The organism is Pseudomonas sp. TWR3-1-1, from assembly GCF_049896545.1.
GTDB classification, from domain to species: domain Bacteria; phylum Pseudomonadota; class Gammaproteobacteria; order Pseudomonadales; family Pseudomonadaceae; genus Aquipseudomonas; species Aquipseudomonas weihenstephanensis.
On the sequence record NZ_JAFCUO010000012.1, the window covers coordinates 1 to 57,671 of the forward strand.

At 56.6% G+C, this 57,671-nt stretch carries 50 protein-coding genes and 1 pseudogene (1 of these 51 running past the window's edge); 37 read left to right on the forward strand and 14 right to left on the reverse strand.

The features are described from left to right. Positions 1-334 precede the first annotated feature (334 nt). The 7 genes from ACP7A4_RS20650 (at position 335) to ACP7A4_RS20680 (ending at position 12,665) form a co-directional block, all read left to right on the forward strand. On the forward strand, positions 335-871 hold the full coding sequence (locus ACP7A4_RS20650; protein WP_426248089.1) for an AAA family ATPase: 537 nt from the start codon (positions 335-337) through the stop codon (positions 869-871). A gap of 99 nt (positions 872-970) precedes the next feature. Continuing rightward, complete coding sequence (recC, locus tag ACP7A4_RS20655; protein ID WP_426248091.1) at positions 971-4,420, forward strand: exodeoxyribonuclease V subunit gamma; 3,450 nt, start codon at positions 971-973, stop codon at positions 4,418-4,420. After that, entirely contained in the window at positions 4,420-8,112 is a 3,693-nt protein-coding gene (recB, locus tag ACP7A4_RS20660; protein WP_426248093.1) for an exodeoxyribonuclease V subunit beta, read from the forward strand. Before recC ends, recB begins: the two co-directional genes overlap by 1 nt. Further along, complete coding sequence (recD, locus tag ACP7A4_RS20665; protein WP_426248095.1) at positions 8,109-10,193, forward strand: exodeoxyribonuclease V subunit alpha; 2,085 nt, start codon at positions 8,109-8,111, stop codon at positions 10,191-10,193. The genes recB and recD overlap by 4 nt, the downstream gene beginning before the upstream one ends. Before the next feature lie 118 nt (positions 10,194-10,311). After that, positions 10,312-10,887, forward strand: a complete 576-nt coding sequence (locus ACP7A4_RS20670) for a YfiR family protein (RefSeq protein WP_203303641.1) — start codon at positions 10,312-10,314, stop codon at positions 10,885-10,887. Further along, positions 10,884-12,155 (forward strand): diguanylate cyclase domain-containing protein, encoded by a 1,272-nt coding sequence (locus tag ACP7A4_RS20675; protein ID WP_059762661.1) that lies wholly within the window; start codon positions 10,884-10,886, stop codon positions 12,153-12,155. The genes ACP7A4_RS20670 and ACP7A4_RS20675 overlap by 4 nt, the downstream gene beginning before the upstream one ends. 6 nt (positions 12,156-12,161) lie before the next feature. After that, positions 12,162-12,665 carry an OmpA family protein gene (locus tag ACP7A4_RS20680; RefSeq protein WP_048365927.1) on the forward strand — a complete coding sequence of 168 codons (504 nt, stop codon included), beginning with the start codon at positions 12,162-12,164 and terminating at the stop codon, positions 12,663-12,665. Positions 12,666-12,833: 168 nt separating this feature from the next. Here the strand turns inward: ACP7A4_RS20680 and ACP7A4_RS20685 are convergent, their stop codons facing one another. After that, positions 12,834-13,781 carry a LysR family transcriptional regulator gene (locus tag ACP7A4_RS20685; protein WP_059762659.1) on the reverse strand — a complete coding sequence of 316 codons (948 nt, stop codon included), beginning with the start codon at positions 13,779-13,781 and terminating at the stop codon, positions 12,834-12,836. A 113-nt stretch (positions 13,782-13,894) separates the two neighbouring features. On the opposite strand from ACP7A4_RS20685, the gene ACP7A4_RS20690 reads away from it, so the two are divergent. Next, a complete protein-coding gene (locus ACP7A4_RS20690; RefSeq protein ID WP_203303634.1) occupies positions 13,895-15,406 on the forward strand; it encodes a CoA-acylating methylmalonate-semialdehyde dehydrogenase in 1,512 nt (503 codons plus the stop codon). A gap of 10 nt (positions 15,407-15,416) precedes the next feature. After that, positions 15,417-16,304: a 3-hydroxyisobutyrate dehydrogenase gene (gene mmsB, locus ACP7A4_RS20695; protein WP_059762655.1), complete on the forward strand. Its 888-nt coding sequence runs from the start codon at positions 15,417-15,419 to the stop codon at positions 16,302-16,304. Positions 16,305-16,410: 106 nt separating this feature from the next. On the opposite strand, the gene ACP7A4_RS20700 is transcribed toward mmsB, so the two are convergent. Beyond that, the gene (locus ACP7A4_RS20700; protein ID WP_048365938.1) at positions 16,411-17,814 is read right to left on the reverse strand and encodes an amino acid permease; all 1,404 of its coding nucleotides are present in this window, start codon (positions 17,812-17,814) and stop codon (positions 16,411-16,413) included. Between the two features lie 148 nt (positions 17,815-17,962). Next, positions 17,963-18,847 carry a LysR substrate-binding domain-containing protein gene (locus ACP7A4_RS20705; RefSeq protein ID WP_426248097.1) on the reverse strand — a complete coding sequence of 295 codons (885 nt, stop codon included), beginning with the start codon at positions 18,845-18,847 and terminating at the stop codon, positions 17,963-17,965. A 120-nt stretch (positions 18,848-18,967) separates the two neighbouring features. On the opposite strand from ACP7A4_RS20705, the gene ACP7A4_RS20710 reads away from it, so the two are divergent. Further along, entirely contained in the window at positions 18,968-19,732 is a 765-nt protein-coding gene (locus ACP7A4_RS20710; RefSeq protein WP_059762648.1) for a sulfite exporter TauE/SafE family protein, read from the forward strand. Here ACP7A4_RS20710 and ACP7A4_RS20715 read toward each other — a convergent pair. After that, the gene (locus ACP7A4_RS20715) at positions 19,722-20,036 is read right to left on the reverse strand and encodes a putative quinol monooxygenase (RefSeq protein WP_059762646.1); all 315 of its coding nucleotides are present in this window, start codon (positions 20,034-20,036) and stop codon (positions 19,722-19,724) included. The two genes, ACP7A4_RS20710 and ACP7A4_RS20715, sit on opposite strands and share 11 nt — an antisense overlap. 200 nt (positions 20,037-20,236) lie before the next feature. On the opposite strand from ACP7A4_RS20715, the gene ACP7A4_RS20720 reads away from it, so the two are divergent. The 5 genes from ACP7A4_RS20720 to ACP7A4_RS20740 all read left to right on the forward strand — a co-directional run bounded on the left by ACP7A4_RS20720 (position 20,237) and on the right by ACP7A4_RS20740 (position 26,250). Then, positions 20,237-20,821 (forward strand): NAD(P)H-dependent oxidoreductase, encoded by a 585-nt coding sequence (locus ACP7A4_RS20720; protein WP_059762644.1) that lies wholly within the window; start codon positions 20,237-20,239, stop codon positions 20,819-20,821. A 127-nt stretch (positions 20,822-20,948) separates the two neighbouring features. Beyond that, the gene (locus tag ACP7A4_RS20725; protein ID WP_048365943.1) at positions 20,949-21,860 is read left to right on the forward strand and encodes a LysR family transcriptional regulator; all 912 of its coding nucleotides are present in this window, start codon (positions 20,949-20,951) and stop codon (positions 21,858-21,860) included. Positions 21,861-21,975: 115 nt separating this feature from the next. Further along, positions 21,976-22,869, forward strand: coding sequence for an NAD-dependent epimerase/dehydratase family protein (locus tag ACP7A4_RS20730; RefSeq protein ID WP_048365944.1), 894 nt, complete (start codon positions 21,976-21,978; stop codon positions 22,867-22,869). Positions 22,870-23,024: 155 nt separating this feature from the next. Then, positions 23,025-24,692 carry a gamma-glutamyltransferase gene (ggt, locus tag ACP7A4_RS20735; RefSeq protein ID WP_048365945.1) on the forward strand — a complete coding sequence of 556 codons (1,668 nt, stop codon included), beginning with the start codon at positions 23,025-23,027 and terminating at the stop codon, positions 24,690-24,692. A gap of 112 nt (positions 24,693-24,804) precedes the next feature. Continuing rightward, positions 24,805-26,250, forward strand: coding sequence for a SulP family inorganic anion transporter (locus tag ACP7A4_RS20740; protein ID WP_059762640.1), 1,446 nt, complete (start codon positions 24,805-24,807; stop codon positions 26,248-26,250). Here ACP7A4_RS20740 and ACP7A4_RS20745 read toward each other — a convergent pair whose 3' ends face one another. From ACP7A4_RS20745 to ACP7A4_RS20755, 3 genes and pseudogenes are all read right to left on the reverse strand, one after another. Beyond that, entirely contained in the window at positions 26,251-26,631 is a 381-nt protein-coding gene (locus tag ACP7A4_RS20745) for a hypothetical protein (protein ID WP_059762639.1), read from the reverse strand. 186 nt (positions 26,632-26,817) lie between these two features. Further along, positions 26,818-27,681, reverse strand: a complete 864-nt coding sequence (locus tag ACP7A4_RS20750; RefSeq protein ID WP_426248157.1) for a methyl-accepting chemotaxis protein — start codon at positions 27,679-27,681, stop codon at positions 26,818-26,820. Further along, positions 27,673-28,740: pseudogene (locus tag ACP7A4_RS20755) on the reverse strand (methyl-accepting chemotaxis protein); the annotation flags it as partial. The pseudogene ACP7A4_RS20755 and the gene ACP7A4_RS20750, both read right to left, overlap by 9 nt. Positions 28,741-29,087: 347 nt before the next feature. Here ACP7A4_RS20755 and ACP7A4_RS20760 point away from each other — a divergent pair. Beyond that, positions 29,088-29,810 carry a histidine phosphatase family protein gene (locus ACP7A4_RS20760; RefSeq protein ID WP_371260625.1) on the forward strand — a complete coding sequence of 241 codons (723 nt, stop codon included), beginning with the start codon at positions 29,088-29,090 and terminating at the stop codon, positions 29,808-29,810. A 5-nt stretch (positions 29,811-29,815) separates the two neighbouring features. Here the strand turns inward: ACP7A4_RS20760 and ACP7A4_RS20765 are convergent, their stop codons facing one another. The 5 genes from ACP7A4_RS20765 to ACP7A4_RS20785 form a co-directional block, all read right to left on the reverse strand. Continuing rightward, a complete protein-coding gene (locus ACP7A4_RS20765; protein WP_256209752.1) occupies positions 29,816-30,403 on the reverse strand; it encodes a DUF2589 domain-containing protein in 588 nt (195 codons plus the stop codon). Positions 30,404-30,468: 65 nt separating this feature from the next. After that, a complete protein-coding gene (locus ACP7A4_RS20770) occupies positions 30,469-31,116 on the reverse strand; it encodes a DUF2589 domain-containing protein (protein ID WP_048365950.1) in 648 nt (215 codons plus the stop codon). Positions 31,117-31,197: 81 nt separating this feature from the next. Continuing rightward, positions 31,198-31,581 carry a transcriptional regulator gene (locus tag ACP7A4_RS20775; protein WP_048365951.1) on the reverse strand — a complete coding sequence of 128 codons (384 nt, stop codon included), beginning with the start codon at positions 31,579-31,581 and terminating at the stop codon, positions 31,198-31,200. Positions 31,582-31,814: 233 nt separating this feature from the next. After that, complete coding sequence (locus ACP7A4_RS20780; RefSeq protein ID WP_426248101.1) at positions 31,815-32,321, reverse strand: hypothetical protein; 507 nt, start codon at positions 32,319-32,321, stop codon at positions 31,815-31,817. A gap of 254 nt (positions 32,322-32,575) precedes the next feature. Beyond that, positions 32,576-33,019: a TM2 domain-containing protein gene (locus tag ACP7A4_RS20785; RefSeq protein ID WP_048402712.1), complete on the reverse strand. Its 444-nt coding sequence runs from the start codon at positions 33,017-33,019 to the stop codon at positions 32,576-32,578. A 291-nt stretch (positions 33,020-33,310) separates the two neighbouring features. On the opposite strand from ACP7A4_RS20785, the gene ACP7A4_RS20790 reads away from it, so the two are divergent. From ACP7A4_RS20790 to ACP7A4_RS20880, 19 genes are all read left to right on the forward strand, one after another. Further along, entirely contained in the window at positions 33,311-34,324 is a 1,014-nt protein-coding gene (locus ACP7A4_RS20790) for an ATP-grasp domain-containing protein (protein ID WP_426248103.1), read from the forward strand. Between the two features lie 41 nt (positions 34,325-34,365). Then, positions 34,366-35,505: a trypsin-like peptidase domain-containing protein gene (locus ACP7A4_RS20795; protein ID WP_426248105.1), complete on the forward strand. Its 1,140-nt coding sequence runs from the start codon at positions 34,366-34,368 to the stop codon at positions 35,503-35,505. A 76-nt stretch (positions 35,506-35,581) separates the two neighbouring features. Beyond that, a complete protein-coding gene (locus ACP7A4_RS20800) occupies positions 35,582-36,718 on the forward strand; it encodes a phosphoribosyltransferase domain-containing protein (protein WP_426248107.1) in 1,137 nt (378 codons plus the stop codon). Continuing rightward, a complete protein-coding gene (locus ACP7A4_RS20805; protein ID WP_059762625.1) occupies positions 36,708-37,466 on the forward strand; it encodes a hypothetical protein in 759 nt (252 codons plus the stop codon). Before ACP7A4_RS20800 ends, ACP7A4_RS20805 begins: the two co-directional genes overlap by 11 nt. Then, positions 37,459-38,553, forward strand: a complete 1,095-nt coding sequence (locus ACP7A4_RS20810; protein ID WP_203303625.1) for a cysteine protease StiP family protein — start codon at positions 37,459-37,461, stop codon at positions 38,551-38,553. Before ACP7A4_RS20805 ends, ACP7A4_RS20810 begins: the two co-directional genes overlap by 8 nt. Beyond that, entirely contained in the window at positions 38,553-39,512 is a 960-nt protein-coding gene (locus tag ACP7A4_RS20815; protein WP_048365959.1) for an HpcH/HpaI aldolase/citrate lyase family protein, read from the forward strand. Before ACP7A4_RS20810 ends, ACP7A4_RS20815 begins: the two co-directional genes overlap by 1 nt. Continuing rightward, complete coding sequence (locus ACP7A4_RS20820; protein ID WP_059762620.1) at positions 39,509-40,183, forward strand: HAD family hydrolase; 675 nt, start codon at positions 39,509-39,511, stop codon at positions 40,181-40,183. The genes ACP7A4_RS20815 and ACP7A4_RS20820 overlap by 4 nt, the downstream gene beginning before the upstream one ends. 76 nt (positions 40,184-40,259) lie before the next feature. Next, entirely contained in the window at positions 40,260-40,850 is a 591-nt protein-coding gene (locus ACP7A4_RS20825; RefSeq protein WP_048365961.1) for a TerD family protein, read from the forward strand. After that, positions 40,847-42,046: a TerD family protein gene (locus tag ACP7A4_RS20830; protein WP_203303623.1), complete on the forward strand. Its 1,200-nt coding sequence runs from the start codon at positions 40,847-40,849 to the stop codon at positions 42,044-42,046. Before ACP7A4_RS20825 ends, ACP7A4_RS20830 begins: the two co-directional genes overlap by 4 nt. A gap of 66 nt (positions 42,047-42,112) precedes the next feature. After that, positions 42,113-42,562 carry a tellurite resistance TerB family protein gene (locus tag ACP7A4_RS20835; protein WP_048365963.1) on the forward strand — a complete coding sequence of 150 codons (450 nt, stop codon included), beginning with the start codon at positions 42,113-42,115 and terminating at the stop codon, positions 42,560-42,562. 7 nt (positions 42,563-42,569) lie between these two features. Beyond that, entirely contained in the window at positions 42,570-43,616 is a 1,047-nt protein-coding gene (locus ACP7A4_RS20840) for a TerC/Alx family metal homeostasis membrane protein (protein ID WP_048365964.1), read from the forward strand. Positions 43,617-43,643: 27 nt separating this feature from the next. Then, positions 43,644-44,219: a TerD family protein gene (locus ACP7A4_RS20845; protein WP_048365965.1), complete on the forward strand. Its 576-nt coding sequence runs from the start codon at positions 43,644-43,646 to the stop codon at positions 44,217-44,219. A gap of 39 nt (positions 44,220-44,258) precedes the next feature. Next, a complete protein-coding gene (locus ACP7A4_RS20850) occupies positions 44,259-44,837 on the forward strand; it encodes a TerD family protein (protein WP_048365966.1) in 579 nt (192 codons plus the stop codon). Between the two features lie 432 nt (positions 44,838-45,269). Continuing rightward, positions 45,270-45,785: an Hcp family type VI secretion system effector gene (locus tag ACP7A4_RS20855; RefSeq protein ID WP_059762617.1), complete on the forward strand. Its 516-nt coding sequence runs from the start codon at positions 45,270-45,272 to the stop codon at positions 45,783-45,785. A gap of 137 nt (positions 45,786-45,922) precedes the next feature. Then, positions 45,923-46,744 carry a DUF4123 domain-containing protein gene (locus ACP7A4_RS20860; RefSeq protein ID WP_238938491.1) on the forward strand — a complete coding sequence of 274 codons (822 nt, stop codon included), beginning with the start codon at positions 45,923-45,925 and terminating at the stop codon, positions 46,742-46,744. Next, positions 46,744-50,421 carry a toxin VasX gene (locus tag ACP7A4_RS20865; RefSeq protein WP_426248114.1) on the forward strand — a complete coding sequence of 1,226 codons (3,678 nt, stop codon included), beginning with the start codon at positions 46,744-46,746 and terminating at the stop codon, positions 50,419-50,421. The genes ACP7A4_RS20860 and ACP7A4_RS20865 overlap by 1 nt, the downstream gene beginning before the upstream one ends. Before the next feature lie 409 nt (positions 50,422-50,830). Next, on the forward strand, positions 50,831-51,553 hold the full coding sequence (locus ACP7A4_RS20870) for a hypothetical protein (protein WP_426248116.1): 723 nt from the start codon (positions 50,831-50,833) through the stop codon (positions 51,551-51,553). Continuing rightward, positions 51,546-52,688 carry a hypothetical protein gene (locus ACP7A4_RS20875; protein ID WP_426248117.1) on the forward strand — a complete coding sequence of 381 codons (1,143 nt, stop codon included), beginning with the start codon at positions 51,546-51,548 and terminating at the stop codon, positions 52,686-52,688. The genes ACP7A4_RS20870 and ACP7A4_RS20875 overlap by 8 nt, the downstream gene beginning before the upstream one ends. After that, positions 52,648-53,826 (forward strand): hypothetical protein, encoded by a 1,179-nt coding sequence (locus ACP7A4_RS20880; RefSeq protein ID WP_426248119.1) that lies wholly within the window; start codon positions 52,648-52,650, stop codon positions 53,824-53,826. The genes ACP7A4_RS20875 and ACP7A4_RS20880 overlap by 41 nt, the downstream gene beginning before the upstream one ends. 9 nt (positions 53,827-53,835) lie before the next feature. Here the strand turns inward: ACP7A4_RS20880 and ACP7A4_RS20885 are convergent, their stop codons facing one another. Next, a complete protein-coding gene (locus tag ACP7A4_RS20885) occupies positions 53,836-54,393 on the reverse strand; it encodes a hypothetical protein (protein WP_426248121.1) in 558 nt (185 codons plus the stop codon). Positions 54,394-55,303: 910 nt separating this feature from the next. Here ACP7A4_RS20885 and ACP7A4_RS20890 point away from each other — a divergent pair. After that, positions 55,304-55,759 carry a GIY-YIG nuclease family protein gene (locus ACP7A4_RS20890; protein WP_426248123.1) on the forward strand — a complete coding sequence of 152 codons (456 nt, stop codon included), beginning with the start codon at positions 55,304-55,306 and terminating at the stop codon, positions 55,757-55,759. 313 nt (positions 55,760-56,072) lie between these two features. Here the strand turns inward: ACP7A4_RS20890 and ACP7A4_RS20895 are convergent, their stop codons facing one another. Continuing rightward, complete coding sequence (locus ACP7A4_RS20895) at positions 56,073-57,005, reverse strand: DUF4365 domain-containing protein (protein ID WP_426248125.1); 933 nt, start codon at positions 57,003-57,005, stop codon at positions 56,073-56,075. A 440-nt stretch (positions 57,006-57,445) separates the two neighbouring features. Here ACP7A4_RS20895 and ACP7A4_RS20900 point away from each other — a divergent pair, with 440 nt between their 5' ends. After that, positions 57,446-57,671, forward strand: the 5' end (the start) of a protein-coding gene (locus ACP7A4_RS20900) for a hypothetical protein (RefSeq protein WP_426248126.1). It continues 563 nt past the right edge of the window; 226 of the gene's 789 nt are visible here — the first part of the coding sequence; it begins with the start codon at positions 57,446-57,448; the stop codon falls past the right edge of the window.

The following is a 57,671-nucleotide window of genomic DNA, read 5'->3' on the forward strand; positions in this document are numbered from 1 at the left end:
GATGCATCGCCGATGGTAGTGTGGGGTTTCCCCATGTGAGAGTAGGTCATCGTCAAGATTAAATTCCAGAATCCCTGTCTGCTCACGCAGATGGGGATTTTGTTTGTGCGCTCGAAAAATATTCTTGATCCAAATAGCTGAATATTTGCGCTGAACCCCGCATGCGCTAGTAATCAAATCCTCAGTCATAAGCCCAAGCGTGACTAAGCTCACTTGCTTCTTAACGGATGTTGTTACGCTCTGTGTCAGTGTCTTGAAGCGTGAGCAGGCCAGTAAATAACCGTTTTAGTCATTCGCGTAAGGCTTGATAGCACTTGGCGAGACAGAGGCAAGTATGACTCGCAACATCCTCGTTACGGGTGCCGCGGGGACCGGCACGACTACCTTGGCCAGAGCCTTGGCGCACGAACTGCGTGCGACACATCTGGAGGCCGATGATTTTTTGTGGCTACCCAGTAACCCGCCTTATCAACATCAGGTCGAAAAAGCGCAGCGGTGTGAGCGTTTACTTCATGAGATGCGCCGCGCAAGCCGGGCAGTTGTCGCTGGCTCGATAATGGGTTGGGGCTGCGCACTTGAGGACACTTTTGATCTCGTGGTGTTTCTATACCTCCCCGTTGACCTGCGCTTAGAACGACTAACGCTGCGGGAGGTGACGCGTTTCGGTCATGTAAAACCAGAGTTTTTAGCCTGGGCTGCTCAATATGACAACGGCGCTGCACCTGGACGAAGTTTGGCCCGTCATCAGGACTGGCTTTCTAAACGTACTTGCCCTGTTATCAGGCTGGTAGGTGATATGTCCGTTACTGATCGGCTACATCTCACAAACGACGCTATTGATATCGCCAGCCGTAAGCTCCCCATTATTTGAAGGCATATTGAGCGCGTACGTGCCTTGCGTTGCACCCAGATGACTGGGCGATGTTAAGGTTCGCCTCCGGGTTTTTAATCTTCTCCAAAGGATGCCGATATGTCGGTTGCTACGCCCCTCAATGCGGGCTTTATGGTGGTTCACGGTAACCGGCTTGATGAACTGCGCAGCCTGGTCGTGAGCTGGATGCGCATGTATCCCTTGGCACCTTTGGAAAATGAAATAGCGCTGGTGCAGAGCAACGGGATCGCGCAATGGCTCAAGTTGGCCCTCGCAGAAGATGCTCAGGATGATGACTTGGGTGGTTGTGGCATAGCTGCTGCGATTGATGTCCAATTGCCCGGAACATTTTTGTGGCAACTCTATCGTCTGGTGCTGGGCAGCGAACAAATCCCTGCTAAGTCATTGCTCGACAAGGCTCCGTTAACCTGGCGCCTGATGCGCTTGTTACCGGCACTGATTGATCTGCCGCATTTTGAGCCGTTGCAGCGCTTTCTTACCCACGACACAGACCTGCGCAAACGCTATCAACTCTCAGAGCGGCTCGCGGATCTGTTCGACCAATATCAGGTTTACCGCGCGGACTGGCTGGAAGACTGGGCTGCTGGCCGCCATCAATTACGCAATGCACGGGGTGAAACGCCTGCCTTGAGCCCGGCCAACTGCTGGCAAGCCGAGTTGTGGCGTGCCCTGTTGCTGGACGTAGGGCAAGAGGGCATGGCCCAAAGTCGGGCGGGTGTTCATCAGCGTTTCATTGAAAAAATCAACAGCCTCGAACAAGCCCCTTCCGGCTTACCCGCCAGGGTGATTGTGTTCGGGATTTCTTCTCTGCCCGCGCAAGCGCTCGAAGCATTGGCAGGTCTCGCACGTTTCAGTCAGGTATTGCTATGTGTACACAACCCTTGCCGCCACCATTGGTCTGACATCGTTGCAGACAAAGATCTGCTGCGTCATCAGTACAAACGCCAAGCGCGCAAAGCGGGAATGCCTACAGTACTGGACGCGGATATCCTGCATCAGCACGCCCACCCGCTACTGGCTGCGTGGGGCAAGCAGGGGCGCGACTACATCAATCTGCTCGACAGTTTCGACGACCCCAACAGCTACCGTTCCGCGTTCCGGGATGGTCGGATTGACCTCTTCAGTGAAGTTGAACCGCGTAATCTACTTAACCAATTACAGGACGACATCCTTGAGCTTCGCCCGCTCAATGAAACACGCGAGTGCTGGCCTGCCATTGAGCTGGAGAAAGATCAGTCAATTCGTTTTCACGTTGCCCACAGCGCGCAACGTGAAGTCGAGATCCTTCACGATCAACTACTCGCACGATTCAGTGAGAATCCGGATTTACAGCCGCGGGATGTGATCGTGATGGTGCCGGATGTCGACAGCTATGCGCCGCACATTCGCGCGGTGTTCGGGCAGATCGAGCGTAATGACCGCCGCTTTATTCCTTTTACCTTGGCCGACCAGGGCCAGCGCGGGCGTGACCCTCTTCTGATCGCGATCGAGCACTTGCTCAAGTTGCCTGACAGTCGATTCCCGGTCAGCGAAATTCTAGACCTCTTGGACGTGCCGGCCTTACGTGCCCGATTCAACGTACAAGAGCGCGACTTGCCTACGTTGCACCGTTGGATTGAAGGCGCCGGCATTCGCTGGGGCTTGAATGCCGAACAGCGTGAAGGGCTAGGCCTGCCTGCGCACCTGGAGCAGAACAGTTGGCGTTTCGGATTGCGCCGTATGTTGCTCGGCTATGCCGTTGGCAGTGGCGAAGCCTGCGATGGTATTGAGCCTTACGATGAAATCGGTGGCCTTGATGCCGTCCTGATTGGCCCGCTGGTCGCCTTGCTAGATGCCCTTGAAATCGCCCATCAAGAACTCTCGCAACCTGCTTTGCCGCAGCAGTGGGGCGAACGTCTGCAAGCCCTGATGCAGTTGTTTTTTCAGGCCGAGACTGAGCACGACGATTACCTGCTGGCCCAGCTCGAAGAGCTGCGCGAGAACTGGCTGGAAACCTGCGAACTTGTGGGTCTGGACGATGAGTTGCCGCTGACGGTCGTGCGCGAAGCGTTGCTGACCGGGCTGGACCAAGGCAAACTTTCGCAGCGCTTTCTTGCGGGCGCGGTCAACTTCTGCACCTTGATGCCGATGCGAGCCATTCCGTTCAAGCTCGTGTGCTTGCTGGGGATGAATGACGGTGACTACCCGCGTGCCCAACCGCCGCTGGACTTCGACTTGATGGGCAGCGATTACCGCCCCGGCGACCGTTCTCGCCGTGAAGACGACCGTTACCTGCTGCTTGAAGCGCTATTGTCCGCCCGCGATCAACTGTATATCAGCTGGGTAGGCCGCAGTATTCGCGACAACAGTGAGCGTCCGGCCTGCGTGCTTATCGGCCAGCTTCGTGACCACTTGGCCAGTGGCTGGACACTCTCAAGCGGTGCGGACCTGCTTGAAGCCATGACCCAAGAGCATCCGCTTCAACCCTTCAGTGCCCGATATTTCCACGAAGGTAATCCCCAACTGTTCAGTTACGCCCGTGAATGGCAGCAACTCCATGAGGCACAACCCGAGCATGCGGCACCCGCGATGCTATCGGCCCATCACCAGGAAGAACCGGTCAACCTGACTCAGCTACAAGACTTTTTGCGTAATCCTGTGCGTCACTTCTTTAGTCAGCGCCTGAAGGTTTACTTTGAGGCGGCAGAAGTGCCTTTGGCAGATGAGGAACCGTTCGTGCTTGATGCGCTGGAGCGTTACACCCTGAGCGATAGCTTGCTCGAAGCCGCGCTGGCACAACCCGATCAACTCGAACAAGCGTTGCATACCCGCGCCCTGCGGTTACAGGGCAGCGGTTTGTTGCCTATGGCCGGTTTTGGCGAGTCATTGCAGCAGGAGTTGATCGAGCCACTGCCTGACGTGCTCCAGCGTTATCAGCAATTGTTGAGTCTTTGGCCGACGCCCTTGAACAGCGCCTTGCCGGTCAGCTTTGCAGAGCAAGGCCTGATCCTTGAGGGCTGGTTGAGTAATCTGCACCAACGTAGTGATAACGGCTTACTGTCCATCACGACGATTCCTAATAGCATCGGGGGCATTAAAACCCGTAAGTGGCATCGGTTGACCCGACCGTGGGTCAACCACTTAGCGGCCTGTGCCAGCGGGTTAGACATGTCCACGGCGTTGGTGGCCAGCGATGACACCTTGCTCCTTGCGCCGCTTGCCCCCAAACAGGCAGGCGACATTCTCGCCAACCTGCTTCTAACGTGGAGAATTGGCATGGGGCGCCCGCTGCCTGTCGCCGTGAAAACAGCCTTTGCCTGGTTAGCCCAACCCGACGCTGCCAAAGCCGCTGCGGCTGCGCAAAAAGCCTATGAAGGGGACGGCCAGACCAGTGAAGGTGAGCGCCGGGAAAGCGCGGCGCTGTCTCGTCAGTTCCCTGACTTCGCTGCACTCATGGCCGGTGGGGAGTTTGAAGAGTGGTGTGACGCACTTTATCGGCCACTGTTCGAAGCGTCGTGGCGGTCCTTGACGGCCGAGGAGGCTCGCTAATGAATGCGCATGCACTTCCTTTGGCATTGTCCTTTCCGCTACGCGGCAGCCAACTCATTGAAGCCAGTGCTGGCACTGGCAAAACCTTCACCATTTCGGCGCTTTACCTGCGCCTGATTCTAGGGCACGGCTCGCAAGCAACAGGCTTTGGACGCGAACTCTTACCGCCACAAATACTGGTCGTCACCTTCACCGATGCCGCGACCAAAGAACTGCGCGATCGCATTCGTACACGTCTTGCTGAAGCAGCGCGTTTTTTTCGGGACGAAATTGAAGCCCCGGACACCTTGGTCGCACAATTGCGCGAAGCGTTCGAGATCGAGCAGTGGGCAGGTTGTGCCGGGCGTCTGGATATCGCAGCGCAATGGATGGACGAAGCGGCGGTTTCCACCATTCACAGTTGGTGTCAGCGCATGTTGCGTGAGCATGCTTTCGACAGCGGCAGTCTGTTCACGCAAACCCTCGAAACCGATCACAGCGACCTGCTGGGCGAAGTGCTACGCGATTACTGGCGACTGTTCTGCTACCCGATGCAGGGCGATGCCTTGAATTGGGTGCGCTCAAACTGGAGCGGTCCCGCTGCTTTATTACCAAGGGTCCGTGCTTTGTTTGGTAGCTCGCGAGCGGCTCAACACCCCGAGCAAACACCGGCCGAAATGATTGAGGCCTGTTTGCACGAACGCCGCCAGGCGCTGTTGCAGCTCAAAACCCCTTGGTTGCAATGGGCTCAAGAGTTACGTCAGATATGCCTGCAAGGCGTGGCTGATAAAGCTGTCGATGGCCGAAAAATGCAGGCGCGCTACTTTGAACCCTGGTTTGAAAAACTCAGCGCGTGGGCGGCGGATGAGTCACTGGAGCAGCTGGATCTGGGCACAGGTTTTACGCGCCTGACCCCGGACGGCATGGCCGAAGCCTGGAAAAAAGGCGCCCCCCCGCAGCACCCAGCCTTGGATGCTATGCACGACCTCAAAGCAGCGCTCGATGCGTTGCCAAGCCCGGATGCGGCGGTGTTGGAGCACGCTGCACATTGGGTGAGTACACGTTTTGAGGAGGAAAAGCGCCGTCGCGCCGAGATGGGCTTCGATGACATGCTCGTGAGGCTGGACACTGCCTTGCAAGCAGAAAGCGGTGAGCGTTTGGCGACCCTGATACGCGAACAATTTCCGGTAGCGCTGATTGATGAGTTTCAAGACACCGATCCTGTGCAGTACCGCATTTTTGAAACCATTTATCGCATTCAGGCCAACGACCCCGACACGGGTCTGTTCATGATCGGCGACCCTAAACAAGCCATCTACGCGTTTCGCGGTGCGGACATCTATACCTACTTGCGTGCTCGTCACGCCACCCGTGACCGGTTGCATACGCTGGACACCAACTTCCGTTCCAGCCATGCGATGGTCAGCGCGGTTAATCATGTGTTTGAACGTGCCGAATATCGAGACACCGGCCGAGGTGCGTTTCTATTTCGCGAAGGGTCTGAAAACCCTGTGCCCTTTGTTTCAGTTAAATCCCAAGGCCGCAAAGAAGTCCTACAGATTGAGGGCCAGCCCGTCCCGGCCATGAACCTCTGGCAACTGCCCGCCGAGCAACCCCTCAGCGGAGCGGTTTATCGCCAGCAACTGGCGGCCGTGTGCGCCAGCCAAATTGTAGAGCTGCTCAACGGCGGCCAGCAGGGACGCTGCGGTTTTGCCAAAGACGGTGAAGCCTTGCGCGGCGTCTTGCCCGCCGACATCGCCATCTTGGTGCGCGATGGTAAAGAAGCTCAGGCGGTACGGCGTGAATTATCGACCCGTGGCGTGCGAAGCGTGTACCTGTCAGATAAGGATTCAGTCTACGCAGCTCAGGAAGCACATGATGTGCTGGCATGGCTCAAAGCCTGCGCCGAGCCTGACGTCGAACGGCCGCTGCGGGCCGCGCTGGCTTGCATCACGCTGGACTTGCCATTGATCGAACTGGAGCGTCTGAATGAGGACGAACTGGCGTGGGAATCGCGAGTCATGCAGTTCCGCGGCTACCGGGACATCTGGCGCAAGCAAGGCGTACTGGCCATGCTGCGCCGCTTGCTGCACGACTTCCAATTGCCTCAAGCGTTGATGACCCGCACGGAGGGCGAGCGAATACTGACCAACGTCTTGCACCTGTCCGAGTTGCTGCAACAAGCGGCCGGCGAACTGGACGGCGAACAGGCGCTGATTCGGCACTTGGCCGAGCATTTGGCGTTGTCGGGCCAGGCCGGTGAAGAACAAATTCTGCGACTCGAAAGCGACGAGCAATTGGTCAAGGTAGTGACCATTCACAAGTCCAAGGGGCTGGAATACCCGTTGGTGTTCCTGCCCTTTATCTGCTCGACCAAGCCTGTGGATGGCAGCCGTCTGCCACTGCATTTTCACGATGCCGCCGGCCACGCACAGGTCAGTTTGAAACCGACACCTGAATTGATCACTCAAGCCGACGATGAACGCCTGGCTGAAGATTTGCGCTTGCTCTACGTGGCACTCACCCGCGCACAACATGCCTGCTGGCTGGGCGTGGCCGACCTGAAACGAGGCTACAACAACCGCTCGGTGTTACACGCCTCAGCCCTGGGCTATTTGCTCGGCGGGGGTGCCCTGTTGACCGAATCGTCAGGGCTGGAGCGCTGGCTTGCGGACTTGCAACACGATTGCCCGGCGATTCACTGCCAAGCCGCTCCGGCCCCCAGCGAAGCCCACTTTTACCCGCCACACAATTCGGCCACGTTGCTCAAACCGCTGACTCCGACACGCCGTGCAGCTGAAAACTGGTGGATTGCTTCCTACAGTGCTTTACGCATTGGTGACAGCCTCAGCGCTGGTGAAGCGCCGGAAAGTGCCTTGGCACAAAAGCTGTCAGATGATGAGCGCTTGGACCCTGATGCACCGCGCGATGTGTTGCTCAGCGGCGGTGATATCCACCGTTTCCCCCGTGGGCCAAATCCTGGGACGTTCTTGCATGGCTTGCTTGAGTGGGCGGGCAGTGAGGGTTTCAAGGCGCAACCCGCGGCTATCGAAGATGCTGTCGCACGGCGTTGTAATCGGCGTGGCTGGGAAGGCTGGATCGACACCCTGAGCGAGTGGTTGGTGCATCTGCAAGATGAACCGCTGCGTCTGAACAATGGCCAACCGGCTGTGGTCCTTAGCCAGCTGACGCAGTATCAGATTGAAATGGAGTTTTGGTTTGCCAGCCACAACGTCGACGTGCTGCAACTCGATCAACTGGTGCGTCAGCACACGCATGGCGGGGCTGCGCGCGCAGGGGCCGAGCCGAGCCTGCTTAATGGCATGTTCAAAGGTTTTATCGACCTGACTTTCGAACACGAAGGGCGGTATTACGTGGCTGATTACAAATCCAACTGGTTGGGCGCAGACGATACGGCTTACACCGAAGAGGCCATGACGGCCTCCATTCTGGACAACCGTTACGACCTGCAATACGTGCTGTACCTGTTGGCCTTGCACCGCCAGCTCAAGGCGCGGTTGGCAGATTACGACTACGACCAACACATGGGCGGTGCGTTATATCTGTTTTTACGTGGTACGCGTTCTCAAGGGCAGGGCGTATTTTTTACGCGACCACCCAGAATTCTGATTGAAAGCCTGGATCTGATGTTTCAGGGCAAGCCTCGGCCAATACCGGCGGCCCCCGCGTGGGAACAGGGAGTGTTGTTATGAGTCGCTCGTTTGCCGAACTGTTACCCACGCCGTTGACGGCCGAGAGCCTGGCGCAACTGCAACCTCTGGATCGCGCCGCAGACTTGCTGCTGTTGCTTGAACGCTGGGTGGAGCGCGGCTGGCTGCGCGCGCTGGATAAAGCGTTTGTCGCTTTTCTTCACGAGCGGGCGCCGCAAGGCGATCCGCTGGTACTGCTGGCAGCGGCGTTGACCAGCCATCAGTTGGGCCACGGCCACGTATGTCTTGACCTGTTTGAAACCCTTAAAGCGCCTGACTTTGCGCTGTCTTTGCCGCCTGAGGGGGACGTGCAAACCGGCGCCATGCTGTTGCCCTCGCAACTGCTGGAAGCGTTGGAGGGCGACGCATGGTGCACGGCATTGCAGGCCAGTCCACTGGTTGAGCACGCGGGCTTCTCGACGGCCGATGCCGCCAGTCGCCCCTTGGTGCTGAGCGAACGGCGTTTGTATTTGCGGCGTTATTGGGCGTACGAGCGACGAATCGACAGCGCCTTGCGTCAACGTCTGACCACGGTGGAGGTTACCCCGGCTGATTTGCCTGCACGTCTGAACAACTTATTCGGCAGCCCCAAAGCGAATGCGCCGATAGATTGGCAAAAGCTGGCATGTGCCTTGGCCACGCGTGGCGCATTCAGCATCGTAACGGGCGGGCCGGGTACCGGTAAAACCACCACCGTGGTGCGTTTGCTCGCGCTGTTACAAGCACCGGCTGTTGAAGCCGGTGCGCCGCTGCGTATTCGCCTTGCCGCACCCACGGGCAAAGCGGCCGCACGTTTGACCGAATCCATCAGCCTTCAGGTCAAATCTCTGGAAGTGGACGACACGCTACGGCAAAAAATCCCCAGTGATGTGACCACCGTTCACCGCCTGCTCGGCAGCCGTCCGGGGACACGGCATTTTCGCCATCACGCGGGCAATCGCTTGCCGCTGGACGTACTGGTCGTCGACGAAGCTTCGATGATCGACCTCGAAATGATGGCAAACCTGCTCGATGCGCTGCCTGATCATGCGCGTCTGGTGTTATTGGGCGACAAGGACCAGTTGGCCTCGGTTGAAGCCGGTGCGGTACTCGGTGATCTGTGTCGCGACGCTGAAGCAGGCTGGTACAGCCCCTCTACCCGAGCATGGCTGGAGCAGATCAGCGGCGAACACCTGGCGGGCAGTGGCTTGCAAACGGACACCGAGGGTTCGCATCCCTTGGCCCAACAAGTGGTGATGCTGCGTCACTCGCGGCGTTTTGGTGAAGGCAGCGGCATCGGGCAGCTCTCCCGTCTGGTCAACCAGCAGCAGGCTCAAGAGGCCCGCGCGTTACTGGCCTCTGGGGAGTATGCGGACCTGTCTGCGTGGCCACTGAGTGGCGAGCAAGACAAACGCTTTGAACGTTTGGTGCTTGAGGGCTGCGGGGACGAAGCCAAAGGCTATCGGCATTACCTGAATGTCTTGCGCGAGCAACGCCCTGTGGCAGGTGCGCCCCTCGAAGACCCTTGCTGGGCGGCATGGGCGGGCACCGTACTGAACGCATTCGAAGGGTTTCAAGTGCTCTGCGCCGTGCGAAAAGGCCCGTGGGGTGTGGAGGGTTTGAACGAGCGCATTACGCGCGCGTTGTTTGCCCGCCAACTGATAGACAGCGACCAGCAGTGGTACGAAGGGCGCCCGGTGCTGATGACCCGCAACGACTACGGGCTGGGTCTGATGAACGGCGACATAGGCATCGCCCTCAAACTCCCTGAGCGCGAAGGGCACGATGAGCGTCAGGTTTTACGCGTGGCGTTCGCGCGCAACGATGGTCAGGGAGGTATCCGTTTTGTGCTGCCAAGCCGTCTGAATGATGTTGAAACGGTGTACGCCATGACCGTGCATAAGTCTCAAGGCTCGGAGTTTTCTCATACCGCTTTGGTACTGCCCGAGGCGCTCAACCCGGTGTTGACCAAAGAGCTGATTTACACCGGCATCACGCGGGCCAAGCACTGGTTCAGCCTGGTAGAACCCCGTGCGGGCGTGTTTGAAGGCGCGGTGTTGCGCAAGGTCAAACGCCTGAGTGGCTTGATGCTGGGGTTAGGTTAAGTCGGGCAAGCGAAACGACGGCAGGGCGGGTGCCATAACGTGACGTGTATCACAGCCTATACAAGGGCTGTGCTATCGTTGCGGCATCATTCCTACAAAGATCACAGAGAATTCCTGCATGGATGTGGCTGCCTCGTCTTCCGAGCAGCGTGGTGGTGTGCGGCGATGGCTGCTTTCACTCTGCTTGTTTCTGTTGAGCACTCCCTGCTTTGCCCAACCTGAAACCCCGATCAGTTTGGCTGAACAGCGTGCCAAGGCCGTGACGCAAGTGGTACTCGGCATACTGAGCTACGCACGCTGGCCGATTGAACCCGCTCAATTGCAACTGTGTGTGGTCGGCCCCACCGAATACACCGATGACCTGCTCAAAGGCGCCACGCAATCCAGTGGCAGGCAGGTGTTCGTCCGCCGTTTGTTGGTGAACAATCCGACCATAGCCGACGACTGTAATGCGCTGTATTTGGGAAAGCTCTCAGACGAAGAGCGCAGCAGCCTGTTCAATGCACTTACGGGGCATGCGGTGCTGAGCATCAGTGAGGGCGGCGATCAATGCACGGTCGGCACGCTGTTCTGCTTGCGTGTGGCCGATGAGCAAGTGTCCTTTGAAGTGAACCTCGACTCCGTCGCCCGCAGCGGCGTGCGCATTCATCCCAGCGTGTTGCAGTTGTCGCGCCGCAGGGCGGCACAACCATGATCGCGCTCAATAACACCAAGCACCGACGCAGCTTGCGCTCTGTACTTAGCCGTGGGCATTTGGGGCTGGCGATGGTGGCGGTGACGATGGCCAGCGTGTCGTTGACCATCCTGGGCGTGATTGCACTGAAGGTGTACGCCGACCACAACTTGCACCTGATCGGGCGCTCGATCAACTACACCGTCGAAGCCGCAGTGGTGTTCGATGACAGTGCGGCAGCCACCGAAGCACTGGCCCTGATTGCGTCCACCGAGGCGGTGGCCGAGGCCAAAGTGTTTACCGCCGATGGTGAGCTGCTGGCGCAATGGAAGCGTCCGGAAACAGACCTGCTGTCTAAAGTCGAAATGCTGCTGGCCAACAGTTTGCTCGCACAGCCCGTCACTCTGCCGATCCTGCATCAGGGGCAAGAAGTGGGCACCGTCACGCTCAGGGGCCACGGCGCCAACATGCTGCGGTTCTTGATCAGCGGCCTGCTCGGCATCCTGGTGTGCACGGTGTTGAGCGCCTGGAGTGCATTGTTTTTGTCCCGGCGCTTGCTCAATGGCATTACGGGGCCACTTCGTCAGTTGGCCGATGTTGCTCACGCGGCGCGCCGTGAACGGGCCTTCGACCGACGTGTACCTGCGGCCAACATCAAAGAGTTGAATAATCTGGGCAATGACTTCAATGCGCTGCTTGATGAGTTGGAGTCCTGGCAGAGCCACTTGAAGCATGAGAACGAAACCCTGGCGCATCAGGCCAGTCATGACTCGCTGACCGACCTGCCCAACCGCGCCTATTTTGAAGCACGGTTGGCGCGCACATTACGTGCTCTGAGCAAGGCCAACGAAAAAGCCGCTGTGCTGTTTCTCGACAGTGATCGTTTCAAAGGTATCAACGATACCTATGGCCATGCCGCAGGTGACGCTGTATTGGTGGCCGTGGCCACGCGTATCCGCGCCCAATTGCGTGAAGAAGACCTGGTGGCGCGTTTGGGCGGTGATGAGTTCGCAATCCTGCTGACGCCGCTGCACAAGACCGAAGACGCCGAACGTATCGCTGACAAGATCATTGCCAGCATGTTGGCGCCGATTGTTTTGCCCGATCAGACGCAGGTGGTGACCTCGCTCAGTATCGGCGTTGCGGTTTACCCCGAACATGGTGCCACCCCGGACTCCCTGCTCAATGCCGCCGATACCGCGATGTACCAGGCCAAGCGGATGGACCGGGGCGGCCAACACCTTGCGCAAGTGCAGCAGCTTGCGTCCCCCGCAAATACAAGGAGCTAGACACCTATGCGTGCTTTTACCCAGCGTTACTTACAGTTTTTTGGCTTCACCCTGTTGCTGGCGACGCTGGCATTGAGCGGTTGCCAGACGGCCCCGCAAAAAGGCCTGAGCCCGGCGCAAATCGCTGTGCTCAAACAGCAGGGTTTTGAGTTGACTGACGAAGGCTGGGCGTTTGGTTTGTCGGGTAAAGTGCTGTTTGGCAGCGACCTTGAAGTGCTGAACGCGCAAAGCCAGGAAATCGTTGAGCGCATTGGCACTGCGCTGCTGGCGGTGGACATCCAGCGCGTGCGCGTGGACGGACACACCGATGCTTCGGGGCAGGAAGCCTACAACGAACAGCTGTCTGTGCGCCGTGCCAACAGTGTGGTCAAAGCGCTGACAAAGGTCGGCATGCGTCCTGAAAATATCCAGGTGCGTGGCCTGGGCAGTCGTGAGCCTGTCGCTTCGAATAAAACCCGCGCCGGGCGCACCGAAAACCGCCGGGTCGCGATTGTCGTCATCGCCGACTAAACCCACTGCCTGGCGCACATAAATACGGCAGCCGCTGACGTGTAATGCGCGGCGACGTCCGGGCGCGTAGCGGCCGTAAAGTGATTCAAAGCGGAGCGGCTGATACGCCGCAGTCACCCGCTATACGACCGCTGCGCGGCCGATTGAGCCGCGTACCTTCGGTCCGTCTCAATCCGCAAACTTTAACTCCCGCGTTTCGCCCAGCAGCAACGGGCCGTTAAGCTCCGTCACCTCGCGGATGTAATCCCACAGCAAGGTGATGCGTTTCAACTTCCTCAAGTCCTCGCGGCAGTACATCCAGAACTGCCGCGTGAGGTTGATTTCGTTCGGCAATACCGGCAGTAAACGTGGATCTTGCGCCGCCAAAAAGCACGGCAGGATGGCCAATGAGCGCCCTTGCTGTGCGGCGACGTATTGCGCGATCACGCTGGTGCTGCGCAGGTTGGCGCTGGCGCCGGGCAGCACATTGGCCAGGTACAGCAACTCGGAGCTGAACGCCAGATCGTCGACGTAACTGATAAACGGATGCTCGGCCAAGTCTGAGGCCCGCACAATCGGTGGATGTGCGTCGAGGTATTGCTGCGTCGCGAACAGTTGCAATCGGTAGTCACACAATTTGCAGCACACGTACGGCCCATGTTCCGGGCGCTCCAGCGCAATCACGATATCGGCCTCGCGCTTGGACAGGCTGATGAAGTGCGGCAGCGGCAGGATATCCACCGAAATCGCCGGGTAGGTGTCCACAAAATGGCTGAGCTGCGGCGTGATAAAGAAACTGCCAAAACCCTCGGTGCACCCCATCCGCACATGCCCCGACAACGCCACGCCCGAGCCTGAAACCTGCTCGCACGCCATGTGCAGCGTGCTCTCGATGGACTCGGCATACCCCAGCAAACGCTGGCCTTCGTTGGTTAACGTGAAGCCATTGGTGCGCGACTTCTCAAACAACAAGGTGCCGAGTGCGGCTTCCAGCGAACTGATGCGTCGAGACACTGTGGTGTAGTCCACCGCCAGTCGCTTGGCGGCGGTGCTGGCTTTACGGGTACGGGCCACTTCGAGAAAAAACTTCAAGTCATCCCAGTTCAATGCGCTTAACGATGTGATGTTTTTTTGCATGTTAGACCGGCTTTTATGTGCGTTCTTATTAGAAGAACGCACACCTATACTCCAAAAACAGTCCCGCGACCAACCCGGCGCCCGCTCCCATAAGAATAATTTCGGAGACTTTCATGACGGCTTCTACCCCGTATCAAAACGCCCGCCTGCTGATTGATGGTGAGTGGATCGAGTCGCAGACCACCGAGTGGCACGACATCGTCAACCCGGCCACTCAGCAAGTATTGGCCAAAGTGCCGTTTGCCACCGCCAGTGAAGTGAACGCAGCGATTGAAGCGGCCCAGCGCGCCTTCCAGACCTGGAAGCTGACGCCGATTGGCGCGCGCATGCGCATCATGCTCAAGCTGCAAGCACTGATTCGTGAACACTCCAAGCGCATTGCCGCCGTCCTTAGCGCCGAACAAGGCAAAACCATTGCCGACGCCGAGGGCGATATTTTCCGTGGGCTGGAGGTGGTTGAGCACGCGTGCTCCATCGGCACCCTGCAAATGGGCGAATTCGCTGAAAACGTTGCGGGCGGGGTGGACACCTACACACTGCGCCAGCCAATTGGTGTGTGCGCAGGCATCACGCCCTTCAACTTCCCGGCCATGATCCCGCTGTGGATGTTCCCGATGGCGATAGCCTGCGGCAACACCTTCGTGCTCAAACCGTCGGAGCAGGACCCGCTGTCGACCTTGATGCTGGTAGAGCTGGCGCTCGAAGCCGGGGTGCCGCCGGGGGTGCTCAACGTGGTTCATGGCGGCAAGGACGTGGTCGATGCGCTGTGCACCCACGCCGATATCAAGGCCGTGTCGTTTGTCGGCTCAACCGCCGTCGGTACCCACGTGTATGACTTGGCCGGTCGTCATGGCAAACGTGTGCAATCAATGATGGGCGCCAAGAACCACGCCGTGGTGCTGCCCGACGCCAACCGCCAACAAACCCTCAATGCACTGGTGGGTGCCGGTTTTGGCGCAGCCGGTCAGCGCTGCATGGCCACCTCTGTGGTGGTGTTGGTGGGCGCGGCCAAGCAATGGCTGCCAGACCTCAAGGCGCTGGCGCAAAAACTCAAGGTCAACGCGGGCAGCGAGGCGGGCACCGACATTGGCCCGGTGATCTCCAAGCGTGCGAAAGAGCGCGTGCTGGGGCTGATTGAGAGCGGTATCAAAGAAGGCGCCACGCTGGAACTCGATGGTCGCAACGTCAGCGTGCCGGGTTTCGAGCAAGGCAACTTTGTTGGCCCGACCCTGTTTTCGGGCGTAACCACCGACATGCAGATCTATACCCAGGAAATCTTTGGCCCTGTGTTGGTGGTGCTAGAGGTCGATACGCTTGACCAGGCCATCGCGCTGGTCAACGCCAACCCTTTCGGTAACGGCACGGGTTTGTTTACCCAAAGCGGTGCGGCGGCACGTAAGTTTCAGAGCGAAATCGACGTCGGGCAGGTCGGTATAAACATTCCGATCCCGGTGCCGGTGCCGTTCTTCAGCTTCACCGGTTCGCGAGGTTCCAAGCTGGGGGATCTGGGGCCGTACGGCAAACAAGTCGTGCAGTTCTACACCCAGACCAAGACCGTCACCAGTCGTTGGTTCGACGATGACAGCGTGAATGATGGCGTTAACACCACCATCAATCTTCGTTGAGGAGCGCGTCATGAAAATTGCATTTATAGGCTTGGGCAACATGGGCGCACCGATGGCGCGCAACCTGCTGAAAGCCGGGCATTCTTTGAATGTGTTTGATTTGAACCCTGCTGTTCTGGCCGAGCTTGCTGCCCAAGGCGGTCATATCAGCGCCTCACCGCGTGCAGCGGCGCAAGGTGCTGAACTGGTGATCACGATGCTGCCGGCAGCCGCGCATGTGCGCAGCGTATGGCTGGGCGACGAGGGCGTTTTGGCGGGCATAGGCGAGGGTGTTCCGGCAGTGGATTGCAGCACCATCGACCCGCAAACCGCGCGCGATGTGGCAGCCGCAGCGGCCAAACAAGGTGTGCACATGGCCGATGCGCCGGTGTCTGGCGGCACCGGTGGCGCTCAGGCGGGTACGTTGACCTTTATGGTCGGCGCGCAGCAGGCGCTGTTCGACACCTTGCACCCGGTACTCGCTCAGATGGGGCGCAACATCGTCCATTGCGGGGATGTGGGCACCGGCCAAGTGGCTAAAATCTGTAACAACCTGCTGCTGGGCATCTCAATGGTGGGTGTCAGTGAAGCCATGGCATTGGGCGCGGCGCTGGGCATCGACACGCAGGTGCTGGCCGGGGTGATCAATAGCTCGACGGGCCGCTGCTGGAGCTCTGAAGTCTATAACCCGTGGCCGGGCATCGTGGAGACGGCCCCTGCATCGCGTGGTTACACCGGCGGTTTTGGTGCCGACTTGATGCTTAAGGATCTGGGGTTGGCCACCGAGGCGGCACGTCAGGCGCACCAGCCCGTGGTGCTGGGCGCCGTGGCTCAGCAGTTGTATCAGGCCATGAGTTTGCACGGCGAAGGCGGCAAAGATTTCTCGGCCATCATCAATAGCTATCGCAAGCCTGAATAAGGACTTTTCCGGGAACCCGCGTCGGGCGGGCTTCCCGGTTTTTTGCGTCGAATAAAAAACCCCGGAACTCAACGAGCGCCGGGGTTTTTATGTGTCTGAGGCACGTTTAACGCAGAGTGGCCAATGGCTTGCCGGTGCGCAGACGCAGCAGGTAGAAGACATAAATGATCAGCAGCCAAACCGGGATCGCATACACCGAGGCGCGAACGTCGGGGATCATCCAGATTACGGCGACGATCACGGCCATGAAGATCAGGCACACGATGTTGCTCAATGGCGACCAAAAGGCTTTGAACGAAGGCACCACGCCTTGCGCGGCCATCGCTTTACGAAACTTGATATGGGTGAGGCTGATAAGTGCCCAGTTGATCATCAGTGACGCAACCGCCAGCGAAAACAGCAACTCCAGCGCCTTGTGCGGTGCCACATAGTTCACTACCACGCACAGCATCGTCACCAGCGCCGACACGCCCAGTGCCCGCAACGGCACACCGTTTTTGGTCAGTTTCATCAGCGCTTTGGGCGCATCGCCCTGTTTGGCCAGGCCAAAGAGCATGCGGCTGTTGCAGTACACGCCGCTGTTGTAGACCGACAGCGCTGCGGTCAGCACCACAAAGTTGAGGATTTGCGCTGCGGTGTTACTGCCGATCAACGCGAATATCTGCACAAACGGGCTGCCGCTGTAAGCATCGCCGGATGCACCCAGGGTCACCAGCAGTTGATCCCACGGGTACAGCGCCAGCAGCACGGTTAGCGCGCCAACGTAGAAAATCAGCACCCGGTAAACCACCTGGTTGATGGCCTTGGGGATGACTTTTTTCGGTTCGCTGGCTTCGGCGGCAGTGATGCCCACCAGCTCCAGCCCGCCGAACGAAAACATGATGAACGCCATTGCCATCAACAGGCCGGTGCCACCGTTGGGAAAGAAGCCGCCGTGGCTCCACAGATTGCTGATCGACGCTTGCGGGCCGCCGGTGCCGCTGAACAACAGATAGCACCCGAGGATGATCATGCCGACAATCGCCACCACCTTGATGATGGCAAACCAGAATTCCATTTCGCCGAAGACTTTCACGTTCAAGGTATTGATCAGGTTGACCAACACAAAGAACACCACCGCGCTGACCCAGGTCGGCACTTCAGGCCACCAGAACTGGATGTATTTGCCCACAGCGGTCAGTTCGGCCATGCCCACCAGTACGTACAACGCCCAGTAGTTCCAGCCCGACAAAAAGCCGGCGTAACCGCCCCAATACTTGTGCGCAAAGTGACTGAACGAGCCTGCGACCGGTTCTTCGACGATCATTTCGCCCAGCTGGCGCATGATCAAAAACGCGATAAACCCGGCAATCGCATAGCCAAGGATCATCGACGGTCCGGCCGATTTGAGTACGCCCGCCGAGCCGAGAAACAGCCCTGTGCCAATGGCGCCGCCCAAAGCAATCAGCTGGATATGGCGATTTTTCAAGCCGCGCTTGAGTGTGATGGGGGGAGCGTTGTGGTCAGCCATCAGGTGCCCTGTTCGTTGTTGTTTTCGGCGCGCAAAGAAAATCAGGCCGGGTGTCAGCCAGCCCTCTGCACAATGAAGTGCGCGATAGTACCCCCGGTAAAAATGCAGGCATACCGTTGTGCGGGTTTTCGGGCCAATTCTTACTGGATTACAAACCCGATAACGCCTTCAGGAGTGCCTGCGCATAGGCGGGTAAGTGCGCAAACGAGCGGGCACACAGCAGCAGCTTGCGAGCGGCCCACGGCTCGTTCAGTTCAACCACTTTAAAGGTGCGCGGTGCTTGCCAGCGCTCGATAGTGGCGCGCGGCACAATCCCCAGTCCGGCACCGCGGGCGACCATGCGCAATACACCGTCAAAACCTTCGGCCCGAATACGCGTCTGCATGCGATAACCGCAGTGCAGTGCTTGTTCTTCCAGGTACACCGCCAGTGCGCTGTGGGCCGCCAAGCCGACATACGCGTGGCTCAGCGTGGCCGTGAAACTCAGCCCGTGTTGCTGCGCCAAGGGATGGTCGAGCGGGATCACCAGCATCAGTGGGTCATCGCGAAACGCCACGGTTTGCAGGTCTTGGGTGTCGACGGCGTCAGAAATGATCCCGATGTCGCCAGCGTCCTGACGCAGCGCGTGGGTGATGCGCAAGCTGGTCAACTCTTGCTGATCGACACTGATGTGAGGGTGTTGGTGCACAAAGTCGGCCAGCAGTTCGGGCAAGTATTCAGTGAGTGCGGCGGTATTGCACAGCAAACGCACGCGGCCTTTGAAACCTTGTGCGTACTCGCTCAAATCATGGTTCATGCGCTCGACCTGTTGCAGCAACAACCGGGCATGTTGCGCCAGTGCCTGACCGGCGGGCGTGGGGCTGATTCCGCGTCGGCTGCGCTGCAATAATTCAACGCCTAGCGAGGCCTCGATTGCCCTGATTCGCGCGCTGGCGGCGGGCAGCGATAAATGACTGAGGCTGGCGCCCGCAGTGATGTTGCCTGCCTGCACGATGTTCACAAACAGGCGTAGATCAATCAGGTCGACGTGCATCACGGGTGTCCTGTTTCTTGTCGGCGCAGCCTTCGGTCAGTGTCTGCCTATCGCTGGACAATAGGCTACCTCTAGCAATTGCGCATTTTCAGCGGGTATCGGGTGGCTCAGCATACGCCCATGAAAACATTAATCGAGTTTTACCAAACGCTGGGCTGGGCCTTGTCATTGCTGGTGATGGTCACCTTTTTACTGGCGGGCACGGTCAAAGGCATGATCGGTCTGGGCTTGCCAACGGTCGCGATGGGGATGCTGGGTTTGGCTATTGCACCGCCACAGGCTGCGGCGTTACTGATCATCCCGTCGCTTGTGACCAATACTTGGCAATTGGCCGCAGGCGGGGAGTTGCGGGGGCTGATCAAGCGCTTGTGGCCGATGCAGGTGGGCATTTTCGCGGGCACTGGCTTCGGCATGCTGTGGCTCAGCGTCGATGGCGGCAGCGGGGTGGTCCGGGCCTTGGGCGCAGCGTTACTGCTGTATGCGCTCAGCGGATTGCTGTTGCCTGCCTTGCGCGTGCCGCTCGCCCATGAAGCTTGGCTTGGGCCGCTCTGCGGGGTAGTCACGGGCCTTATCACCTCGGCCACCGGCGTGTTTGTGATCCCGGCGGTGCCGTATTTGCAAGCATTGGGGCTGAGTAAGAATCAGCTGGTGCAAGCCTTGGGATTGTCCTTTAGCGTCTCCACATTGGCTCTGGCTGCCGGGCTTTATGGGCGCGGCGGCCTGGGAGGCGGTGAGCTGACTGCGTCGTTGCTGGCGCTGTTGCCTGCCATGGCGGGCATGTGGCTGGGGCAATGCTTGCGTCAACGCGTGAGTGCCACGCTGTTCAAGCGGGTGTTCTTTATCGGCATGGCGCTGTTGGGCACCCACCTGTTGATCAGCGGTTAGCGCAAGACGGGCTGAGCATGTCGATCATGCGCACTTCAAAGTCGCGGGCGAGGTAGTCCATGCGGGTCTCGAAAAACTGCTTCATGTGGGGCAGGTTTTCGTGCACGGCGAGGTGTTCGCGTGATTGCCAGATCTCGTAAAAGATGAACAGGCTCGGGTCTTGCTGATCGCGCAGCATGTGGTATTCGATGCAGCCCGGTTCAAGGCGACTTGGCGCAACATATGAGCGAAACAGCGCTTCAAAGTCGTCGGATTTCTCGGGTTTGGTGTAGGCGTGCAGAATAAATCCGTGCAATGAACTCATCAGGTTGGCTCCTCTCATCAGTGGTTTTAAAAGGCTACGGCAACAATCGAGCTGGTATTCGTGCTTTTAGAGCAAATGTCATTTGCTCAGGCACGGGTGTTTCCTAAAGGAGAGGCTCGATAGTGTGGCGGTCACTTTTAAACGTTTAACACCCAACGCCGCTCAACAGCGCAGAGGGTTAATTCCTGACGAGGCTGATGATGAAAAAAATACTCCTGCTTAACGGCGCTAAAAAATTTGCGCATTCGGACGGTCGTTACAACCTGACCATGCATGACACGGCGCTGGCGTTTTTTGATCGCCACGGCTTTGAAGTCAAAGTGACCCATATCGACGAAGGCTACGACGTGGCCGAAGAAGTGCAGAAGTTTCTGTGGGCTGACGTGATCATTTATCAGATGCCGGGCTGGTGGATGGGCGCGCCCTGGATCGTTAAAAAATACATCGACGAAGTGTTCACCGAAGGCCACGGCAGCCTCTACGCCAGCGACGGCCGTACCCGTTCCGACGCCTCCCAGCGTTACGGCAGCGGCGGTTTGGTACATGGCAAAAAATACATGTTGTCCCTGACCTGGAACGCGCCACAGCAAGCATTTGACGATCCGGCTGATTTCTTTGAAGGCAAAGGCGTCGATGCGGTGTACTTCCCGTTTCACAAAGCCAACGAATTTTTGGGCATGAGCGCCTTGCCGACCTTCCTCTGTGTTGACGTGATGAAGCGCCCGCAGCCTGAGGTGGATGCCGCACGCTACGAGCAGCATTTGACTGAAGTGTTTGCTTCCTGATCGCTGCCCGGGCACGAGGCTGCGATCGGGTGTTGCCACGCGTAGGGGTGGCACCTGGAAATAAAGCCCGCAGCCTCGTGCGGCTCGCCAGCGACTACAATCATTGGCTATCCAATGAGGGGCCGATGTGAAAGCCAGATCTGATGAGCTGCAAACCTTTGTGTCGGTGATTGAGTGCGGCTCCATTTCGGCCGCTGCCGAGCAGGCCGGGCAAACGCCTTCGGCCGTCAGCCGTACGCTGTCGCGGCTCGAAGCCAAGCTTGAAACCACGCTGATCAACCGCACCACGCGGCGCATGGACCTGACCGAGGAGGGCAAGTTCTTCTTCGAACAGGCCAAGCTGATTCTTGAGCAGATGGATGAACTGGAAGAGCGGCTGATTTCGCACCAGCGCACGCCTTCGGGGCGTTTGCGCATCAATGCGGCTTCGCCCTTCATGCTGCACGCCATCGTGCCGTACATCCGCGAATTCCGGGCGCTGTACCCGGACATTCAGTTGGAGCTAAACAGCAACGATCTGATCATTGATCTGCTGGAACAAAGCACCGACATCGCCATTCGCATCGGCACGCTGGCCGACTCCACCCTGCATGCCCGTTCATTGGGTTGCAGCCCGCTGAACATCCTCGCCAGCCCTGAGTACATCGCAGCTCATGGTGCACCGCGCAGCGTTGCAGACCTGGCGCATCACACCTTGATCGGCTTCACCCAGAACGAGGGCCTGAACCAATGGCCACTGCGTTATGCCCAGGGCGACCGCTGGCCGATCCAGCCACACATCAGCGCTTCCAGTGGCGAAACAGTGCGCCATCTGGCGCTGCAAGGGCAGGGCATTGCGTGCTTGTCGCATTTCATGACGCATGAAGACATCAATGCCGGACGCTTAGAGGTGGTGTTGAGTGAATTCAACAGTGGCTACCGTCAGCCGATTCACGCCGTGTACTACCGCAACTCGCAATTGGCGCTGCGCATTCAATGCTTTCTGGACTTTATCCAGACCAAACTCGCGAGCTATGCAGCCCCTTACTTCAAAAGCTAAAGCCAGCACCTGATTCGTGATCTGTGCGCAAGATTGAATTGGCCCGCGGCGCCTTTTTCGCCCGTCCTGGCTCTTTGATACTGGCGCCATCACTTATTCAATCGGGAGTTTCTCCATGAAGGTTTTTGTCACAGGCGCAGCGGGTTTCATTGGTGGCTCGATTGCCACTGCGTTGGTTAAAGCAGGGCATCAAGTCACGGGGCTGGTACGCAGCACCGATCAAGAACAGGCCATGCTGGCGCTGGGTATCACCCCGGTGCTGGGCGCGCTTGATGACAGCGCGTTGCTCGCCCGGCAGGCCCAGCAGGCCGATGCGGTGATCAACGCCGCCAGCAGTGACCACCGGGGTGCGGTTCAAGCCTTGCTCGATGCGTTACGCGGCAGCGGCAAAGTGTTTTTGCACACCAGCGGCTCCAGCATCGTGGGCGATGCGTCGGGCGGCAAAGCCAGCGACGTGATCTATTACGAAGGGCAGTTGCCCGAACCCACCGTGGACAAGGCTGCACGGGTCGCGATTGACAACCTGGTGCTGGCGGCGGCCCACGACAACGTGCGCTCGGCGGTGATCTGCAACACCTTGATTTACGGCCACAGCCTGGGCGTGAAGCGCGACAGCGTGCAATTGCCGCGCTTGCTTAAACAGGCGCGTAAAAGCGGGATCGTGCGCCACGTCGGCACCGGGCAAAATATTTGGTCCAACGTGCACATCGAAGACGTGGTGGCCTTGTACTTGTTGGCGCTTACGAAAAATCCGGCCGGTACGTTCTACTTTGTCGAGAGCGGCGAAGCGGCGTTTGCCGACATGAGCGACGCCATCGCCCAAACGTTGGGTCTGGGTCAGGCCCACGACTGGCCATTGGCTGACGCTGAAGCCGAATGGGGCTATGAAATGGCCAACTACGGGTTGGGTTCCAACAGCCGGGTGCGCGGTAAAAATGCCCGTGAGCTGCTGGGTTGGGTGCCTGAACGCACCAGCGTCGTGCAATGGATCAAACACGACATGCTTTGACACCTATTGCGTGTCACCGCTGGCGCAGGCCGCGCAGCCTGCGCCAGCATCAGTGGTTGTGTGGGCGTTCGCGCATTTTTTATTTTGTGGTTTGAAAACGGTTCTGAAATCAGACAATGTTCAGCATCGTCCTACAAAAATAAAAGGAAGTACCCATGCGTGTTGTTTGGTTCAAAACCCTGACGTTGACAGCGGCCATCGCTGCCAGCTCTTCGGCGTTTGCCGTCACTCTGGAAGGCGGTGCCGTTGCTGCGCCGGATCAATATGGCGCTGAAGTCGCCGCGCAAATTCTTAAAAAAGGCGGTAATGCCGTCGATGCCGCTGTCGCCACGGCGTTCACCCTGGCCGTGACGTATCCCGAAGCCGGCAACATCGGTGGCGGGGGGTTTATGACCTTGTTCATCGACGGCAAACCTTACTTTCTCGACTACCGCGAAACGGCTCCGCTAGCGGCTAGCCGCGACATGTACCTGAATGACAAAGGCGAAATCATTGAAAACCTGAGCCTGGTAGGTTCACGCGCCGCGGGAGTGCCGGGCACGGTGATGGGCCTGTGGGAAGCGCACCAGCGCTTCGGCAAATTGCCGTGGTCTGAGCTGCTGACCCCGGCCGTGGGTTACGCGAAAAACGGCTTCAAGGTCGCCGACAAGCAATACCAGTACCGCGAAGATGCCTTGAAACTGTTCAACGGCACGACCAACTTTGCTGACTATTTCGGCACCATGAAACCGGGCGAAACCTTCAAACAGCCAGAACTGGCCCAGACCCTTGAGCGCATTGCCGACCAGGGTGCCAAAGAGTTTTATCACGGCAAAACCGCTGACCTGCTGATCGCGCAAATGCAGCAAGACAAAGGTCTGATCACTAAGCAGGACCTGAACGATTACAAGGTCAACTGGCGTGAGCCGATGCGTGTCGACTTCCGTGGCAACACGCTGTACACCGCGCCGCTGCCGAGTTCGGGCGGGATCGCGCTGGCGCAACTGATCGGCATCAAAGAAGACCGTGCCGCCGACTTCAAAGGCGTGGAGCTGAACTCCGCGCCTTATATTCACCTGCTGGCTGAAATTGAAAAACGCGTGTTTGCCGACCGCGCCGATTACTTGGGCGACCCGGCTTTCGGCAAGATGCCGGTGGCAGAGTTAACCGACCCGGCGTACATCGCCAAGCGTGCGAAAGAGGTCAATCCCACCGCCATTTCGGCGACAGAAAAGGTCAAGCCGGGCCTGGAACCGCATCAGACCACGCACTTTTCCATCGTCGATAAAGACGGCAACGCCGTGAGCAACACCTACACCCTGAACTGGGATTACGGCAGTGGCGTAGTGGTAAAAGGCGCAGGCTTCTTGCTCAACGATGAAATGGACGACTTCAGCTCCAAACCGGGCGTGGCCAACTCGTTCGGCGTAGTGGGCGGCAATGCCAACGCCATCGAGCCGGGCAAGCGCATGCTGTCATCCATGAGTCCAAGCCTGGTCACACGTGACGGCGCAGTGACGCTGGTGCTCGGCACGCCGGGTGGTTCGCGCATCTTCACCTCGATCTTTCAGGTGTTGAACAACATTTATGACTACAACCTGCCGCTGGAAAAAGCCGTGGCTGCCCAGCGTGTGCATCACCAGTTGCTGCCTAAAGACACGATCTACTATGACGCTTACGCGCCGATCACCGGCAAAGTGGCCGACGAGCTCAAAGCCATGGGCTACACCCTGGAAGATCAGGGCTGGAACATGGGTGACATTCAAGCGATCCGCGTGAATGGCACTCAACTTGAAACCGCCTCCGACCCACGCGGGCGCGGCGTAGGCAAAGTGGTGAAATAAACCCCAAACCTGTAGGCGCTGCCGCAGCCTTCGGCAGCTCCTACTGTCCTTGCCAGTTTGTTACTATCTGTTTCTGCTGTTCCCTTCTGTTAGCCCCGATTTTAGGTACTCCATGAAACTCTCCCGTGTGCGCGCCGATGTTCTGGCCGGACTTACGACGTCCTTTGCCTTGTTGCCCGAGTGCATTGCTTTTGCGCTGGTGGCCCACCTCAACCCGTTGATGGGCCTGTATGGCGCTTTCATCATTTGTACCCTGACCGCGCTCTTTGGCGGGCGGCCGGGCATGGTCTCCGGTGCGGCCGGGTCGATGGCGGTGGTCATCGTCGCGCTGGTGGTGCAGCACGGCGTGCAGTATTTCCTCGCCACTGTGGTGCTGGGCGGTTTGATCATGATGGCGTTCGGCTTGCTCAAACTCGGCAAACTGGTGCGCATGGTGCCGCACCCGGTGATGCTGGGGTTTGTGAACGGTTTGGCGATCATCATTGCAATGGCGCAATTGGAGCATTTCAAAAATGGCGAGCAGTGGCTCACCGGTACGCCGTTGTATGTAATGGCGGGACTGGTGGCGCTGACAATGGCGATTGTGTATTTGCTGCCGCGCCTGACCAAAATGGCGCCCGCCGCCCTGGTGGCGATTTTGAGCGTGGGCCTTGCGGTGTATTTTTTGGGGCTGCCGACACGCACGCTGGGTGACATGGCGCACATCGCTGGCGGCCTGCCGACCTTCAGCCTGCCGGACATTCCATGGACACTAGAAACCTTGCGCATCATCGCGCCTTACGCGTTCTTGATGGCGATGGTCGGTCTGCTGGAAACCTTGCTCACTCTCAACCTGACGGATGAGATCACCGAAAGCCGTGGCTACCCGGACCGCGAATGCGTGGCGTTGGGTGCCGCGAACATGGTCTCGGGTGCGTTCGGTGGCATGGGCGGCTGCGCGATGATCGGGCAGACCGTGGTCAACCTCAGCTCCGGTGGGCGTGGCCGACTGTCTGGTGTGGTCGCAGGGATTATGATCGTGTTGTTCGTGTTGTTTCTGTCGCCGTATATCGAGCGTATCCCGCTGGCCGCGCTGGTGGGCGTGATGTTTGTGGTGGCTCAACAAACCTTCGCCTGGGCCTCGTTGCGGGTACTGAACAAAGTGCCGCTCAACGATGTGCTGGTGATCGTCGCCGTGACGGTGATTACGGTATTTACCGACCTGGCCTTTGCGGTGATGTGCGGCATCATCATTGCCGCCCTGAACTTTGCCTGGCAACAAGCGCGACAGCTGTACGCCGACACGTCTCTTGAAAGCGATGGCAGCAAGCTGTACCGCGTGCATGGCACGCTGTTTTTTGCCTCCACCACCCCTTTTTTGAATCAGTTCGACCCGGCTAACGACCCGGCCCAGGTGACGCTCGATTGCCAGCACCTGAGCTTTGTCGACTACTCGGCGATTGCCGCGCTGGTCACCCTGCGCGAGCGCTACGCCAAGGCGGGCAAGCACTTGCGCGTGCTGCATTTATCCGAGCGCTGCAAAAAACTGCTCAAGCGCGCCCGCGTCCAAGCGGTCTGATCAATTCTCGTGAACCACGCGGCGAATAGTGCCACCACAGTTCTGGTAGCAGGTTTGATAGTCTTCGCCGCAGGTGTCACCAAAGCCGCCGTAGTGGTAGCTCGGTGATGGGTAGCTGCACAGTTTGCGCTGTTTTTTATCGCCGTTCTGGCGACAGTAGTTATAGGCCGTCAACTGCGCATCGTGGACCGCACGTTGGCTCTGTGACTGCATTTGCGCCATCGTCTTGCACTGACTTTTTTGGCTGGAGCAGGAGTTGATACAGTATTTGCCCGCCACATCCGGTGGCGGCGAGTACACGTAAGAGACGCTAGGGCCACAGCCCTGCAAGGTAAGCAACACACACAACGCACTGATCCAGCCAACCACTTTCAAACGCATTCTCAACCTACTCAAGCCTGGGCCTGCGCTGTAACAGCGACCTGTCTGGATCAGCTGTTTCAGCGCATTTTCAGGAAAATAAACGGGTCAGGACTGTAGCGTTTAGGCCACCGTGAGTGCCTTCACTCACGGCCGCCATTTTTTAGAATTCACTCAAACCTTTCAGTACGTAGCCGTTGGCGCAGGTCAGATCTTGAAGTGGCTCACCATCATTTGCAGCTGGTTGCCCAAGCGTGCCAATTCAACACTGGACTTGGCCGTCTCATCGCTTGCAGCCGCTGTTTGCTCGGACACGTCGCGCACGTTGATGATGCTGCGGCTGATCTCTTCGGCCACGGCGCTTTGCTGTTCGGCAGCGGCGGCAATTTGCTGGTTCATCGACTGAATATTCGACACGGTGCGGGTGATGCCTTGCAGCGACGTGCCCGCCTGACGGGTCAAGGTCACGCTGCTGTCGGTCAGGCCACGGCTGGTGTTCATCACGCTGGCCACCTGTTGCGTGCCACTTTGCAGGGCTGCGACCAGGGTTTGAATCTCTTCGGTGGATTTTTGCGTGCGTTGGGCCAGGCCGCGCACTTCGTCGGCCACTACCGCAAACCCGCGTCCGGCTTCACCGGCACGGGCGGCCTCGATGGCCGCATTGAGCGCCAGCAAGTTGGTTTGTTCGGCCACAGCTTTGATCACGTCCATGACGCTGCCGATCTTGTCGCTTTCTTGTTGCAGCACTGCCATCGCTTCGGTTGAGCGAGCGACCTCAACCGCCAGGCGCTCGATTTGATCAATGGCCTGATTCACCACCCGATCACCCTCACGGGCTTCGCCATCGGCAGCCGCTGCGGCTTGCGAGGCGTCTTCAGCGTTGCGCGCCACTTCCTGCACGGTAGCGGTCATTTCGTGCATCGCGGTGGCCACTTGATCGGTCTCGATCTTTTGGTTGTTGACCCCGGCGCTGGTCTGTTCGGTGACCGCCGACAGTTCTTCGGCGGCGCTGGCAATTTGCGTCACGCCATCGCGGATACCGCCAATCAACTCGCGCAGGGTAGTGCCCATGCGTGCGATGCCTTGTTGCAACACACCCAAATCATCGCGGCGCGTAATGCGCAGGTTCTGGCTCAGGTCACCGGCGGCAATGCGCTCGACCACGTCCAGGGTTTCACGCAGCGGACGGGTGATCTGGCGAGTAATGACCACCGCTGCACAGATACCAAATAGCAACACAAGCAGGGTGCTGATCAATTGAATGGTGTTGGCGCTGGCGCTTTCGTTGTCGCGACGTTCGAGCTGGATTTTGTACAGCTCATCACTGCGGCTGAGGATGCCCGAGCCGTAGTCGGTCATTTCCTTACGCATGTCGGTGATGGTTTTGTCTGTGTCGGCGTAGACCTGCAACGCCTGTTTGTATTGCTCCAGGGCGCCATCCAGCGTGCGCAAGGTGTCAGGTGCGCTGGCGCTGAAGTGGGTATTGAGTGCGCTCAGGCTGGCGATGGCCTCGCTCAGTTGTTGGCGAGCGGCTTGTTCATTGGCAACCGTTTGGGCGGCAATGTAGGCACGCACCTGGTAGCGCGCCAGCAAGAACTGCTCACGGACGGCGGTCAACGTACTCAGTTGTTCAAAGCGCCCTTCATCACCGGGCGCGCTTTGCATCACGCGGGTTTTGAGCACGTCCATCGCATCGCGGGCGACTTTGGAGCTGTGGTCCATGTTGTCGCGTGAGACAGCGGACTCGACATACGCCTTGCGCATGGTCACCAGCGCGGATTGGTATTTGTTGATGATGTCGTGCTGTTCGTTGAGCAGCTTGAGGTTTTCCGGGCTTTTGAACGAGGCGATCAGCAGCTTTTGCTGCGCCACAAACGCGTCCAGTGTGTTCTGTACGTTTTGCGCGGCGGTCTCGTCGCCATCGGTCAGCATGTATTGCAAACGTGCAACGCGCAGGTTGGTCAGCGAGCCGTTGAGGCGCGTGATGTCACTCATCCAGTTACTGCGGTCGATCAGTTTGTCCAGGCTGAGCCAGTCGCTGATTGCCATTAATAAAGTCAGGGCCAGCACCAGGCCAAAGCCCAGTGCCAGTTTCATGTTCACGCTGATGTTGCTCAGCCAGCTATTCATCTGTTCCTCCAGGAACCGTTCGCTACTTGATCGAGATTTCGCTGGAGAGTCTTTTTATTCTGGCCCAGCAGAAGGTGTATTGGGCTGTATCGGCGGGCAGTTGCAGAGCTGAAACGGTTTTTTAAACAGCTCGATAAACGGTAAACAACCTTATAAACATTGTGCTTTTTTGGGTCGGCGCGAATAGGCGATCACGTTTTTTTTCACATTCGTTTCACTGATCACTTACGTCGCAGTTTTTAGACTTCTGTTCAGTCGGGTGATGGCTGCCGCGTGCAAGGATCTGCCTCGCACACACGGCTTTTCGACCTCATTCGTTCACCGACTCGTACAGGGGCATGTGTATCGTGACGTTAAGTTTCGGCCTTACCGGCGTTAAAGGTTCAGCGCTGCGCAGCGTGCTGGCGCGTTACAGGAATGCTCTGGTGGTGCTGGCCGCCAGCGTGTTGGCAATTGCGCTGACCGTGCAACTGCTGGCACCCGCCTCGGCGCCGAACCTGGCGCAGCCGCGTCATCTCGACCGTTTGCAGACACTGACTGAGAGTTGGGCACGGGGCGATGTGATTGCTTTGGTGCGCCATGTTGAGCGTTGCGACCGCTCACGCGCGGCGTGCCTGGGACCGGTGGATGGCGTGACCCTGCGCGCAACCAGCACCGCCCGCCGGCTCGGTGCCGACTTTCAGCACCTGGGGCTACAGAGTGTCGACGTTTACAGCAGCCTGCTGACCCGCGCCCGGCAAACAGCCGACTTTATGTTTGAGCGGCCCGTGCAGCCGCAGGACTGGCTGTTCAATTGTCGTGGCTCCATGCTGCGCGATGCGCTCAAGCACAAGGTGGCGGGGCGCAATCTGATACTGGTGACCCACAGCGAGTGCATGGATCAGTTAGAGAAGTCGATGCACGTGGCCACCGACACGACTTTCAGTTACGGCGCCTCGTTATTTATCAATGCGCCGGGGACAAACACGCCACCGCAGATGTTGGGTTTTATCGAAACCCAGGACTGGAAAAAGGTCTTGCCGGCGCAAGTGGCGAGCGTTCACGAAGAGGCAGACATGCCCCACCTCTGATGCCCTCACGGTTCATTCAAGGGGGTGGCGGGTGTTTTCAGGCGTGAGTCATCATTGCGCACCGGGCTGATCAGTTGGGTGTATTCCTCGATCATGCGGTGAATCGCCTCTGGCGGCTCGCACGCGCGAAACTCCATGCTGATTTGCATCTCATCGGTTTTACGCGTGTGCACGTCGTTCTTCTCACAGCCGAATGTCACAAAGAACTGCGCGCAATCGAGTTCGCCGTTCTCCAGCGCATGGCTGGCCTTCTGTTGTTCGGTGGCGTGCATGCGCACCGACAGGTCGACTTTCATGACCTCCAGTGCCAACCCGCGCGGTGCCACCAGGGTGACCAGCGGCACGCGCATGGTGTGCTGCTCGTCGAGCGCGACGGCCACCATTTTGGCTTTCATGGGGGTTTGCAAATCATCAATGTCGTAGTCGAAAAACTGGTCGAACAGTTTTATGTATTGCTGCGCCACCAGGTTTTGCGTGGCGGCCGCGGCTTGCTGCAAGCCGCGGGTAATGCTGCTCAGGTCGCAGGCCGTCATTGGCGTCTTGCGCCGGTCGGGCAACGCCAGCGGGTCTTTTTGGCGATTGAAAAGCGCCATGTTTCACACTCCTTGGTGTGGGGTGAGTAACCCCGTCGTCACGGACGGGGTCAGGTCGAGGAGGGTCAGGCCGGATCGTGGGTGGCGCTGCCTGGCGCTGGCAATACGCCTGCGGTGGGCAGCGCATCAAGGTGTTGCGCGGTCGCGTTCGGCATCACGATGGGCTTGGTGGCGGCATCGGTGAGGAAGTCGATCACACGCATCAGGGCTTCAGGCGGGTCTTGGCGTACCACTTTGGTGCTGATGGCATAGCGTGCGCGGGTATCGGTTTTGCGGGTTTGCGACGACTTATGGCTGGCCGAGCCTTTGATCGACACATTGAACGGGCCCCAGCCCATCGACGCGGCAAAACTGCCTTCGCCACTGGTTTCGCGGGTGCTTTCGGCTTGCTGACTGATGGTCAGCTCGAAGTCGATATTGCCCTCTTCAATGGTGATGTTCGGGTGGCTGATGGCCGCGAGCAGCGGAATGCGCATCTGCTTGGTGACGGTCCCCTTGTAGACGCCTTGGTCGTCTACCAGCGTTTCGTCGTAGTCAAACTGCACCGAAACCGCTTTGCCATCCTGAATGCACACACCCATGAGGAAGTCGGCATAGGATTTACTGGCCTGCACTTGTGCCTGAATCATGGCCTGCAAAGGTCCGGCGATCATACGGTCCAGCGGCAGGGCGTTGATCACTGAGCCGATGAGGCCCGAATCGATTTGTGACATGGTCAATCTCCGTATTGAGCTGCGCGAGGGTGCGCAATGTCACTCTAGGGGGCCGGCCGAGGGCCGTTCAGCGGGAACCGATTACCTCGCAATCGAGGTTTCGAGGCGGCGAATATTGCCGATCTGGCGCAGGCTCAAACCGTACTTGTCCGCCAGTACGCTGCGTGACAAGCCCTCACAGGTTTCCTGCTGAATGTGTTGATTGCGGATCTGGCGGCAGAAGTGATCGGCCTTGGGGATTTCCAGCGCCAGCCCGGCGAAACGCTTGATCAGCGCGCCGAGCGCATCGGGGGGCAAGATTTGCGACAGCGAGGTGCGTTCCGGGTGTTTGGGGATGTACTTGGGCCTGCCACCAAACGCGCAGGTCAGGGTGTACGCATGCTCAAGGCCCACGCAGTCGATCAGCGCTTGCAGCGAATGAGGCAGTTGGCGAATGTTGACCAGGTTGAGGTCGTTGACGTCCATTGTTCGGTCCTTGGAATCTTAAGTGTCCATTTGGATACTAAGGACGCGTGCCACCTCGGTATAAGTAGGAAATGCACCCCTTACAGATAGGAATTATTACCAAGTGATCTAGGGCGAAGCCTGAGCGCTTCACTGCGTTTTCCCCTAGCTATCAAGGCAAACGTCATCTCGGGCGGGGGTGTGAACGTCAGCGTTATCGCCCGGCCATTGCGGTCGGGCGGTGACAGGACGGCTTATTTGCGTGTCAGCAAGCGATCCCAGTTTTGCCCATCTGGAAAGGCTTTATCGCTCAGCTCGCGGGCCACAACATTGTCGATATCAGTGGCGCTCAACGTCTTTTCGTCCAGCCACGGCCACGTCGCATCGGCATCACGAAAGTTGAGTTGATCATTGAGTTGTTGGCAGGCGAGGGCGAGCAGGTGCAGCAGGTTCAGGTGGCTGGCGATGTACGGTTTTTGCGTTTGGGGGGTGCGGCTGAGCAGCGTCGATACATCACTCGCTTCAGCGCTGATCAAGCTATCGCTCAGCAGGCTCCACACCAGGGTGCCGTCACGGGACGTATCTTTATTGGCGTAGGCCGGGTCAGAGCTGACTTCAAGGGTGAGCTTGAGTTTTTGTTTTTCGAGCTGGTCAATCAAATAGTAGGCCAGGTCCGATTGACGCAAATAGGCAGTGGTCGTGTTCACAGCCAAATGGGCGTCATAGTCGTTCAGGGTTTTACTGGTCACGGTAATGGTCATGGCGGGTTCCTTGACGTGTAGAAAACATTGTCAGAGGAGCGTAGCCAAAACCCTGTGATCGGCCATGCCAAGTCGGGTTCTATTGCCGTGGATCAGGGTTGTGGCAGATGCCGTAGCCGATGGTGCAGGCTGCGTGCGGCAACAACGTCGTCGTAAAGTCCGATAAGGCGATGTTTGAGATCAAACGCCTGCTCAGAGTTCACGCCCGTTTTGCGTCCGGACACAGCCTGACGGCGGTTATGCGCAGCGGTTGCTTAGAACCAAGGCTTGCGGCCAACCACGTAAGTCTGTTCGAAGTCTTCGTCGGTCTTGGTCAGGTAGATGATGAATTCGATGAAGGCGATCAGGCCGATGATCATCGATGGCACGCCCAGCAGAATGAAGCCGAACAGGAACACCAGCAGCATGATGATGCCTTGAGCGTTGTAGCCCAGGTAGAACTTGTGCGCGCCAAAGGCACCCAGGAAAAACGCCAGCAACGCCGCCGGAATTTTTTTCGAGTTGCCGGAGGTGGCCGGGCCGTCCTGGAAGATCGCTTCAGCGTTGCTGCCATTGGTGGAGAAATCTACACGGCTGCCAGCCTTTGGCAGTACTGCGCTTTTCCACTGATCAACGCTGAACGAATAACGATTGCCGTCATCCGCCGAGATGGTGCCGGTACGACTCGTAGAGTTGAACTCAAGAACCTTGCCTTTCATGTACTGCTCCTTGTTTTCCCCTCGCTGAGTGAGGGGTAGATAGATGAGTTGCTGCGAAGTCTTTGGGGTGTAACCGGCGGACTTAAACGTGAAACACGTTCAATCGAATCGGCGACCGCAAACGAGCCGGTCAAAGCCAATTAATGCCGAATGTTTCAAAATGGGCGGCAATTGGAGCACGCGCGATAGTGGCATTTCAATAGTACTGTTTAGATGCGTTTAAATTGACAGGGCCTGGCGTAGAATCCCGCGCTTAGCGTGTCTCTCCTCTACCTGTACCAAGGGATGTCCATGATCTGGTTTCTTGAAGGGCAATCCAGCCAACGTGATGTGATTGCCGGCGCCCGAGCGGCGTTGCCTGACGGCGTTCAAATTTTTGCCTCGCACCGCCAAAGTCGTCCTGAAATCACCGGGTTGGCGGATGTGGCCTGGCGCGAGCCGCAGGACAACGAAGAGCGGATTGCCTGGGTCATCCAGCAGGCCTGCGCCAACGGCATCCAGGTGGTTTTGGCGGGCCGTGTGGGGCATGTCTACGAAGCGCATCGTGCAGACTTCGAAGCCGCAGGGTTGGTGCTGGTCACCGGCGCGTTGAGCCTGGACACCTTTGAACGGGTGGACGACAAGTCGATATTTACCCGTGAAGCGCTGGCCGCAGGCATGGCCTGTATCCCTGCGATCACGGTGCAGACTCAAGCCGAGCTGGAAAGTGCCTACGCGCAGTTATCGCGTGACGGCCGCGTCTGCGTGAAACCCACTCACGGCATTTATGGACAGGGTTTTTGGCGTTTGGCCGAGGATGTAGACCCGTTTCGCTGCTTCGCCAACGCCGATTCCCACGAAGTGGACCTGAGTGTTTTCGCCCAGGCCTATGGCCGTTCACAACAGCCCAAGCCTTTGCTGGTGATGCCTTACATGCCGGGCAGTGAGTGCTCGGTGGACATGGTGTGCGAAGCAGGTAAAGCGGTGGCGTTCGTCGGTCGGCGCAAGCAGGGGTTAATGCAGTCGTTCGAGCGCGACGGCGCTGCCGTCGAGCTGGCGATCAAGGCCGCAGAGCATTTCAGGTGCGACGGTATCGTTAACGTACAAACCCGCGATGATGCCCATGGCGCGCCACATTTGCTGGAGATCAATTTGCGTTATTCGGGCGGTGTGGGTTACACCCGTGAAGCCGGTGTGAACTTGCCCGGTATCTTCGCCACCCGTCGCCTGAAACTGCCCGAACCCGTGAGCGTTTGGCACCCGGATATTCAGGTCAAAGCCATCACGGTGGCCGTTTCGGTTCGTGAAGAAGAGCTGTTAAGGTGAGCGCCATTCATTAAGCGTACTGGCCAGAGGAATCAAGGAAGATGAAATTGATGCCGGGAGGCAATGGGCCTCTGAAGTCGGTGCGCTGTGAGCTGAACCTGACCTGCGCACGCGCGGGGGCTTTGGGAGAGTACGCCGGGCTGGCGTTGCTGGCGCTGGATGACAAGCGTCAGCCGGTCGCCGAGCCTGCGCTGCTCCATCAGCCGCAACCTTGGATGCAATGGCACGACACCTGCGGTGTGGCGCGCTTGAGCCTGGCACTGGATCAATTACCGGCGAGCTGTGAGCGCGTGTTACTGGTGCTGTATGTGTATGGCGCGCTGGGCCCGCTGCGTGAGTTGGGTTCATTTCAACTCCAGGCCGACGAAACTATCGAACATGACCTCACCCTGGCGGACTATGGCGACAGCGCGATGGTCATTGCCGAGGTGTACCGGCGTGGCGATCAATGGAAAATCCGCGCCTTGGCGGAGGCTTCGGCTTACGGTCTGAGCGCCTTTGCCCGGCGCATGGGCATCAGCCTGGATGACCGGCATCCGCAACGGCTCAGCACCGAATCTGACGACAGTGCCTCGCGGCAGAGCGCGACCGGTACAGGCTTTGCTGTCAGCGCGCAGCATATTTTGACGTGCGCCCATGTGATTGAAGGGCTGAACCATCTGTTTATTGACTCGTTCGACGGTCGCTTCAAGGCCGAAGTCGTGGTGGTCGACCGCAAGAATGATCTGGCGTTGTTGCGGGTCAGTGGCGCGCCAGCGTTCACGCCTGTCACGTTTCGTGAAGGCATCGGCAGCGAGTTGGGCGAAAGCGTGGTCACCCTTGGTTTTCCACTGGCCGGGTTGGCGGGTGGAGGCGTGCAAGTCTCCCAAGGTGTGGTATCGGGGCTATTTGGTGTGCGCGATGATGCCAGCCTCATGCAGTTCACGGCGCCGATTCAACCGGGCTCCAGTGGTAGCCCGGTGTTTGATCAGTACGGCAGGGTGGCAGGTTTGGTCACCTCAAGCATGGCCGATGCACAGAACATGAACTTTGCCGTGAAGACGGCGCTGTTGCTGGCTTTTCTTGAAGCTGCCCGCGTTCCCGCTCAGAGAGGACGCAGCGAACACGCATTGAGTACGCCCGAATTGGTGCGGTCTTCGCAATCGGGTTTGTGGCGAATAGACGCCAGCCATCTCCAGTAACGATTTCGCGCTTGTTTTAAACGGTTGAGTCGCGAATCGTCTCTCACTTTTATGTATTTCCAGGTATGAAACTTCAATGAATAGCGGTAACCCCCTGACCGACTCCAAGGCTTTGCACGCAAACCTTAAGCGCGGTCGCCTGGTGGTTGAGGTCAATGCATCGACCTTTGATCCTCAGGCACTTTTCAGCTTTGCCGAACGTCGTAATCCCAAGCGCGCCTTTTTGTTTGTGTCACGCGTGCTCGGTCGTCACATCCCGGCCCGTCCTTCGTTGATGGCTGACAGTTTCAACGCCCTTGCGGCACACATTCCTTCGGACTTGCCTGGCCCCGTGCTGGTGATCGGCATGGCAGAAACGGCCGTCGGCCTGGGTGGCGGTGTACACCGCGCGCTGAGCCAGACCCGTGATGACAGTGTTTATCTGGTCAGCACCCGTCACCCCACTGGCAGCGAACTGTTTGCCCGCTTTGAAGAAGAACACAGCCACGCCAGTTCGCACTTGCTGCACCTGCCGCAAGACCCGAAAACCCGCGAACTGATGCTGACTGCTCGCTCGCTGGTGCTGGTGGATGACGAAGCCTCGACCGGCAACACGTTTATCAACCTCTCCAAAGCCTTGGCCGAGGCCGGGCTGAGTAACATTGAGCGCCTCGTCACTGTCACCCTTACAGACTGGTCGCAAGATGCCGTGCGTAAAGAGCTGGGTCAACACGTCACCAGCGTGTCGTTGCTCGACGGTCGCTACACGTTCGACGAAGATCCAACCGCTGAGCTACCTGAAATGCCTGAAGTGGGCAGCGTTGCCCAAGGCGACTGGCCTCTGGATGCAAATCGCGACTGGGGGCGCATGGGTGTGCGCGAACACCTCGATACACTGGCGCCAGACCTTGAGGTCACACCCGGTGAACGCATCTTGGTGGTGGGTACCAGCGAGTTTGTATGGCGTCCCTTTTTGTTGGCCGAACGCCTGGAAAAAGCCGGTGCCGATGTGCATTTCAGCTCCACCAGTCGCTCGCCGATTGCCTTGGGCCATGCCATCGACCACGCGCTGTCGTTCTCTGACAACTACGGGCTGGGCATTCCCAACTTCCTTTATAACGTCGCCCCCGGCCAGTTCGACCGGGTGCTGATTTGCAGTGAAACCCCGGCCGCTGCTGTCGACCCGGCGCTGATCAGCGCATTGAATGCGCAGGTGATCGTTGATGACAAGTAATCGCCCACTGGTGTTTGTTGACCTCGACGACACCCTGTTCCAGACCGCCCGCAAAATGGGCGACGAACCGCGCTTCACTGCGACCCTCGACGTTGACGGTCAGCCCAATGGGTTTATGAGCGCGACGCAAAAGAGCTTCGTTGAGTGGCTATTGGCGACCTCGGATGTAGTACCGGTCACCGCGCGCAGCATTGAAGCCTACCAGCGGGTGCAAGTGCCGTTTACCCACGGCGCGGTGTGTGCCCACGGTGGCGTGATTCTCGCGGCGGACGGTTCGCTGGATGCCGCATGGCACGCACGCATGTGCGAGCAGTTGGCACTTGAGCAAACGCGCCTGCGTCAACTGAGTGAGCAAACGCTGGCGATTGGCACTGAGTTGGGTTTCTCGTTGCGCGGTTGGGTGGTTGAAGAGCAAGGGTTGGCCAATTACGTGGTCACCAAGCACAACAACGAAACCGATGAAGCGCTGCTCACCGTATTGGCCGAGGTCAAGGCGCGGGGGCTGCTGGAGGGCTTGTACGTCCACGGTAACGGTAACAATTTGGCGTTCCTGCCGCTGGCGCTGCAAAAGCGTGAAGCGGTGCGCGAGTGGATCCGCCGCGACCAAGCGATCAACGGCAAGCGCCCAATGCTTGGCTTTGGCGACAGCGTGTCCGACCTGGGCTTTATGGCCGAGTGCGATTGGTGGGGCACGCCCCGGCGCGGGCAACTGGCCAGCCATGTAATGGCGAGCGTCGACCATGAGTGACGCGTTTGAAGGGTTGCAGACAGTGGGCAGCGGCAGTTATGCCGCTGATGACGTGCACTTCCTGCTGCGAGCGATGCAGATTGAAGTTACCGATGTGCAGGAAAAAGAGCGCCTGATCCAGACTCAACAGCGTCATTACTCCGAGATGATCAGTCAGGAGCATCCACCGTCTGACACGCATAAAAGCCTTTACCTGCTGGCGCTGGCGCAAAATGGCGCCCGCATGGCTGGCGATGTGCAAGCACTGGCTCAGGCGTTGAATGAGCGTTACACCGGGCCTTCCATCGCGCTGGTGTCGTTTGTGCGTGCGGGCCTGCCGCTCGGTGTGCTGTTACGCCGGGCGCTGGTAGAGCAGGGTCGCGACGCACGGCATTACGGAATCAGCATCATCCGTGACCGTGGCATCGACAGCGTGGCACTAGAAGCTATTATCAAAGCCCACGGCGCCGAGAACATCGTGTTTGTAGACGGTTGGACCGGCAAAGGGGCGATCAGCGGTCAAATCCGTACCAGCCTGGCGGGCGATTCGCGTTTCCCGGCTGACCCGCGCCTGGTGGTGCTGGCCGATCCATGTGGCCGTGCGTGGTTGTCGGCGTCGGCAGAAGACTGGTTAATACCGTCAGGTATTTTGGGGGCTACCGTGTCCGGTTTGGTGTCGCGCTCCATTTGGCCGCAAGAGCCCGGGCTGCATGGCTGTGTGGTGTATGGGCATTTGGCCGGGCATGACGTGACGCAAGCGTTTATCCACAGCATCGAAACCGAGCGCGCCAAGCTGGCGCCCCAAGCCTCGGCGCAACCGTGGACGCCAGCGCAAGCACAGGCGTTGCAACACTCGGCGGTGGCCGCGGTCGAACGTATCTCGGCGCGCTTTGGGGTGAGCAATCCCAACCGCGTCAAACCGGGTATTGCCGAGGCGACGCGCGCGGTAATGCGCCGTGTTCCTGACCATGTGCTGGTACGCAGCCGTGACGATCAGGATGTGCAATTGCTGATGCACCTCACCCGTCAGGCGAATATTGACGTCGAAGAAGTGGGTGACGAGCTGGGGCCTTACCGTGCCGTGACTGTAATCAGGAGTGTTCGCTGATGATCAAACATTCCGCTTATGCCTTGGGCGCCACCCTTTATATGCCGGCCACGCGTCCCGATATTCTGGACGTGGTGTTTGGCGAAAAAATTCAAGGGCTGCGCTCGTTGGTGGTGTGCCTTGAAGACGCTGTTGCCGACACTGACGTGCAGCAGGCGCTGGCCAACCTGAAGAATCTGTTGCTGGGGATTGAAGCGCGCGGCGGGCGACCGTCCAGCGGGCCGATCCTGTTTGTGCGTCCGCGCGATGCCGAAATGGCGGCGGTGCTGAACGACTGGTCATTGATGCGCCATGTCGATGGCTTTGTGGTGCCCAAACTGCGCTTGAGTAATATCGGCCAATGGCAACAGGCGGTCACGCGCAGCGAGTTGATGCTGATGCCGACCCTTGAAACCCCGGAGGTGTTTGATCCGGGAGCCATGGTCGAACTGCGCAGTGCCATGCTGGAACAATTGCCGGGGCGTATTATCGCGCTGCGCATTGGTGGTAACGACCTGATGGGTTGCCTGGGCTTGCGCCGTAACCCGGCGATGACCCTTTACAGCACGCCCATGAGTTATGTGATCCCGATGCTGTGCGGGGTGATGGGCTCTGCGGGGTTTGCGTTGACTGCGCCAGTTTTTGAACAGCTCAATACGCCGTACTTGCTGGAGCAGGAACTGGCGTTGGACATGGCGCACGGGCTTGTGGGTAAAACGGCCATCCACCCGTCGCAAATTGCAGTTATCCACAGGGCGCTGCAAGTCACCCTTGAAGATTTGAACAGCGCACGCCAAATACTCAGTGAGTCGGCGCCTGCGGTGTTCAAGTTCAATGACGCCATGTGCGAGCCGGCGACGCATTACAAATGGGCGCAAACGGTGATTGAACGCGCGCATTGGCAAGGGGTTCGTACCGAGTGTGGTAACCCGTCCGACACTTTTGGAGGCAGCCTGAGATTGGCTGAATTGGTAGGTTGAACGAAGTTTTAAAGAAATCGGCTACAAATAAACAGGTGCTGTCCGCGTTCGATTTCGACGGCACGCTGACATATCACGACAGTTTTGTGCCGTTCTTGCGCTTTGCGTTCGGCAACCGGCTGTTCGCCATGCGTCTGTTGCGCATGATTCCAGCCACTCTTGGCTACCTGTTGGGTCAGATATCTCGCAACGATTTGAAAGAGAAGCTCATCACGGTTTATCTGACCGGCGCCAAAGTCGCCTGGGTAGAGGAACGCGCCGAAGCATTTTGTGACGTTTCGTGGCAGCGGTTAATGCGGCCTTTGGGCTTAACATCTGTCGCCCGCGAGCAAGAGGCGCAAGCATTGGTGACCATTTGCTCGGCCTCGCCTGAGTTAGTGCTCAAGCCTTTCGCCAAAAAACTGGGCATCGGCTTGATCGGCACTCAGCTGGAATCGGTTGATGGCGTGTTGACGGGTGAGATCAGCGGCACCAATTGCCGTTGCGAACAAAAAGTAATCCGGCTAGAGGCGCAATACGGGCCTTTGGACCAATACACATTGCGCGCCTGGGGTGACACCCGGGGCGATGAACAGATGCTCGGAGCCGCTCAAGAGCCACACTGGCGTGAATTTCACGCGTTGTGGCGCCGTAAGCGGCCACTTGACGTGTGCTTGCGTGAAGAACTGTAAGCACGACTCGTCATATACAGGCAATAAACTGGGTTAAACAGCACGTTGTGCACCGTAGCAGACAAGGAGACGCTTCATGGCCATTTCGCTGTCCAAGAACCAAACCATTTCCCTCGAAAAAGAAGCAGGAACCGGTCTCAAGAAAATCCGCATGGGCCTGGGCTGGGACCCGGTCAAACCGAGCGGTTTTTTTGCCAAGTTGCTCAACAGTGACACGGCCATCGACCTCGATGCCTCCTGCATTGTGCTCGACAGCAGCAAACAGCTGTTGGATCTGGTCTGGTTTCGCGAGCTCAAATCCAAAGATGGCTCTATCGTTCACTCCGGCGACAACCGCACCGGCGAAGGTGATGGGGATGACGAGTCGATCCAGGTCAATCTTGAGCAATTGCCATCGGGTGTTAAGCACCTGGTGTTTACGGTTAACTCGTTCACCGGGCAAAACTTTGAGTCGGTAGAAAACGCCTACTGCCGTATCGTCGATGAAGTGACAGGCAAAGAGCTGGCGCGTTTCAACCTGTCGGATAAAGGCCGGCATACGGGTGTGGTCATGGCCTACCTGAGCCGCACAGCGGCGGGCTGGGATTTGACCGCAATCGGGACTGTGGCCAATGGCCGTACTGCTCAGGACCTGGCTAACGAGGCTGCTCAGGCGGTGCGCGCATGAGCACATTGACTCCGGGCGCCAATACGTCCGTTTCATCGGGCAGCCAAACCGTCACCATCAGCTATGCCCCGGTTGCAGGCGCTGACCTTGACGTGTCGGCATTCCTGCTTGCGGAGTCAGGCAAGGTGCGTGGCGACAACGACATGTGCTTCTTCGGCCAGCAAAGCGTGAACAATGGCGCGGTCAAACTGGTGGAATCCGCCGCTGGGCGTACGGTGTTCAGCCTCAACCTGGAGGCCATTGATCCGGCCATTGAAAAAGTCGCGTTGACTGCCACGATCTACGAGAACAAAGCCAAATTTGCAGCGTTCCCGCAGTTGAACGTATCCGTGAGCGGGGGCATCGAAGCGCCGATTCCGACCCAAGGCATGCAAGAAACGGCATTGATTCTCGGCGAATTCTACCGTCGCCAGGGCGCCTGGAAATTCCGTTGTGTGGCCCAGGGCTTTGCCGGTGGCCTGGCGCCTTTGGCTGAGCACTTTGGGGTTGATATCGCCGCGCCTGCGCCCGTTTCTGCGCCAACGCCAACGCCAACGCCTGCTCCAGCGCCAGCCGCACCTGCGCCGGCGTCCAAAATCAACTTGTCGAAGATCACCCTCGACAAACAGCGTCCCTCCATCAGTCTGGAGAAGAAGGACGGCGATTTTGGCGAGATCAAAATCAACCTTAACTGGAACCGCACCTCGCAAAGCAGTGGCGCAGGTGGTTTCTTTGCTTCGCTGCGCGGCAAGTCGGGCGGCATCGATCTGGATGTGGGTTGCCTTTACGAAATGGCCAATGGCCAAAAAGGTGCAGTACAGGCCCTGGGCAATGCGTTCGGTGACTTCCGTGACGAGCCATTTATCCAACTGATGGGCGACGACCGTACAGGCTCGGTGAGTGATGGCGAGTGGTTGCGCATCAACGGCAAGGAATGGCGTCAGATCCGTCGCGTGCTGGTGTATGCCTTCATTTACGAAGGCGCCCCGAACTGGCAAGCGACTGACGGCGTGATCACGTTGTACATTCCGGGCGAAGCGCCCATTGAAGTGCGCTTGAGCGAGGAGGGCGGCAGCAAAGGCATGTGCGCCATCGCTCTGCTCGAAAACGTCGGTGGCAGTGTGCGGGTTAACCGCAAGGTCGAGTTCTTCAAAGGGCATTCGGACATGGACAAAGCCTTTGGCTGGGGCATGCGCTGGTCTGCCGGGTCCAAATGAGCGCTCTGTGAATGGCCGCCTGCTGATGCAGGCGGCGCTCCTTCAATCTCTGACAAGGTGACTCCAATGCTCGAATGGCTGAAAACCAATGCAACTGCCGCCCGTGACAAGCTCTCGGCGGAAGTCAGCAAGTTCAAGAACCGTGAATTCATGGAAGCAGTCGTTTCCGGGTGCGCTCTGGTGGCCGCCGCTGATGGCACCATCAGCAGCGATGAAAAGCAAAAGATGGTCGGTTTTATCCAGAACTCCAACGAGCTGAAAGCGTTCGACGTTAAAGACGTGATCAAGTCATTCAACGCCGTGTGCGAAAAGTTTGAGTTTGACCAACAGATCGGACGTGCCGAGGCACTGAAGTCGATTGGTCAATTGCGTAAAAAAGAAGATGCCGCCCGTCTGCTGGTGCGCGTGTGCTGCGCCATCGGCAGTGCAGACGGCAACTTCGATGAAAGTGAGCGGGCTGCTTGCCGCACCATCTGCAATGAGCTGGGGCTGAACCCTGGCGATTTTGATCTCTGAGGACATCATGGAAAACACGGCAATTGGCTTTCCGCCAACTACCATCGCTGTATTTGTGGCACTGGCGGTCATTGCTCTGGCAATCGATCTGTTCACCCACAAAAGCGATAAACCGGTCTCGCTGACCAACGCTGCCGTTTGGTCAGTGTTTTGGGTGCTGATCTCCCTCGCCTTTGCGGGCTACCTGTATTACGCCCACGGCCCAAGCGTGGCCAGCCTGTTTGTGACCGGTTACGCGCTGGAAAAAGTCCTCAGCGTCGACAACCTGTTCGTGTTCATGGCGATCTTTGCCTGGTTCAAAATCCCTGACGCCTTGCGTCACCGTGTTTTGTACTGGGGCATCATCGGCGCCATCGTGTTCCGTCTGATCTTCGTAGCGATCGGTACTGGTCTGCTGGCGTTTGGCCCATGGGTCGAAGTGCTGTTCGCGGTCGTTGTTGCCTGGACGGCGATCATGATGCTGCGCAGCAAGGAAGAGGACGAAGAAGAGGACTACTCCCAGCACATTGCCTACCGTTTTGCGAAAAAGCTGTTCCCGGTATGGCCGAAGCTGCACGGGCATAATTTCTTTGTTTCGCGCACAGAGCTTGAAAAAGAGATCACGAAGCCGCAGAACAAGGGAATGACCCTGGTCGGTAAGGGCGCTCTGTTCGCGACACCGCTGTTTTTGTGTGTGGTGGTGGTTGAGGTGTCGGACATTCTGTTCGCATTCGACTCCGTCCCGGCAGTGATTGCCGTGAGCCGTGAGCCATTGATCGTGTACTCGGCGATGATGTTCGCGATTCTGGGCCTGCGTACCATGTACTTCGTGCTTGAGGCCCTGAAACGCTACCTGGTTCACTTGGAAAAATCGGTTATCGCACTGTTGTTCTTTATCGCCGGCAAGCTGGCCCTGAACGCAACCGATCACCTGTTTGGCCACGGCATCAGCATTGATCCGAACACCAGCTTGATCGTTGTGTTGGTGGTATTGGCCATAGGTATCGTGGCCAGCATCATCTTTCCCGGTAAAGATGAAGAGCAATCTGACGTCAAAAACGACACGAACGCTTGATCGCATATTTATTAAGGAGAATTACTCATGGCACTTTCCCTCTCCAAAGGCGGCAACCTGTCTTTGTCCAAAGAAGCCCCCGGGATGACCAAAGTCCTCGTGGGTCTGGGCTGGGATGCTCGCTCCACCGATGGTCAGGATTTCGACCTGGATGCGAGTGCTTTCCTGCTCAAGGCTGACGGTAAAGTTCGCGCTGACTCCGATTTCATTTTTTACAACCAGCTCAAAAGCGTTGATGGCTCGGTAGAGCACACCGGCGACAACCGTACCGGTGAAGGTGACGGCGACGACGAGGCAATCAAGGTCGACCTGTCCAAGGTCCCTGCTGATATTGATCGCATCGCGTTCACGGTCACCATTCACGAAGCTGACGCGCGTAAGCAAAACTTCGGTCAGGTGCGCAATGCGTTTATCCGCATTGTGAATCAGGACAACAACAGTGAAGTCGCTCGTTATGACTTGGCTGAAGACGCCAGCACCGAAACGGCCATGATCTTTGCCGAGCTGTACCGCAACGGCGCCGAGTGGAAGTTCCGCGCGGTCGGCCAGGGCTTTGCAGGCGGTCTCAAGCCGCTGGCTGAAAGCTACGGCCTGAAATTTTAATCGTCACCCCATCAACTTTTTATATAAGGGTTCACGAACATGGCAGTAAGTCTGAGTAAAGGCGGCAACGTTTCCCTGACCAAAGAAGCGCCGGGCCTGACCGACGTAGTTGTAGGTCTGGGTTGGGATCCACGCGTGACCGATGGCCAGGAATTCGACCTGGACGCCTCGGTGTTCATCGTGGGCGAGAACGGCAAAGTGCTGAACGACGGCAGCTTTGTGTTCTACAACAACAAAACTTCGCCAGACGGCAACGTGGTGCACCAGGGCGACAACCGCTCCGGCGCAGGCGAAGGCGATGATGAGCAGGTCAACGTCAACCTGGCGGGCTTTGCTCCAGAAACCAAGAAACTGGTTTTTGCAGTGACCATTCACGACGCTGATGCACGCAAGCAGAGCTTTGGCCAGGTTTCAAATGCCTTCATTCGCGTTCTGAACAAAGCGGATGGCAAGGAAATCGCGCGCTACGACCTGAGCGAAGACGCCTCGACTGAAACCGCGATGATTTTTGGTGAGCTGTACAACCACAATGGCGAGTGGAAGTTCAAGGCAATCGGTTCGGGTTTTGCGGGTGGCCTGGCGCCATTGGCTGCGAGCTACGGCGTTAATCTGGGCTAATCCCCAGCGTTAATCAAAAGGCCCGCTGCGTAACCGCAGCGGGCCTTTTTTTTGAGCTACAGGCCACACGTATTGCTGGCGTATCCCGTCTAGAACGCTTTAAAAATACTCATGTCCGCAGCAGATACGTTGATGTGAGCGATTGCGCAACTTTTACACAGTGAAAAATGTAATGTGCTTGGTTTTAAACTCGCCATCCCTTTAAAAAAAAGGCCTGTGGTTAATTGCGCAATTATTGGCAGCGCGTTGCGCAACAAGTTGCTCACTATCAGCTGGAAATCAGACTTTTTAGTGTTTGTTTTTATTGTCGGTTTCGCCAAAGCCCCGGTTTAAACGCCTCGGCTTAGTGTTGGCACAACTCTTGGTTATATAACGGGGACTGCAAGTACATTTGTCTTGCGGGTTACTCATAGTGTTTTCAAGGAGAGTGTTATGGCTACGCCAGCGTATATGTCCGTCACCGGCGAGAAACAAGGATTGATCACAGCGGGTGCATTTACAGCAGACTCAGTGGGAAATACGTACCAGGAAGGGCATGAAGATCAAGTTATGGTTCAGGGGTTCAGCCATCAAGTGATCATTCCGCGTGATCCGCAGTCCGGCCAGCCAACCGGGCAGCGCATCCATAGGCCCGTGTGCATTACCAAAGTGTTCGATAAGGCGTCGCCCCTGCTGTTGGCCGCTCTGACGTCGGGTGAGCGCATGACCAGCATTGAGATCAAGTGGTACAGAACCTCAGCAGCCGGTACCCAGGAGCACTACTACACCACCACCCTTGAAGACGCGATTATTGTTGAAATCAAGGACTACATGCACAACTGCCAAGACCCTTCCAACTCACATTTCACGCACCTTGAAGACGTGCACTTTACCTACCGCAAAATTACGTGGACCCATGAAATCAGCGGCACTTCGGGTTCGGACGACTGGCGCGTCCCTAGTAAGTAATTAATCAGTGTGTGACCGTTATCGGCCCGTGCGCGGGTCGATAACTTTGTAGGAGTAATCCTGTGTTTAGTATGGAAACTTCGCTCTCTGAATCTCTCTCTTCTGAACTTGTTGCGCAGGGCTGCACAGGCCTATTAATGGATGCTGTAACTCTGCTCAACTTGCCCCATCAATTAGCGCAGTGGACGAATCCGTGGATATTCGAACCTTTATATACCGCCCCCCACATGGCAGGACTGGAAAGCGTATCGCCGCGCATTTTGAAAATCACAGATATTCAAAATCCGGTGTTGCAAGATTTTTTGGCTCATAGCCATGAAGAGTGGGGCTATTTGCTGCTGTGCGACGGTACGTGGCAGACGTTGGTCCAGCACATGCGCTGGTTGACCGTGGCGCGTATGCCTCACGGGCAAGATGTGTTTTTGAAGGTGGCCGATCCGGCGGTAATGCATGCCGTACTCAACAACAGAGCGTGCGAGCAAGACGCCACGCTGTTTGGTCCTTGTCGACAAATCCTCATGGCTGATGGCATTCAGGGCCGTTGGCATGCGCACAACCGCCCGGGTTCGGCGCCGGAGCCGAGCCATCAAACACCTTACCTGTTGAATGCGGCGCAAGCGCTTGCCTTTGACGATGTGAAGTTTCGTGGCGTGGTGAAAGATCTCGATACGCACATGCGCCACTACTTCTCGGGGTATCAAGGCGCAGCAACACCTGCACAACGTTGGGTTCATTTACAGGGCCTGGCCACTCAAGCGTATGAGCGTGGCTTTAACAGTGAACTCGACATCATCCGCTACGCCAATATCCACGGCTATTTGGGCGAAGAGGCCCTTCAGATCCACCTCGACCTTGAACGGATCCTAAGCACTGCCTCCCCCCAAACGCCTTCGCAGAGGGTAGAAAAAGCCGCCCATATCGCCCGATGCCGCGCCTTGAGTCTGCGGGAGCCTGAGTAATGCCAAACGCTTTCTTTCCAGAAAACCCGAACAACGTCAACAAAAGCCGGGATGACGCCCGAAGCAGCTTGGGCGCCTGCCCACTGATGAAAGACACCGTGCAATTGGTGCCGCTCTGTTATGGATTGGTGGATAACCCCGCGCTGGACCCTGCGGGGAAGATCGCGATGCCATACAACCTCACGACTCGCCCGTTGGGCATCAGACTGCTGCGTGATGGTTGGTTGTATGTGATTGAAAGCAATGGCACGTTGACCGAATTCCGGCTGCTCGACGGCATGCTCAGCGCCATGCTCTGGCAGGGCAAGCGCGTGACCCGGGATGTGCGTGATGAGCCGATCAAATCGCCGACGCTGATCGTCTCTAAACGCAGCGCACTGCACGTCACCTACAGCGAAGTACAGTGGACCGCCAAAAAGTGCCATCAAGTACTCGACAGCAAGGCTGAGCGCCAGCACTTCATGCAAGCGGTGAACGTGAGCAGCGCAAACTGCCAAACCGGCGCGCCGCATCTCTTAACCCCCGACATGGCCGAGCATTGGTTGGCAGAAGTCGCCAGCGAGCGGATCAGGGCCGAGCAGGTAGCCAAAGAAAAGGCCGAGCTACAGGCTTATGTCGAAGCCGAGAATGCGCAGCGGCGCCTCAACCAAGAACCGGAGCTGGAACTGGGCACGCCGTTACCCACCCTGACAGTGGATGCGGTGCCTGAATACGAGCGTTTGCCGTATCTATGGGAATTGCCCGCACGGTTCACTGAGCTGCCCATGACGGCACTCACGGCCTGCATTGACCCGCACTATCGGCATGACGTGCTGTACCTGGTGGTGGATGACACGCTGGGTGTGCTGCGCGAACTGGCCCAGTACCAGGACGAGGCCGTAGGCTGGATTGAAAGCTGGGCTAACGGCGGGCAGAACAAGGGTGACAACGAGCGCGATTATTTGCTGGCCTGTTATATCGAGTCCCTGAGTCAGCTCAACGCGCCTGATCTCTCAGCGCTGGGCGAGGCGAGCGATGATCCGGCGATCAAGGCGTTGTTTGCTGATTTGGCGCTTCTGCCGGAGCCGGATCGCGGGATAACGTCCACGGCGATTCTTCAATACGTCAATAAAGGTGGCTTGATGTCACCGCCTGCGGGCAACCCGACGCCGCCTGAGTTGGTCGACCTGCGTAAGGCCGCGCAAGACGAAGCCATGCACATGGTCCGGTATCAGGGGTCTACACCTGACTACACCGCCTTGGGGCGTAATATCGGCGAGGCTGACCGACGGTATTACACCCGCGAGCATTTTCGCGTGGCCCCGCAAGGCTTTGTCGACACCCACTTCGATGCCTTGATCGCCCTGGGGCTCAAGCAGGACAGTCGCATGGACGACATCCTTTATGGCGCCAAATTTGGCCAGCGCGGGGTCAATGAATTGATTGACCGTGAGGCGATGGACAGCGACCTGTTCGCCCACCGTCACGGGCTTAAACGCTGGAATAACCTGCTGGATCGCATCACGGCTGACCGCGTCGCGCGGGTCTGCTGCGGAGCGTTTCACAAAGCCGCCTGGTATTTCGATGCGCACAACAGCGCACAAGTCGGCATGGCGTTTGTGCTCGAATACGGCTGCCTGAAAGACATCTGCCGCAGTGACGACGCCACGCACCGGTTGTATGAATACACAGAACAAAACCCTCAATTCAGCCGTCCGCTGTACTACACCTTGCCCCATAGCGAACAGACTGCACTGTGGGTGCAATACGCCTTTTTAGCTGCGGCGGGTGTCGGGTTGCTCAACAACCTGAGCGCCTATCAAGGCGCGTTAGCCAAAATAGAGAATGGCCGCTTACCCGCGTTGGATCAGCTACCAGAAAGCACCCGTGCAGTGGCCGATGCCGCCCAACAAACCATGACCCCTGCGCTCAATCGCGGCCTTGAAAAAACACTTGCCGATTTTGATGGCGTATTCAAAGGGCAGACCATGCCCGACCTCGACCAATTGTTTCGCAATCTGCCTAAAAGCTTGCCCGCCCGCATTCTCGACGCCGCCAAACGAGAAGGCGTGACCTTCAGCATCGCCTCCGAGGCCGAAAAAAACAGCCTGCGCGAGAGTTTGCAGGAGGTGCTGAAAAACCGCAGTGAAATGACCGAACTCAAACGCGCACGCAACCGAATCAAGCGCACTCACGGCCACACCCACCCCAAGGCCCAAGCGTTGCTGGGGGAAATCGAACGTGTGCAGCAACTGTTGCTGTTGGACGAGGGCCGCTTGGCGGCGGGCATCAGCCCGATTACTGAATTGCCTGACGAACACCGCCGGCTGTACGGCTCAACCCCGGGACGTGCCGGGTTGACTGTGATCTTTCCTGCGGCTCACAGACAGGAAGTTGCGGGATTAATGAGGAACTTTCGCAAGGGTATTGGCAGCACCACAACAACGAGCAAACTGGGGGATGGGGCGGCCTTGTTATTGTTTGTGGCGCAAGCGGTGAATCTGGTGCAGTTGGCCAAAGAGGTCCTGAAGCAGGAAGCAGATAAACGTATTTTCGGGCCTGCGTTAAATGCGCTGGCTACGACCGCGGCAGTAGGCTTCGCTGCGGCTCAGGGCGTTTTTGATAACGCGCTAAATGCACGAAGTTTGGTGTTGGCTCAAAGTCTGCAGAATCATGCAGGTAAGTCGTTAATTGTACAAATGGGTAAGTTGCATGTTGGGTTGGGTCTAGCAAGTTATGGCTTAGGTTTGTATTCGGCTCTAGTTAGTTTGAATAATCATCATGAGGGTTGGGTGCAAGCCGTTAGAGCGGGGAATTACGCAGCTCAGAATGCTGCGTTATTCAGTGTGCTAGGTTCTGGAGGGCTGGCATTGAACAATGGGTATGGGCTCGCAAGTACTCTTCGTTCAGGGGTGGATGTAATTATTGCGAAGAGAGGTGCTGCTCGGGCTGCAGTATGGGCATCCTCTGGGGGGCATCTTGCAAAAGTTTTTTTTCGGATAAATTTAGCCGGGATTTTATTTACATTTTTAGAGCTGGGAGGTACTTGGTTTTACAATCGCTTTAACGTCAGTGCTCACGATAAATGGTTGCAAAGCACTCCTTGGGGACTAAAAGTGGCAGAGCGCAAAGTTTTTAGTATTTTGTGCTTTGAACAATATTTGAAAAAGTTGTTATACGCGCCATTTATCCAAGTCAAAGAAGAAGGATATGACTCGCTCTTGAAAAATATGCTGTTAAAACCTAAGCCGGGAGATGTTTGTTTGATTTTTCCAAATCTCACGCTGTCGGGTTTTCAAGCCGATCTTTACGGGACCGTGACTCAAAGATTGAAGATCGGAGCTCAGCGTATTACTACGATTTTTCATGAGCGTAGCTCCACCAGTCAGGTCTCTAGTGATGTGAGTCACCAGATTGAATCGGGGCTGATCCGGGGGGGCACAGAACAGTTAGTGCTTAAGTTGACCGGTTTTAGAAGTCCTGAACTAATGATTGGTCAGGTTCGTGAAGAATTATTAATCGGTCTTGAAATTTATTCGCTGAATAAAGAGGGACTGTGGAACGTGCAGTCTTATCACATTCTGTTCGATACTCAAGGAGTCGGACGTTTCCCCTCGACTGAGCAATGCGTATCCAGTGCACAGTTAACACTTTTGACAATTGACGTAGATGCTTTGGGGTTAACGATATATGACTGAATATACAGCGGCTGGCTCGTCGTGCCCAGAGTTAAAGATAGAGCGGTGTGCGGGCGATAGAGAACCCTTTCCCTCAGGAGAGCTTACCTATTTAGCTCCCTTGCCTCTGCCCACACAAACTATTCCGTATAGCCCGCATATAACCCGGATTGGTGACGCCTATTTAGAATTTGGCGCAAGTGAGCCGAAAGTCTTCGCCTATCAACTGTTCTTAGGTGGGCCGGTGGGGATTATATGTCTGATAATATTGGGGTTTCCGGTAATGATGAGTGTGTTGACAGTTTTGATTGGCTACGGTGATGAAGCTTGGAATATGTTTGTAGGTATTTATTTGGCTGCATGGGAGTCAGCACTCTGGTTTGGACTACTTTTATGCAGCCTATTCTTTTGCGTTTGGTTACATTGCCACATGCTCTTCATCAAAGTCGTTCCCACCCGTTTTAACCGTCAACGTCGCGAGGCCTGTTTCGTACCGGAAGGTTCAGATGAGCCGATCTTTGTACCTTGGGAATCACTATATGCCTGGGTAGTACAGTCCCAAGGCGCCTCCCAATATGGCGTGATTCGCCAATGCGGAATGGGGTTTGGGTTTGAGCATGAAGGCGAATGGGTTCGTGTGGAGTTTGAATGCGCGGGCACCGCGGCGGCGCTAGCGCATTGGGAAGCGATTCGTGGCTACATGGAATACGAAATAAACGACCTGAAGGACGTTCAAGATCCCGTCGACCTGCAAGGCCCAGACGACCCGCCCCACGAGGGCGTGCATACGTTTCGCAATGCCCGCGCCCGTTTGCATCAACGTATCCGCGACCAGGAAGTCGGCTGGGTGCACGGTTTTTTCTGGTATCTCTACCACGTCATGACCCTGTGGACGCTGCCCAACCATTTGGTCGAATGGGAGATAAAACGCATCGCCAAGGTAGGGCGTCGAGCGCTGCCAGCCGTGATGCGCGAATGGTCCGAACCTCTACCTCCCGATCAATGGGCCAAACCTAGCGCTGAACTGCTGCGCCTAAGCGCCAACGTCAAAGCCCTGAAAAAGCGCCGCCCACGTCTGTCGATTACCGATGTATTTGCACAGGTTTATGCCCGTGAAAAAGCAGAGACGGGTAAGCGTAACCACCATGACTGAAACTTTGAAGAAAAACCTGCCTGAGTTTAGGCCAGCCATCCCAAAGCGTGCGGGCGATAAAGAAGTTTTTCCGTCAGGATGCCTCACATATTTAGCACCGTTACCATTGCCGACAGAAGCGGTTGCTTTTTGTCCTGTTATCAGCCAAATGAGCGATCGGTATTTGGACTTTGGTGGTGGGGAGCCCAATGTTTTCACCTACCAGATGAATATAGGGGTACCACTGACGTGCGCCTGTCTAACGGGAGTTGGACTGCCAATGTTCGTGGCGTTAATGGCTATTATTATAGGTTTCGAAGTAGAGCAAGTAGTAGACGCTGCATTAGATGCTTTCATGGCAGCCAGGTTGCCTGCAATCCATATATGGTTATTTGGCTCAAGTATTCTCTTTGCTGTCTGGCTCTACCACCACAACCTGTTCACCAAAGTTATCCCCACCCGCTTTAATCGGCAGCGACGCGAAGCCTGTTTCGTACCGGAAGGTTCAGATGAACCGATCTTTGTGCCCTGGGAATCACTATATGCCTGGGTAGTACAGTCCCAAGGCGCCTCCCAATATGGCGTGATTCGCCAATGCGGGATGGGGTTTGGGTTTGAGCATGAAGGTGAGTGGGTCACAGTGGAATTTGAGTGTGCGAGCACTTCTGTAGCCGTTGCTCATTGGGAAGCGATTCGTGGCTACATGGAATACGAAATAAATGACCTGAAGGACGTTCAAGATCCCATCGACCTGCAAGGCCCAGACGACCCGCCCCACGAGGGCGTGCACACGTTTCGCAATGCCCGCGCCCGTTTGCATCAACGTATTCGCGACAAGGAAGTCGGCTGGGTGCACGGTTTTTTCTGGTATCTCTACCACGTCATGACCCTGTGGACGCTGCCCAACCATTTGGTCGAATGGGAGATAAAACGCATCGCCAAGGTAGGGCGCCGAGCGCTGCCAGCCGGAATGCGCGAATGGTCCGAGCCTCTACCTCCCGATCAATGGGCCAAACCCAGTGCTGAATTAATGCGCCTAAGCGCCAACGTCAAAGCCCTGAAAAAGCGCTCCCCACGTCTGTCGATTACCGATGTATTTGCACAGGTTTATGCCCGTGAAAAAGCAGAGACGGGTAAGCCTAATTGCCATGACTAAAATTTCGCAGAAAAATCTGCCTGAGTTTCGGCCAGCCATCCCAAAGCGTGCGGGTGATAAAGAAGTTTTTCCGTCAGGATGCCTCACATATTTAGCGCCGTTACCATTGCCGACAGAGGCGATTGCTTTTTGTCCTTATATCAGCCAGATGAATGATCGATGCTTGGATTTTGGGGGTGAAGAGCCAAGTGTTTTTTCATATCAAGTTATTTTAGGTGGTCCGTTTGGTTGCTCTTGTTTAATAGCCTTCTTTTTTCCAGTGCTTATTGGTATTTATGCTGCTCTATTGGGCTATAGCGCGCTGGATATTTGGGACGCGGTCTCAGGTTTTTATTTCGCCGCTTGGGTGCCCGCTATAGGAATGTGGTTGTTTGCATCAGCCGTATGTTTCGCCGTATGGCTCTACCACCACAACCTGTTCACCAAAGTTATCCCCACCCGCTTTAATCGGCAGCGACGCGAAGCCTGTTTCGTACCGGAAGGTTCAGATGAGCCGATCTTTGTGCCTTGGGAATCACTATATGCCTGGGTGGTACAAGCGCAGGGTGCGTCTCAATATGGCGTGATTCGCCAATGCGGTATGGGGTTTGGGTTTGAGCATGAAGGCGAATGGGTTCGTGTGGAGTTTGAATGCGCGGGCATCGCGGCGGCGCTAGCGCATTGGGAAGCGATTCGTGGCTACATGGAATACGAAATAAACGACCTGAAGGACGTTCAAGATCCCGTCGACCTGCAAGGCCCAGACGACCCGCCCCACGAGGGCGTGCACACGTTTCGCAATGCCCGCGCCCGTTTGCATCAACGTATCCGCGACCAGGAAGTCGGCTGGGTGCACGGTTTTTTCTGGTATCTCTACCACGTCATGACCCTGTGGACGCTGCCCAACCATTTGGTCGAATGGGAGATAAAACGCATCGCCAAGGTAGGGCGCCGAGCGCTGCCAGCCGTAATGCGCGAATGGTCCGAGCCTCTACCTCCCGATCAATGGGCCAAACCCAGTGCGGAATTACTGCGCCTAAGCGCCAACGGCAAAGCCCTGAAAAAGCGCTGCCCACGTCTGTCGATTACCGATGTATTTGCACAGGTTTATGCCCGTGAAAAGACGGAAGCGGGCAAGCGTAAAACCTTTAAAACATAGGCGCCATTATCAGAGCTGCCAACGGGTTCCTGGCAATGCCCAAGCCAATGCTGGCTGCTCACGCAGTAAGGTCCATTGACCGTTGTGCAACTGATGCATCGACATCTGGTGAAAGGTTCTTTTTGTAATGCCGGTGTATTCAATCAGCGACACCAACAAAGGCACCTGTGCTTTCCAGTTTTCGGCAATGAACTGATGCGCGCACTCGATGCTGCCTTGCAGTACATAGCTAAACAGAAAGCAGAACTGCGGGTTGTGCGCCAGCGCTGCATCCGACAGTTTTTTGGGTTCGCCGATCTGCTGTCGTGACGGATCAATCCATTCCCACTCGGCAAACAAAATAGGCGACCGCTGTGCGTCGCGCACCACTGCGTCAGTGCGATTGGACGATTCAAAGTGAGTGAAAAAGCCGAGCAGGTCCCCGACACGACGCACCGTGATGCCGGTATGGATATTCCAGTCCGACAACGAGCCCATGTCCCGGTTGTACCCATCCATGGGGAAATCTCGATACCAGTTGTAGGCGAAGAGCGTGGCAAAGTCGTTTAGTAAATCAAAGCGCTGCATTTCTGTTGTACCCGGCGATATGTGGCTGAACGTAAGCTTTAAGGCCACCCGTTTAAGAAAGCGACCCACGGGGCTCTCAAGTGATGTCGCTGAGCCATCATTTTAAGCTGAATAGCCGTAGCAATTCGCGTGTGTTGAGGCTCGGCAGTGGACATGTATCTTGAAAATAACGCCGGGCGAGCCAGTGTTTAAGGCTGCAACTCAAACTCCGCTATTCAAGCCAACGATACCCAAGCCTGTGATTTCACTGGATTTCAGGCACAAAAAAAGACGTCCGTGGACGTCTTTAGATGTTGAGTTGGTGGGCCGGGGTAATCTGAATTGGCATCCTATGGCATTGATTATTTAAGATAAATTTATTTTTTAGTTTTGATTGGAATACCAACCGGAATACCCCACGAGATATCTACGCTCTGGCCTGGCGCTTGTAATCGATTTTACGCCTTTGCTTCTCATCTTTGATTTGGGGGTGGTCTTCCTGCCGCTCTCGGGATACAGGTTGCGCTTGATAGGAGGCTGAAGGTGGTGAACGGCAGAACCCGGCCAGAAGCTGCCCTTCACGAAATGTAGCAAACGGCCGAATCTGTTAAAAATCGGTTTCTCGGACTGCCAGTAGACTCATCGTCGCCCCTCTTCTGCATGCTGCTGAGTAAAATCTTAGTGCGAGTGTGCAGTGATTCCGGATATCGGTATCGGGCACGTACTTTTTTGCCGTAAAAATCACATTTAACTGTTTGAACACAGTCAGTCAGAAGCGGAAAGTCTTCGCGCCAATCGTGTCTAACCGTATATCCATTTTTGGATATATGCAAAATCAGGGTCACCGCTTAGCGGGCACGAGCAGAAAAAATCCAAAATTTTTCGCGGCGAGCTATAATTAGGAACTTCTAAACTGAAAAAAACTATGTGCATGACAACACTTCCTGGCAGCTGGATATATATTTTGCTTAGCTCTTCGGATTACACTCGCTGCAAGATAGGCCGAACCGATGGAAATCCTTTAAAAAGATTCAGAAATCTTAGAACTGGCGATCCCAACCTAGCGTTGCACGTAGCATATTATGTGCCAGCAAAATTGGCTTCAATCTCAAAGATTGAGTCCAGTATTCATTACGAATTTAAAGACTATCGAATCACCAATCACGAGGATACAAATTCTGAGTGGTTCAGGGTCGAGTTTGAACAAGCAGAAATGTATATAGACTATCTGTTAGAATCGTTTTTTGATCAGGAGCTTTCTAACCGATCAAATATCCACTTAGACATTCCGACAAAAATGTATGAGTCAGATCTAAGGGATATCTATGAGCCTGATCTTCATGACCGAAGCTTTGCTGAATGGGTTTTGAGAAATACTGAAGAGTAACCAGCAGTCAAAAATTGCTCACCACGTTCTTTAGCCACGCGACTCTGCCTACCGGGAGAGAAACTGAATAGGAAGTTTTCGCAGTAAATACGGTAGCGATCAGAGTGGTCAGCTTTTGGCTCAAAAGATCTTTCCGCCTCGCCGGTCCAGCTAGAGTCCTCACTTGACAAAATCGGTGCATCCCGTATCTTACATTCGCGCTCCCCGGCTCTCGCGCGCGATCATACCTAAACGCGCCTCTCAGGTATGTGTCTGATCTCGCAGGCATTCATGTCTGTGAGTAGGACAGGATTGTGAAGAGGGGGGAAGCGCACTATTTCTTCGTTGTCTTCCTGTAAATGCTTTCCAGCCTAAGTTCTTGGCAGAGCTCCTGCCTAATCAAAGCCTTTTCCTTCCAGCTGTCTTCGTAAATGATTTGCTCGTCGAGCCTTACATATACTACACAGTCGCCTTTATCTGAGAAATGCACGTTTCTATACACTGCCAGCACTTTTCTGTTTACTATTATCTTGTTTCCATTTTGCACGGTTATTCCAGGCAGGGTTTGGATCTGGTGCGGGGTTTTTTCGAGTATCGTTTTGGCATACGGCAAAGCTGTCAAGCTATCTCGAATGTGCGATTGAGCCCGTGTGATTCTCGTTAGATGCCGCCATGCGTAATTGCTGATAGATACTTTTCCAAGGCAGCAGGGCACAATTCCTCGGATTTTAGAAAATTTAGGGCGGGCCCATTCTCGTACTTGAGCAGTTGTGGCAAAGATCGGAACGGTGAACCTTCCCATTCCGCTTACAGGTCGGTGCTGTTTGTGTATCAGCCGTTCGATTTCAAATCTGGAGGCCGGCGTCAGAGTGTGATTTTCAGAAACTGATAAGGTCTCAATTGGTGTTTTTTTGTCGATGAGCTTCCAGTAAATCTTTGTTTCTGGATCAAGGCGTACCCAAATCAAAATTACGGGTTGATTGGTGGCTTTCCACTTTTTCAAGTGTTCTTGATCAACATTCTGTAAGCGCCATCGTTTTTTGGTCGGCGTCCAGCGCCCGAAGCTTACCCCAGTTTTAACTTGCACAGCTAATTGTGCGTGGGTTGGGCTGGGAAAATCGACTGGAAACTTCAGCTGAAGATCAAGGGCACCTATTCCTTCGCCGCGCATGGTCTCTCGATGAGCTTCACCGTTGAAAATTAGAGATAAGACACTTGCAGCCAAGTTCTCACCGGCATTGCCTTGGTCGAATTTAAAGATGTTCATCAAATTTTCCGTGTAATTATCATGCTGAGCTTATCAGCAATTTTGAATGCAGCGACAGTAGGATCTAATCGACGGTCTAACGCCGTTCCTAGCATCAACCTATGGGCGCTAGGGGTGACTGCTGCGTGTTGCGACCGGCGGCACACGGCCAGAAGCGGACGTTCCCGAGACCTGAAGCAGCCACTAAGTGATGTCGTACACAACGGTCACGCCAGAATCCCGTCGGTGAACCCTCCTGATGCTCAAGGAACAGTTGGGTCGGGATTGATGATCAGTATCTGCCGCTATCTACTCTTCACTGGTGTGCGGGTGATACCGAAGCTACTTTTACTCTTTACCTGAAAGTAGCTCTATGATACTAACCTAAAGTGGATGCTAGCCTTTCATCTGGAAAGTATATTTCATGCAGAATATAGGGCGTTATAAAATTGAAAGCGTACTTGGATACAAATATTCTTAGGCAGCTAAAAAAAATCCCAGAATCAACCGAGATTGAATTGATATGTTCGCAACTTGGTATCATGGAGCTTATCTCAGGAATGACCTCGGAGCGAGAGTATGCTATACGAAGGTCCGCTCTCGCCAACATATTAACGAGGGATGTTTCAATAGTCTGGGAGTCGATTGCAACGTTGCAATCTAAAGCCTTTGCTCTGGATATCCCCG

Coding starts and splice junctions, on each gene's coding strand:
- ACP7A4_RS20650 (WP_426248089.1), top strand. CDS start 335: ATGACTCGCAACATCCTCGTTACGGGTGCCGCGGGGACCGGCACGACT.
- recC (WP_426248091.1), top strand. CDS start 971: ATGTCGGTTGCTACGCCCCTCAATGCGGGCTTTATGGTGGTTCACGGT.
- recB (WP_426248093.1), top strand. CDS start 4,420: ATGAATGCGCATGCACTTCCTTTGGCATTGTCCTTTCCGCTACGCGGC.
- recD (WP_426248095.1), top strand. CDS start 8,109: ATGAGTCGCTCGTTTGCCGAACTGTTACCCACGCCGTTGACGGCCGAG.
- ACP7A4_RS20670 (WP_203303641.1), top strand. CDS start 10,312: ATGGATGTGGCTGCCTCGTCTTCCGAGCAGCGTGGTGGTGTGCGGCGA.
- ACP7A4_RS20675 (WP_059762661.1), top strand. CDS start 10,884: ATGATCGCGCTCAATAACACCAAGCACCGACGCAGCTTGCGCTCTGTA.
- ACP7A4_RS20680 (WP_048365927.1), top strand. CDS start 12,162: ATGCGTGCTTTTACCCAGCGTTACTTACAGTTTTTTGGCTTCACCCTG.
- ACP7A4_RS20685 (WP_059762659.1), bottom strand. CDS start 13,781: ATGCAAAAAAACATCACATCGTTAAGCGCATTGAACTGGGATGACTTG.
- ACP7A4_RS20690 (WP_203303634.1), top strand. CDS start 13,895: ATGACGGCTTCTACCCCGTATCAAAACGCCCGCCTGCTGATTGATGGT.
- mmsB (WP_059762655.1), top strand. CDS start 15,417: ATGAAAATTGCATTTATAGGCTTGGGCAACATGGGCGCACCGATGGCG.
- ACP7A4_RS20700 (WP_048365938.1), bottom strand. CDS start 17,814: ATGGCTGACCACAACGCTCCCCCCATCACACTCAAGCGCGGCTTGAAA.
- ACP7A4_RS20705 (WP_426248097.1), bottom strand. CDS start 18,847: ATGCACGTCGACCTGATTGATCTACGCCTGTTTGTGAACATCGTGCAG.
- ACP7A4_RS20710 (WP_059762648.1), top strand. CDS start 18,968: ATGAAAACATTAATCGAGTTTTACCAAACGCTGGGCTGGGCCTTGTCA.
- ACP7A4_RS20715 (WP_059762646.1), bottom strand. CDS start 20,036: ATGAGTTCATTGCACGGATTTATTCTGCACGCCTACACCAAACCCGAG.
- ACP7A4_RS20720 (WP_059762644.1), top strand. CDS start 20,237: ATGAAAAAAATACTCCTGCTTAACGGCGCTAAAAAATTTGCGCATTCG.
- ACP7A4_RS20730 (WP_048365944.1), top strand. CDS start 21,976: ATGAAGGTTTTTGTCACAGGCGCAGCGGGTTTCATTGGTGGCTCGATT.
- ggt (WP_048365945.1), top strand. CDS start 23,025: ATGCGTGTTGTTTGGTTCAAAACCCTGACGTTGACAGCGGCCATCGCT.
- ACP7A4_RS20740 (WP_059762640.1), top strand. CDS start 24,805: ATGAAACTCTCCCGTGTGCGCGCCGATGTTCTGGCCGGACTTACGACG.
- ACP7A4_RS20745 (WP_059762639.1), bottom strand. CDS start 26,631: ATGCGTTTGAAAGTGGTTGGCTGGATCAGTGCGTTGTGTGTGTTGCTT.
- ACP7A4_RS20750 (WP_426248157.1), bottom strand. CDS start 27,681: ATGGGCACTACCCTGCGCGAGTTGATTGGCGGTATCCGCGATGGCGTG.
- ACP7A4_RS20765 (WP_256209752.1), bottom strand. CDS start 30,403: ATGGCGCTTTTCAATCGCCAAAAAGACCCGCTGGCGTTGCCCGACCGG.
- ACP7A4_RS20770 (WP_048365950.1), bottom strand. CDS start 31,116: ATGTCACAAATCGATTCGGGCCTCATCGGCTCAGTGATCAACGCCCTG.
- ACP7A4_RS20775 (WP_048365951.1), bottom strand. CDS start 31,581: ATGGACGTCAACGACCTCAACCTGGTCAACATTCGCCAACTGCCTCAT.
- ACP7A4_RS20780 (WP_426248101.1), bottom strand. CDS start 32,321: ATGACCATTACCGTGACCAGTAAAACCCTGAACGACTATGACGCCCAT.
- ACP7A4_RS20785 (WP_048402712.1), bottom strand. CDS start 33,019: ATGAAAGGCAAGGTTCTTGAGTTCAACTCTACGAGTCGTACCGGCACC.
- ACP7A4_RS20790 (WP_426248103.1), top strand. CDS start 33,311: ATGATCTGGTTTCTTGAAGGGCAATCCAGCCAACGTGATGTGATTGCC.
- ACP7A4_RS20795 (WP_426248105.1), top strand. CDS start 34,366: ATGAAATTGATGCCGGGAGGCAATGGGCCTCTGAAGTCGGTGCGCTGT.
- ACP7A4_RS20800 (WP_426248107.1), top strand. CDS start 35,582: ATGAATAGCGGTAACCCCCTGACCGACTCCAAGGCTTTGCACGCAAAC.
- ACP7A4_RS20805 (WP_059762625.1), top strand. CDS start 36,708: ATGACAAGTAATCGCCCACTGGTGTTTGTTGACCTCGACGACACCCTG.
- ACP7A4_RS20810 (WP_203303625.1), top strand. CDS start 37,459: ATGAGTGACGCGTTTGAAGGGTTGCAGACAGTGGGCAGCGGCAGTTAT.
- ACP7A4_RS20815 (WP_048365959.1), top strand. CDS start 38,553: ATGATCAAACATTCCGCTTATGCCTTGGGCGCCACCCTTTATATGCCG.
- ACP7A4_RS20825 (WP_048365961.1), top strand. CDS start 40,260: ATGGCCATTTCGCTGTCCAAGAACCAAACCATTTCCCTCGAAAAAGAA.
- ACP7A4_RS20830 (WP_203303623.1), top strand. CDS start 40,847: ATGAGCACATTGACTCCGGGCGCCAATACGTCCGTTTCATCGGGCAGC.
- ACP7A4_RS20835 (WP_048365963.1), top strand. CDS start 42,113: ATGCTCGAATGGCTGAAAACCAATGCAACTGCCGCCCGTGACAAGCTC.
- ACP7A4_RS20840 (WP_048365964.1), top strand. CDS start 42,570: ATGGAAAACACGGCAATTGGCTTTCCGCCAACTACCATCGCTGTATTT.
- ACP7A4_RS20845 (WP_048365965.1), top strand. CDS start 43,644: ATGGCACTTTCCCTCTCCAAAGGCGGCAACCTGTCTTTGTCCAAAGAA.
- ACP7A4_RS20850 (WP_048365966.1), top strand. CDS start 44,259: ATGGCAGTAAGTCTGAGTAAAGGCGGCAACGTTTCCCTGACCAAAGAA.
- ACP7A4_RS20855 (WP_059762617.1), top strand. CDS start 45,270: ATGGCTACGCCAGCGTATATGTCCGTCACCGGCGAGAAACAAGGATTG.
- ACP7A4_RS20860 (WP_238938491.1), top strand. CDS start 45,923: ATGGATGCTGTAACTCTGCTCAACTTGCCCCATCAATTAGCGCAGTGG.
- ACP7A4_RS20865 (WP_426248114.1), top strand. CDS start 46,744: ATGCCAAACGCTTTCTTTCCAGAAAACCCGAACAACGTCAACAAAAGC.
- ACP7A4_RS20870 (WP_426248116.1), top strand. CDS start 50,831: ATGCTCTTCATCAAAGTCGTTCCCACCCGTTTTAACCGTCAACGTCGC.
- ACP7A4_RS20875 (WP_426248117.1), top strand. CDS start 51,546: ATGACTGAAACTTTGAAGAAAAACCTGCCTGAGTTTAGGCCAGCCATC.
- ACP7A4_RS20885 (WP_426248121.1), bottom strand. CDS start 54,393: ATGCAGCGCTTTGATTTACTAAACGACTTTGCCACGCTCTTCGCCTAC.
- ACP7A4_RS20890 (WP_426248123.1), top strand. CDS start 55,304: ATGACAACACTTCCTGGCAGCTGGATATATATTTTGCTTAGCTCTTCG.
- ACP7A4_RS20895 (WP_426248125.1), bottom strand. CDS start 57,005: ATGAACATCTTTAAATTCGACCAAGGCAATGCCGGTGAGAACTTGGCT.